The sequence below is a fragment of the Micropruina sp. genome (genome assembly GCF_047602385.1).
Lineage (GTDB): Bacteria > Actinomycetota > Actinomycetes > Propionibacteriales > Propionibacteriaceae > Micropruina.
The window spans coordinates 973258-1030140 of sequence record NZ_JASGHL010000001.1 but is presented as its reverse complement, the minus strand read 5'-3'; the positions used below and the strand labels follow the sequence as shown (position 1 = coordinate 1030140).

The 56883-nt window shown below is 69.6% G+C and carries 53 protein-coding genes and 3 pseudogenes (2 of these 56 cut by a window edge); 37 read left to right on the top strand and 19 right to left on the bottom strand.

Features of this window, described 5'->3' with window-relative positions; all coding sequences use genetic code 11:
• Positions 1–417: the final stretch of a tRNA guanosine(34) transglycosylase Tgt gene (gene tgt, locus QM711_RS04820; RefSeq protein WP_415096896.1), read on the top strand. It extends 816 nt beyond the left edge of the window; the window shows 417 of its 1233 coding nt (coding positions 817–1233); its start codon lies off the left edge, out of view; its stop codon occupies positions 415–417.
• Positions 418–680: 263 nt separating this feature from the next.
• On the opposite strand, the gene QM711_RS04815 is transcribed toward tgt, so the two are convergent.
• A complete protein-coding gene (locus QM711_RS04815) occupies positions 681–2144 on the bottom strand; it encodes a carbohydrate-binding domain-containing protein (RefSeq protein ID WP_415096772.1) in 1464 nt (487 codons plus the stop codon).
• Here QM711_RS04815 and QM711_RS04810 point away from each other — a divergent pair.
• The gene (locus QM711_RS04810; protein ID WP_415096770.1) at positions 2133–2348 is read left to right on the top strand and encodes a hypothetical protein; all 216 of its coding nucleotides are present in this window, start codon (positions 2133–2135) and stop codon (positions 2346–2348) included. The genes QM711_RS04815 and QM711_RS04810 overlap by 12 nt on opposite strands.
• Here the strand turns inward: QM711_RS04810 and QM711_RS04805 are convergent.
• Positions 2338–2925 (bottom strand): DUF4956 domain-containing protein, encoded by a 588-nt coding sequence (locus QM711_RS04805; protein ID WP_415096768.1) that lies wholly within the window; start codon positions 2923–2925, stop codon positions 2338–2340. The two genes, QM711_RS04810 and QM711_RS04805, sit on opposite strands and share 11 nt — an antisense overlap.
• 241 nt (positions 2926–3166) lie before the next feature.
• On the opposite strand from QM711_RS04805, the gene QM711_RS04800 reads away from it, so the two are divergent.
• Positions 3167–3871, top strand: coding sequence for a PP2C family protein-serine/threonine phosphatase (locus QM711_RS04800; protein WP_415096766.1), 705 nt, complete (start codon positions 3167–3169; stop codon positions 3869–3871).
• Between the two features lie 285 nt (positions 3872–4156).
• On the opposite strand, the gene QM711_RS04795 is transcribed toward QM711_RS04800, so the two are convergent.
• Positions 4157–4870, bottom strand: a complete 714-nt coding sequence (locus tag QM711_RS04795) for a queuosine precursor transporter (protein ID WP_415096764.1) — start codon at positions 4868–4870, stop codon at positions 4157–4159.
• Between the two features lie 166 nt (positions 4871–5036).
• Between QM711_RS04795 and QM711_RS04790 the strand changes: the two genes are divergently transcribed.
• The 4 genes from QM711_RS04790 to QM711_RS04775 all read left to right on the top strand — a co-directional run bounded on the left by QM711_RS04790 (position 5037) and on the right by QM711_RS04775 (position 8007).
• Positions 5037–5474 (top strand): DUF5709 domain-containing protein, encoded by a 438-nt coding sequence (locus tag QM711_RS04790; RefSeq protein WP_415096762.1) that lies wholly within the window; start codon positions 5037–5039, stop codon positions 5472–5474.
• Positions 5461–6438: a prolyl aminopeptidase gene (gene pip / locus QM711_RS04785; protein WP_415096760.1), complete on the top strand. Its 978-nt coding sequence runs from the start codon at positions 5461–5463 to the stop codon at positions 6436–6438. Before QM711_RS04790 ends, pip begins: the two co-directional genes overlap by 14 nt.
• Before the next feature lie 112 nt (positions 6439–6550).
• The gene (locus QM711_RS04780) at positions 6551–6724 is read left to right on the top strand and encodes a hypothetical protein (protein ID WP_415096758.1); all 174 of its coding nucleotides are present in this window, start codon (positions 6551–6553) and stop codon (positions 6722–6724) included.
• Between the two features lie 65 nt (positions 6725–6789).
• Positions 6790–8007 (top strand): MFS transporter, encoded by a 1218-nt coding sequence (locus QM711_RS04775; protein WP_415096756.1) that lies wholly within the window; start codon positions 6790–6792, stop codon positions 8005–8007.
• Positions 8008–8167: 160 nt separating this feature from the next.
• On the opposite strand, the gene QM711_RS04770 is transcribed toward QM711_RS04775, so the two are convergent.
• Entirely contained in the window at positions 8168–8800 is a 633-nt protein-coding gene (locus QM711_RS04770; RefSeq protein WP_415096754.1) for a nucleoside/nucleotide kinase family protein, read from the bottom strand.
• 354 nt (positions 8801–9154) lie between these two features.
• Between QM711_RS04770 and QM711_RS04765 the strand changes: the two genes are divergently transcribed.
• From QM711_RS04765 to QM711_RS04755, 3 genes are all read left to right on the top strand, one after another.
• Complete coding sequence (locus QM711_RS04765; protein WP_415096894.1) at positions 9155–10102, top strand: PhoH family protein; 948 nt, start codon at positions 9155–9157, stop codon at positions 10100–10102.
• Positions 10099–10554 (top strand): rRNA maturation RNase YbeY, encoded by a 456-nt coding sequence (gene ybeY, locus QM711_RS04760; protein WP_415096752.1) that lies wholly within the window; start codon positions 10099–10101, stop codon positions 10552–10554. The genes QM711_RS04765 and ybeY overlap by 4 nt, the downstream gene beginning before the upstream one ends.
• A gap of 64 nt (positions 10555–10618) precedes the next feature.
• The gene (locus QM711_RS04755) at positions 10619–11566 is read left to right on the top strand and encodes a phosphotransferase (RefSeq protein ID WP_415096750.1); all 948 of its coding nucleotides are present in this window, start codon (positions 10619–10621) and stop codon (positions 11564–11566) included.
• Here the strand turns inward: QM711_RS04755 and QM711_RS04750 are convergent.
• Together QM711_RS04750 and QM711_RS04745 are read right to left on the bottom strand one after the other, a co-directional pair.
• Positions 11504–12220, bottom strand: coding sequence for an MFS transporter (locus tag QM711_RS04750; protein WP_415096748.1), 717 nt, complete (start codon positions 12218–12220; stop codon positions 11504–11506). The genes QM711_RS04755 and QM711_RS04750 overlap by 63 nt on opposite strands.
• Complete coding sequence (locus QM711_RS04745) at positions 12201–12806, bottom strand: MFS transporter (protein ID WP_415096746.1); 606 nt, start codon at positions 12804–12806, stop codon at positions 12201–12203. The genes QM711_RS04750 and QM711_RS04745 overlap by 20 nt, the downstream gene beginning before the upstream one ends.
• A gap of 154 nt (positions 12807–12960) precedes the next feature.
• On the opposite strand from QM711_RS04745, the pseudogene QM711_RS04740 reads away from it, so the two are divergent.
• Positions 12961–14305, top strand: a pseudogene (locus tag QM711_RS04740) (hemolysin family protein).
• A pseudogene (era, locus tag QM711_RS04735) lies at positions 14305–15220 on the top strand (GTPase Era). Before QM711_RS04740 ends, era begins: the two co-directional pseudogenes overlap by 1 nt.
• Before the next feature lie 272 nt (positions 15221–15492).
• Here the strand turns inward: era and QM711_RS04730 are convergent.
• From QM711_RS04730 to QM711_RS04715, 4 genes are all read right to left on the bottom strand, one after another.
• Positions 15493–17151, bottom strand: coding sequence for a calcium-binding protein (locus QM711_RS04730; RefSeq protein ID WP_415096744.1), 1659 nt, complete (start codon positions 17149–17151; stop codon positions 15493–15495).
• Between the two features lie 245 nt (positions 17152–17396).
• Complete coding sequence (locus QM711_RS04725) at positions 17397–19121, bottom strand: AtzH-like domain-containing protein (RefSeq protein ID WP_415096742.1); 1725 nt, start codon at positions 19119–19121, stop codon at positions 17397–17399.
• Entirely contained in the window at positions 19114–20217 is a 1104-nt protein-coding gene (locus tag QM711_RS04720; protein ID WP_415096740.1) for an acetamidase/formamidase family protein, read from the bottom strand. The genes QM711_RS04725 and QM711_RS04720 overlap by 8 nt, the downstream gene beginning before the upstream one ends.
• Positions 20214–20927 (bottom strand): FadR/GntR family transcriptional regulator, encoded by a 714-nt coding sequence (locus QM711_RS04715; protein ID WP_415096738.1) that lies wholly within the window; start codon positions 20925–20927, stop codon positions 20214–20216. The genes QM711_RS04720 and QM711_RS04715 overlap by 4 nt, the downstream gene beginning before the upstream one ends.
• 205 nt (positions 20928–21132) lie before the next feature.
• Between QM711_RS04715 and QM711_RS04710 the strand changes: the two genes are divergently transcribed.
• From QM711_RS04710 to allB, 4 genes are read left to right on the top strand one after another with little or no spacing between them, the layout of a single operon-like run.
• Entirely contained in the window at positions 21133–21837 is a 705-nt protein-coding gene (locus QM711_RS04710; protein WP_415096736.1) for a YoaK family protein, read from the top strand.
• An 8-nt stretch (positions 21838–21845) separates the two neighbouring features.
• The gene (locus tag QM711_RS04705) at positions 21846–23063 is read left to right on the top strand and encodes a pyridoxal-phosphate-dependent aminotransferase family protein (protein ID WP_415096734.1); all 1218 of its coding nucleotides are present in this window, start codon (positions 21846–21848) and stop codon (positions 23061–23063) included.
• Positions 23060–24370: an allantoate amidohydrolase gene (locus QM711_RS04700; protein WP_415096732.1), complete on the top strand. Its 1311-nt coding sequence runs from the start codon at positions 23060–23062 to the stop codon at positions 24368–24370. Before QM711_RS04705 ends, QM711_RS04700 begins: the two co-directional genes overlap by 4 nt.
• Positions 24363–25751, top strand: coding sequence for an allantoinase AllB (gene allB / locus QM711_RS04695; protein WP_415096730.1), 1389 nt, complete (start codon positions 24363–24365; stop codon positions 25749–25751). The genes QM711_RS04700 and allB overlap by 8 nt, the downstream gene beginning before the upstream one ends.
• 137 nt (positions 25752–25888) lie before the next feature.
• Here the strand turns inward: allB and QM711_RS04690 are convergent, their stop codons facing one another.
• Complete coding sequence (locus tag QM711_RS04690) at positions 25889–27133, bottom strand: S1C family serine protease (RefSeq protein ID WP_415096728.1); 1245 nt, start codon at positions 27131–27133, stop codon at positions 25889–25891.
• A 142-nt stretch (positions 27134–27275) separates the two neighbouring features.
• Here QM711_RS04690 and QM711_RS04685 point away from each other — a divergent pair, with 142 nt between their 5' ends.
• The gene (locus tag QM711_RS04685; RefSeq protein ID WP_415096725.1) at positions 27276–28733 is read left to right on the top strand and encodes an FUSC family protein; all 1458 of its coding nucleotides are present in this window, start codon (positions 27276–27278) and stop codon (positions 28731–28733) included.
• Between the two features lie 35 nt (positions 28734–28768).
• On the opposite strand, the gene QM711_RS04680 is transcribed toward QM711_RS04685, so the two are convergent.
• Positions 28769–29956, bottom strand: a complete 1188-nt coding sequence (locus QM711_RS04680; RefSeq protein WP_415096723.1) for a winged helix DNA-binding domain-containing protein — start codon at positions 29954–29956, stop codon at positions 28769–28771.
• A gap of 109 nt (positions 29957–30065) precedes the next feature.
• Here QM711_RS04680 and QM711_RS04675 point away from each other — a divergent pair, with 109 nt between their 5' ends.
• Together QM711_RS04675 and QM711_RS04670 are read left to right on the top strand one after the other, a co-directional pair.
• On the top strand, positions 30066–30425 hold the full coding sequence (locus QM711_RS04675) for a PadR family transcriptional regulator (RefSeq protein ID WP_415096721.1): 360 nt from the start codon (positions 30066–30068) through the stop codon (positions 30423–30425).
• A gap of 1 nt (position 30426) precedes the next feature.
• On the top strand, positions 30427–31794 hold the full coding sequence (locus QM711_RS04670; protein WP_415096719.1) for a permease prefix domain 1-containing protein: 1368 nt from the start codon (positions 30427–30429) through the stop codon (positions 31792–31794).
• A gap of 154 nt (positions 31795–31948) precedes the next feature.
• Here QM711_RS04670 and QM711_RS04665 read toward each other — a convergent pair whose 3' ends face one another.
• On the bottom strand, positions 31949–32437 hold the full coding sequence (locus QM711_RS04665; protein WP_415096717.1) for a DUF6326 family protein: 489 nt from the start codon (positions 32435–32437) through the stop codon (positions 31949–31951).
• An 89-nt stretch (positions 32438–32526) separates the two neighbouring features.
• Complete coding sequence (locus QM711_RS04660; RefSeq protein WP_415096715.1) at positions 32527–33567, bottom strand: NAD(P)-dependent alcohol dehydrogenase; 1041 nt, start codon at positions 33565–33567, stop codon at positions 32527–32529.
• 124 nt (positions 33568–33691) lie between these two features.
• Here QM711_RS04660 and QM711_RS04655 point away from each other — a divergent pair, with 124 nt between their 5' ends.
• The 4 genes from QM711_RS04655 to argG all read left to right on the top strand — a co-directional run bounded on the left by QM711_RS04655 (position 33692) and on the right by argG (position 38603).
• Positions 33692–34360 (top strand): TetR/AcrR family transcriptional regulator, encoded by a 669-nt coding sequence (locus QM711_RS04655; RefSeq protein WP_415096713.1) that lies wholly within the window; start codon positions 33692–33694, stop codon positions 34358–34360.
• A 131-nt stretch (positions 34361–34491) separates the two neighbouring features.
• Positions 34492–36252 carry a 2-isopropylmalate synthase gene (leuA, locus tag QM711_RS04650; protein ID WP_415096892.1) on the top strand — a complete coding sequence of 587 codons (1761 nt, stop codon included), beginning with the start codon at positions 34492–34494 and terminating at the stop codon, positions 36250–36252.
• Between the two features lie 247 nt (positions 36253–36499).
• Positions 36500–37168 carry a TetR/AcrR family transcriptional regulator gene (locus tag QM711_RS04645; RefSeq protein ID WP_415096711.1) on the top strand — a complete coding sequence of 223 codons (669 nt, stop codon included), beginning with the start codon at positions 36500–36502 and terminating at the stop codon, positions 37166–37168.
• Between the two features lie 10 nt (positions 37169–37178).
• Complete coding sequence (argG, locus tag QM711_RS04640; RefSeq protein ID WP_415096709.1) at positions 37179–38603, top strand: argininosuccinate synthase; 1425 nt, start codon at positions 37179–37181, stop codon at positions 38601–38603.
• A 26-nt stretch (positions 38604–38629) separates the two neighbouring features.
• On the opposite strand, the gene QM711_RS04635 is transcribed toward argG, so the two are convergent.
• On the bottom strand, positions 38630–39412 hold the full coding sequence (locus QM711_RS04635; protein ID WP_415096707.1) for an isoprenyl transferase: 783 nt from the start codon (positions 39410–39412) through the stop codon (positions 38630–38632).
• A gap of 194 nt (positions 39413–39606) precedes the next feature.
• Here QM711_RS04635 and QM711_RS04630 point away from each other — a divergent pair, with 194 nt between their 5' ends.
• The 3 genes from QM711_RS04630 to QM711_RS04620 all read left to right on the top strand — a co-directional run bounded on the left by QM711_RS04630 (position 39607) and on the right by QM711_RS04620 (position 41837).
• The gene (locus tag QM711_RS04630) at positions 39607–40269 is read left to right on the top strand and encodes an SIMPL domain-containing protein (protein ID WP_415096705.1); all 663 of its coding nucleotides are present in this window, start codon (positions 39607–39609) and stop codon (positions 40267–40269) included.
• 79 nt (positions 40270–40348) lie between these two features.
• Positions 40349–41089: a DNA repair protein RecO gene (gene recO / locus QM711_RS04625; RefSeq protein ID WP_415096703.1), complete on the top strand. Its 741-nt coding sequence runs from the start codon at positions 40349–40351 to the stop codon at positions 41087–41089.
• A gap of 433 nt (positions 41090–41522) precedes the next feature.
• Positions 41523–41837, top strand: a complete 315-nt coding sequence (locus QM711_RS04620) for an IS110 family transposase (protein WP_415096701.1) — start codon at positions 41523–41525, stop codon at positions 41835–41837.
• On the opposite strand, the gene QM711_RS04615 is transcribed toward QM711_RS04620, so the two are convergent.
• A protein-coding gene (locus QM711_RS04615) for an IS3 family transposase (protein ID WP_415096699.1) occupies positions 41801–43089 on the bottom strand; the annotation gives its coding sequence in 2 pieces (ribosomal slippage) (positions 41801–42816 and positions 42816–43089; 1290 coding nt in all). The genes QM711_RS04620 and QM711_RS04615 overlap by 37 nt on opposite strands.
• A gap of 26 nt (positions 43090–43115) precedes the next feature.
• On the opposite strand from QM711_RS04615, the gene QM711_RS04610 reads away from it, so the two are divergent.
• From QM711_RS04610 to QM711_RS04600, 3 genes and pseudogenes are all read left to right on the top strand, one after another.
• Positions 43116–43412, top strand: a complete 297-nt coding sequence (locus QM711_RS04610) for a helix-turn-helix domain-containing protein (protein ID WP_415096697.1) — start codon at positions 43116–43118, stop codon at positions 43410–43412.
• Positions 43413–43477: 65 nt separating this feature from the next.
• Positions 43478–43786 carry an antibiotic biosynthesis monooxygenase family protein gene (locus QM711_RS04605; RefSeq protein ID WP_415096695.1) on the top strand — a complete coding sequence of 103 codons (309 nt, stop codon included), beginning with the start codon at positions 43478–43480 and terminating at the stop codon, positions 43784–43786.
• A gap of 366 nt (positions 43787–44152) precedes the next feature.
• Positions 44153–45533, top strand: a pseudogene (locus tag QM711_RS04600) (glycine--tRNA ligase).
• A gap of 111 nt (positions 45534–45644) precedes the next feature.
• Here QM711_RS04600 and QM711_RS04595 read toward each other — a convergent pair.
• Positions 45645–46133 (bottom strand): hypothetical protein, encoded by a 489-nt coding sequence (locus tag QM711_RS04595; protein WP_415096693.1) that lies wholly within the window; start codon positions 46131–46133, stop codon positions 45645–45647.
• A 119-nt stretch (positions 46134–46252) separates the two neighbouring features.
• Between QM711_RS04595 and QM711_RS04590 the strand changes: the two genes are divergently transcribed.
• Together QM711_RS04590 and QM711_RS04585 are read left to right on the top strand one after the other, a co-directional pair.
• Positions 46253–46720, top strand: a complete 468-nt coding sequence (locus QM711_RS04590) for a YlcI/YnfO family protein (RefSeq protein WP_415096691.1) — start codon at positions 46253–46255, stop codon at positions 46718–46720.
• Between the two features lie 9 nt (positions 46721–46729).
• A complete protein-coding gene (locus QM711_RS04585) occupies positions 46730–47674 on the top strand; it encodes a DUF4097 family beta strand repeat-containing protein (protein ID WP_415096689.1) in 945 nt (314 codons plus the stop codon).
• 374 nt (positions 47675–48048) lie between these two features.
• Here the strand turns inward: QM711_RS04585 and QM711_RS04580 are convergent, their stop codons facing one another.
• Positions 48049–48624: a protein-L-isoaspartate O-methyltransferase family protein gene (locus tag QM711_RS04580; protein WP_415096687.1), complete on the bottom strand. Its 576-nt coding sequence runs from the start codon at positions 48622–48624 to the stop codon at positions 48049–48051.
• Positions 48625–48876: 252 nt separating this feature from the next.
• Here QM711_RS04580 and QM711_RS04575 point away from each other — a divergent pair, with 252 nt between their 5' ends.
• A complete protein-coding gene (locus QM711_RS04575; protein WP_415096685.1) occupies positions 48877–50166 on the top strand; it encodes an MFS transporter in 1290 nt (429 codons plus the stop codon).
• Positions 50167–50570: 404 nt separating this feature from the next.
• Complete coding sequence (gene dusB / locus QM711_RS04570; protein ID WP_415096683.1) at positions 50571–51728, top strand: tRNA dihydrouridine synthase DusB; 1158 nt, start codon at positions 50571–50573, stop codon at positions 51726–51728.
• A 106-nt stretch (positions 51729–51834) separates the two neighbouring features.
• Here the strand turns inward: dusB and QM711_RS04565 are convergent, their stop codons facing one another.
• The gene (locus tag QM711_RS04565; protein WP_415096681.1) at positions 51835–52488 is read right to left on the bottom strand and encodes a hypothetical protein; all 654 of its coding nucleotides are present in this window, start codon (positions 52486–52488) and stop codon (positions 51835–51837) included.
• Between the two features lie 119 nt (positions 52489–52607).
• Between QM711_RS04565 and QM711_RS04560 the strand changes: the two genes are divergently transcribed.
• From QM711_RS04560 to QM711_RS04545, 4 genes are all read left to right on the top strand, one after another.
• Positions 52608–53708, top strand: a complete 1101-nt coding sequence (locus QM711_RS04560; RefSeq protein ID WP_415096679.1) for an HD domain-containing protein — start codon at positions 52608–52610, stop codon at positions 53706–53708.
• Between the two features lie 174 nt (positions 53709–53882).
• A complete protein-coding gene (gene dnaG, locus QM711_RS04555) occupies positions 53883–55748 on the top strand; it encodes a DNA primase (RefSeq protein ID WP_415096677.1) in 1866 nt (621 codons plus the stop codon).
• Positions 55749–55896: 148 nt separating this feature from the next.
• Positions 55897–56697 (top strand): sigma-70 family RNA polymerase sigma factor, encoded by an 801-nt coding sequence (locus tag QM711_RS04550; RefSeq protein WP_415096675.1) that lies wholly within the window; start codon positions 55897–55899, stop codon positions 56695–56697.
• A gap of 18 nt (positions 56698–56715) precedes the next feature.
• On the top strand, positions 56716–56883 hold the 5' end (the start) of the coding sequence (locus QM711_RS04545) for a hypothetical protein (RefSeq protein ID WP_415096673.1). Its footprint extends 336 nt past the window's final position; 168 of the gene's 504 nt are visible here — the first part of the coding sequence; it begins with the start codon at positions 56716–56718; its stop codon lies beyond the right edge, outside the window.

The following is a 56883-nucleotide window of genomic DNA, read 5'->3' as shown; positions in this document are numbered from 1 at the left end:
GAGGAACTGCCGTTCGACAAGCCGCGACACCTGCTCGGCATCTCCGAGCCGGACGACTTCTTCGCCGCCATCGCCGCCGGCGCGGACACCTTCGACTGCGTGATGCCCTCCCGGGTCGCCCGCAACGCCGCGCTCTACACCCGGGACGGCCGGTTCAACGTCAACACCGCCAGGCACCGCCGCGCGTTCGAGCCGATCGAGGACGACTGCGACTGCTACACCTGCGCCCACTACACCCGGGCCTACCTGCACCACCTGTTCAAGGCCAAGGAGATGCTGGCCTCGACCCTGGCCACCATCCACAACGAGCGGTTCACCGTCCGGCTGGTCGATGAAATCCGGGCGTCCATCGAGACCGGTGAGTTCGACGCCTTCCGCGACGCGTTCCTCGGCCGCTTCTACGCCGGACGCCGCTGACCCAGTTCGACCATCCGGGGACGGTTCTTTCCGTTCGAGAATCGCATGTTCGGGGACGGTTCTTCTCGTTCGAGAATCCGCATCTCCGAGAACTGTCCCTGAACCTTCGACTTTCGAACGGAAAGAACCGTCCCCGGATCTTCGAGAACCGCATGCCGGAGAACCGTCCCCCGGTGTGCGGAGAGACCTGCGAATCGGCAGCAAACAAGGATCCGGATCGCGCTGGAACAGACCAGCCCGATCCGGATCCTTGTTTCGCGGGGTCAGCGCCGCGGGCCGCCACCTCCGCCGAAGCCGCCGTTGGTGGTCACCTGCGAGGTGTCGGTGGTGCCAACGGAACTGCCATCGACGTAGACCGTGTAGGTCTCGCCTGCCTTGATCTGGTCGTTGGAGATCACCAGGGACGCGATCTGCCGGCTGGGGGAGTAGCTGGCCACCACGGTGCCGGAGGAGTCCTTGACCTCCACCTTCGAGCCGGCCGCCGCAATCAGGCTGATCATCAGCGACTTCTGCGACGAATCGGTGCTCGGGGCCTGCGCCATCCCCGACGAGCCGCCGGCGACGATGCTGCCGCCGGTGATGGTGAAGGTGCCGTTGTAGTCCAGCGCGGCATTGCCGTTGTTGGTCGGCCCGTTGACCACCACGGTTCCGCCGGTCATCGTGATGGCGCCGTTGGAGTCGAGCCCGTCGCCGTCCGCGGTCACGGTCAAGGTGCCGCCGGAGACGCTGAGCAGGGTGCCGGTCTGGGCTTCCATGTCGCCGGCGGTGCTGGCCGAGTCGGTGGCGTTCACCCCGTCGTCGCTCGCGGTGAGGCTGGTTTCACCACCGCTGATGCTGATCACCTTGGCCTCCAGCCCCTCGACCGACTTGGTCACCACGGTGCGACCGCCGGTGATGGTGATCGCCGTCCAGGCGTCGATGCCGTCGTCGCCCGAGGCGAGCTTCACCGTGCCGTCCGCGACGCTCACGTAGCCGAGTCCGGCATCGGATTCGTTGTCGGACTTCAGCGAGTCGCCGCCGCTGGTCACCTCGACGGTGCCGCCCTTGACCACCACATAGTCCTTGCCGCGGATGCCGTCGTCCTTGGCGGTCACCTTGATGGTGCCGGAGACGATCACCAGGCCGTCCGAGCTGGCGATGCCGTCGTTGTAGTTGCCGGTCACATTCAGGGTTCCGTTGCCGATGATGGTCAGGTCGTCCGAGCTGTCCAGTGCGGCGTTGGGGTCGTCGTCGCCGGTGGCGGCGTAATTCGCGCCGTCGGTGATCGAGTTGGTGGTGCCGTCGGTCAGCACCAGGACGGTCAGGTCGGCCTGGGCGATCACCACCGCCGAACCGTCGGAGTTGGTGATCGAGGCGTTGTCCATGATCAGGTAGACGATGCCGTCGCCCTCGTTGTTCACCACGACCTGGCCGTCTGCGAGGGTGCCGGTGAGGCGGTAGGCGCCGGCGGCGGTGATGGTGATCACTCCGTCGGCCACGGTGACACCGTCGGTTGCCTTCGGGTCGGCGAGGTCGATGGTGACCTCCTTGCTGCTGTCCCAGGTGTGGTCGGCCTCGGTGTCGTGGTCGGCGGTGAGCGCGACGGTCGCGGCGGTGCCGGTGCTGGTCGAACTGGTGGACGTGGTGGAGGCGGTCGCCGCCACGCCGGCGCAGCCCGCAAGGCCGATCAGGGCCGCGGCCACGCCGCCGGCGATCCAGGTCTTCACGCTGGTCAGGTGCTTGTTCATGGTCATTGGTCTTTCTGTTTCGATGTCGGTGAGGAAGTGCTGATCGATGCTGTTCCGAGTGAGGACGTGCCCGGCGGGATGAGCGACGGCGCCCAGATCGTGTGGGCGTATCGGTTCATCCGGCGCACGAGCTGGGGATCGTCGAGCGCTCGCCGGGTGCGCCGCAGCCGGGACGTGATTGATCAGCGCTTCCTCAGTGGGTGAGGGCTTCGGCGGCCGGTGCGGCGACCAGGGGTGCGGCGGTACGGACCCGGTAGCGGACGTCCACGACGGTGGTGTCGCGCACCTGATCGACCTGCTGGACGGTGAACTGCTTGATCTCGGCGCCGAGCAGCGTGCTCAACTCGGTGCGCAACTCCAGTTCGTCGGTGATCGCCCGGTCGAGAGTGAGCACCTGATGCCGGTAGCCGCCGAACATCGCGGGGTGATCGGCGAGGAACATCACCGCGACCAGCAGTCCGATCAGGACCTGGCCGAGCCAGGTCGGGTCGAGGGTGAGCCCGGCCAGCAGACCCATCGCCAGTGAGACGAAGTAGTAGGCAACCTCGGAGTGGCTCAGCTCCGAGGAGCGCAGCCGGATGATCGACAGGACGCCGAACAGGCCCAGTCCGAGACCGAGGCCGACGGACGCCCCGGCGAGCGCCGCGCTGACCGCCAGGACGGCGACGTTCAGGCCGATCATCGCGACCATCACCTCGCGGCGACGATAGCGTTGGAAGTACACCCCGAACGCCAACACGACGATGGCGACGAGATCGATGCCGAGACTGACCGGATTCATGGGTTCATTTCCTTCGTTGATTCGATTTCGCTACCCGGTGTGGTGCGTGATGATCCGACGGTAGGAAACCCACCCGGCACGGACCTTTGAGGTTCCTGTGTGGTGTCTGTGGGCGCCTCGCGGGGTTGGCGACCGGTGGAAAGCCGGTTGATAGCCTGACCCGACGCCGGGTCGTCCGGCTCACACGATGAGGAGCGACATGCCACAGGTCGTCGTCGGCGCGGCCACGGACGTAGGCCGAGTGCGAGAGCATAACGAGGACGCCTTCCTGGCCGGCGACCGGGTCTGGGTGGTGGCGGACGGCATGGGCGGACACGCGGCCGGCGACGTTGCCAGCCGGCTGGCCGTCGACTCGCTCGCCGAACTGGACGGCACCGACGAACTGCGTCCCGCCCGCGTGCACGCGGCCGTGGCCAGAGCGAATTCGGCGGTGATCGGCTATGGCAGGGAGCACCCGGAGGCTCGGGGGCTGGGCACCACGGTGGCCGGACTGGTCGAGTTGGAGATCGACGGGGTTCCGCACTGGGCCGTGTTCAACGTGGGCGACTCCCGCGTCTACCGCTACGCCGACGGCGAGCTGAGGCAGGCGACCATCGACCATTCCGAGGTCGAGGAACTGCTCGAGGCGGGACTGATCGATGCCGCACAGGCCCGGGACCACCCCGCGCGGCACCTGATCACCCGCGCCATCGGCATGCTGCCGACGCCTCCGGTCGACCTGTGGCTGCTGCCCCGGACGCCCGGCGAGCGCTTCCTGCTCTGCTCCGACGGGCTCAACTCGGAGCTGGAGGACCAGCAGATCGCGGACGTCCTGGCTGCCCACGACGATCCGGGCGAAGCTGCGTCAGCCCTGGTGGCGGCGGTATTGGGCACCGAAGCACGGGACAACGTGACCGTCGTCGTGGTGGACGCGCGTCCTCAGCAGGGCCGGGCGGACGATGCCTAGGCGCCGCCGCCTCCGGGCGCCGGCGCCTAGGCCGATCTTGGCTGGTCGAGCGTGTCGAGACGAGACCGTGTGCGCCGGCAGGGGGTTTCGACAAGCCCAACCCGCAAGCTTCGACAAGCTCAACCCCGCGGTGGCGGCGCGTCCCCGCGGACTTGCCGATCTTCGCTGGTCGAGCGTGTCGAGACCCCGCCGGCAACGGGTTTCGACGAGCTCAACCAGCGGAACCCCGGATTGGTCAGCACATCCCTGACAAACGTCAGAGTTGTAGCTGACGACGCCCGACACTCAGCTCGAGGACGGTACCGCGATGCCCTCGCGCCGACGAATCCAGCCGATGATCCGGTAGGTGACCGGCAGGAAGATCACCTCGACCAGCACTTTGTAGACGAAACCGACCAGGGTGTAGTTGATCAAGGTGGGCAGATCGAGGCTGCCGCCGCCCAGGAAGGCGCCCAGCGGACCGAATGCGATCAGGCAGAAGACCAGGGTGTCGGCGAACTCCCCGACCACCGTCGAGCCGACCAGCCGGACCCAGAGCCGTCCCGGACCGAACCGGTCGCGGATCCAGACCAGGACCACCGCGTTGAGGAATTGCCCGGCCAGATAGCCGGCGAGGCTGGCCAGCACGATCCGCGGCACGAAGCCGAGCACCGCATTCCAGGCATCGTTGTTCGGCCAATCGGACGCCGGGGGTGCGGCGGCGACTACCGCGAAGGTCAGCGACATCAGCGCCGCCAGCCCGAAACCCGTCCAGATCGCTCGACGGGCTTTCGCCAACCCGTAGACCTCGGCCAGCACGTCGCCCAGCACGTAGGTCAGCGGAAACAGGAAGGCGCCGCCGTCGGTGATGATCGGCAGCACCGGAAAACCGCCGACCTCGACTGAGGGACCGAACTCGATCAGCTTGGTCGCGGACACGTTCGAGATCAGCAGCAGGCCGCAGAAGGCGGCCAGCACCAGGTCGTAGGTGGGGCGTCGCGGCGGGAGTGGCGAGGTCACGGGCCGGAAGCCTAGCCGTGTCTCTTCCGGTCGGAGCATCCCCGCCGTGGGATGGGCGCAGACCTGCTCCGGCTCAGGAACGGGGTGGATCTGCGTCGCGGGCACGAATCCGCGCAGGTTGCCCGTCGTCCTCGCCCCAGCTGAGGTGAGGTGGCAGGCTAGTGCCATGACCGACTTCGACCCGACGATGCCCGATGAGTCCGAGCAGCTCGACCAGCTGCAGGCCGACGACTCGCTGATCGACCGCGGGGTCGCGGACGTGCTCGACGAAGGCTACGTGTCGCCGGAGAAGTGGTCGCCGGCGCAGAGCTACGGCAACACCGCGGCCGAGATGCGGCACGGCGAGACCCTCGACCAGCGGATCGCCCAGGAGGAGCCGGACGTTTCGCCCGCCGACTCGAAGTGGAACGACGACCCCGCCGAACTCCGGCAGGTGGGCAAGCGCCGGGCCGGCCGTCTGGTGGACGCCGAAGGGGGCTACGGAGAGTTCGACAACGAGGCCGAGAGCGTCGGTCACGACGTCGGGTTCGCGGGTGGCGCGGCGAGTGCCGAGGAGGCCGCGATGCACATCATCGACGATTACGAGGACGATGACGACGACTGAGCTGTACCCGGCGTCCGAGCCGTTGCGAACCGGTCGCCTGGACGTGGGCGACGGGCACACCCTGTACTGGGAGGAATGCGGCAATCCGGACGGCAAGCCGGTGGTCTTCCTGCACGGTGGCCCCGGTGGCGGCTGCAGCCCGGTGCACCGGCAGTTCTTCGACCCCGCGCGTTACCGGATCGTGCTGTTCGACCAGCGCGGCTGCGGTCGCAGCACCCCGCACGCCAGTGCCCCGGACGCCGATCTGAGCAGCAACACCACCTGGCACCTGGTCGCCGATGTCGAGCGGCTCCGGGCCGCCCGCGGCATCGAGCGCTGGCAGGTCTTCGGCGGCTCGTGGGGCAGTTCGCTCGCCCTCGCCTACGCGCAGGCGCACCCCGGCGTGGTCACCGAACTGGTGCTGCGCGGCATCTTCACCCTGCGGCGCAGCGAACTCGACTGGTACTACAACGGTGGCGCCGCCAACCTGGCACCGCAGTGGTGGGAGCGGTTCGAGGCTCCGCTGATCCGGGCGTTCGGCGCGCTGCCGGCCGGATTCGACCGGATCGATGGCTACCACCGGCTGCTCTTCGACCCCGACCCCGCAGTGCACCTGCCGGCCGGTGTGGCGTGGACCAGCTGGGAGGCGGCGACGTCCACCCTGGAGTTCTCCGAGGCACTGGTGGAGGACTTCTCCGACCCCGACTTCGCGCTGGCGTTCGCCCGGATCGAGAACCACTACTTCGTCCACGGTGGCTGGCTCGACGAAGGCCAGCTGATCGCCGGCGTCGATCCGATCCGGTCGATCCCGGCGGTGATAGTGCAGGGCCGCTACGACCTGCCGTGCCCGATGGTGACCGCCTGGGATCTGCATCGAGCCTGGCCGGAGGCCGATCTCCGGATCGTCCAGGCAGGTCACGCGGTGACCGAACCCGCGATCGCCGCCGAGCTGATCAAGGCGACGGACGCGTTCGCGTCCGGCTGAGCGGGCCAGCCGCGACCGATCCCGGGGCGGCCTGAAGGGGGTGGGCAGCCGCACCGCGATCCGGCTAGCCTCGACGGATCGACCCTCATTCCGATCCGATCAAGGAGCCTCGATGACCAACGATCCGCACAACGGCGGCGACATCGCGTCCGGCCATGGCGATTCCACGGTGACCGGTCCGGTCTCCGACGAGAAGGCCGAGCAGATGAAGCGCAACCAGGCCGAGAAGAACGACGGTCCGCCCAGTTCCGGGGACAGCGCCGGCGACGCCGAGGGCGACGAATAGCGGCGGTCGATCTCGCGGCCGGCCGTGCGACGGATTCTGTCCGGGCCGCTGGATAGCCTGCCCGGGTGACCCTTTCCGCAACCGGCACCCCGGCGTCCGTCGACCTCCGGCGGCGGCGCCGCTCCCGGCTGGCGGTGTCGATGCTGTTCGTCCTGTCCGGGGCGCTGATGGGCGGCTGGGCCGGACGCATTCCGTCGGTACGTGACCAACTCGGCGTCTCGGACGGGGAGTGGGGCCTGATCGTGCTCGGCGGTCCGATCGGCGTCCTGCTGTCACTGCTGGTGCTGGCCCGGGTGATCACCCGGACCGGGTCACGGCTGCCCTCGATAGTCGGGGCCGCGGGCATGCTGGTGCTGACACCGGTCGCGGCTCTGGCCACCACCCCCGCCGCGTTGATCGCCTGCCTGCTGATACTCGGCCTGGCCCAAGGACTGCTGTTCGGCCCGATGAACGCGCTGGCGGTCGAGGTGGAGCGCGGCTACGGCCGCAGCATCTTGTCCTCCTTCCACTTCTGGTACAGCGGCGGCCAGTTCCTCGGCGGTGTGCTCGGAGTGCTGGCCGGTGTGCTGCGGCTGGCCCCGGCGGTCCAACTGGCGGCGTCCAGCCTGTTGCTGGCCGGCTTGTACCTGGCCACCGCGCGGTTCCTGCCGGACACCGAACGTCGTGCGTCCGCGCCCGGACTGGCCGAGCCGGGGTCGGTGCCACCCGACCCGCAGCCCGCGGTTCGTGGCTGGACGCCGCAGATCGTGCTGCTGGCGGCGATCGGCTTCCTCTCGTCGATCAACGAGGGCGGCTCGGTGCAGTGGAGCGCGTTGTACACGGTCTCGCTCGGCGGCGGGATCGCGCTCGGCTCGGTCAGTCTGGTCTGCTATTCGCTGTCGATCGCGGTGGTGCGGCTGGTCGGTGATCGGATCATCGAAGTCGTCGGACGCCGCAGGTTCCTGCAGCTATCGGCCGCCGTGTCCGCGGTCGGGATGGGCATCGCCTTGTCGGTCGGCACCGTCCCCGCCGCATTGATCGGGTTCGCCTGCGTCGGCATCGGCAGCGGATGCATCGTCCCGGTGGTGATGACCCTGGCCGGCAACCAGCCGTCGGTGCCGTCGGCCAAGGCGGTGGCTCTGATCAGTCTCGGCGAGTGGCCGGCGTTCCTGCTCGGCCCGCCGCTGATCGGCGGTCTGGCCGAGCTCTTCGGCCTGCGCGGTGCACTCGGGGTGATTGTGCTCGGGGCCCTGCTGATCCTGGTGCTGGCCATGTTCGTCCGAGAGCACACCCCCGCTCGCTAACTCGGGGACGGTTCTTTTCGTTCGGGTTTCGCACGTCCGGGGACGGTTCTTTTCGTTCGGGTTTCGCACGTCCGGGGACGGTTCTTTTTGTTCGGGTTTCGCACGTCCGGGGACGGTTCCTTTTGTTCGGGTTTCGCACGTCCGGGGACGGTTCTCTCGGTCAGCCCATCTCGACGACGAGGTCGGCCCGGACGCGGGTGCTGGCCACCCGCGCCGCATTCGGTTCGTCCACGGAGAACACCCAGTGCTCGGCGTGCTCTGGCGTATCACCATGCCCCAGCCGCCGACGGATCAGCCGGCGGCGTCGCTCGGCATCGTCCAGGCGCAGGTACCAGACCTCGTCCAGTTCGGGTCGGACGCCGCCCCACCCGTGGTCGTCGAACAGCAGATAGTTGCCCTCGGTGACCACCAGCGGCACCTCGGGGGCGACCCGGACGGCGCTGCCGATCGACTCTTCGATATCGCGGTCGAAGAGCGGCGCGTACAGCGACGCCTGCTGGCTGCGCAGCCGGTGTAGCAGGGTGACATAGCCATCGACGTCGAAAGTGTCCGGGGCACCCTTGCGTTCGCGGCGTCCGAGCCGAACAAGCTCGGCGTTGGCGAGGTGAAAGCCGTCCATGCCCACCACGACCATGGTGCCGCCAAGGCGCTGCGCCAGCAGCGCGGACAGGGTCGACTTCCCGACGCCGGGCGGTCCGGCGATACCCAGCAGCCGACGTCCACCGGCGGCGGCGAGGTCGGACGCCCGATCGAGCGCCTGGGCGAGGGAGACCGTGGGCGGGCTGCTGGGCATGAGGACAAGCATGACCCAGCGCCGGAGAGAACCGTCCCTGGACGTGCGGCTTTGGAACGAAAAGAACCGTCCCCGGACGTGCGAGACCCGAACGGAAAGAACCGTCCCCGGACGTGCGAGACCCGAACGAAAAGAACCGTCCCCGGACGTGCGAAACCCGAACGAAAAGAACCGTCCCCGGATGTGCGGGAGGGGCCCGTCCCCCGGGGGTGCGGGAGGGGCGACCCGGGCGCTGTCGGCGGGTCGGGCTAGGATTCCCTTCGTCCGATTCGAGGAGGAAGATTGCGAAAAGCCGGCAGCGAACCGTCCGAGCCCACCGGGGTGCGCCGGATCACGGTTCCGTCGTCGATCGACATGGTGAACGTGCTGGGCCCGCGGGACGAGTTCCTGGCGATTCTCGAGCGGGAGTTGTCCGCCGACGTCCACGTCCGCGGCAACGAGGTGACGTTCACCGGTGCGCCGGGCGACGTCACGGTCGCCGCCGAGGTGCTCACCGAACTGATCACCATCGTGCGCACCGGCCAGGGACTCACCCCGGACGCCGTCGAGCGGGTGGTATCGATGACCGCGCAGCAAGCGGAGACGCTGCGTCCGGCCGAGGTGCTGACGCAGAACATCCTGTCCAGCCGAGGGCGCACCATCCGTCCCAAGACGCTCAATCAGAAACGCTACGTGGACGCCATCGACGCCCACACGGTGGTCTTCGGCATCGGCCCGGCCGGTACCGGCAAGACCTATCTCGCGATGGCGAAGGCCGTCCAGGCGCTGCAGGCCAAGGAAGTCAACCGGATCATCCTGACCCGCCCGGCGATCGAAGCGGGGGAGCGGCTCGGCTTCCTGCCCGGCACGCTGACCGACAAGATCGACCCCTACCTGCGGCCGCTCTACGACGCCCTGCACGACATGATCGACCCCGAGTCGGTGCCCCGGCTGCTCACTGCCGGGACCATCGAGGTCGCGCCGCTGGCGTACATGCGAGGACGCACGCTCAACGACGCGTTCATCATTCTGGACGAGGCGCAGAACACCTCGATGGAGCAGATGAAGATGTTCCTGACCCGGCTCGGTTTCGGGTCGAAGATCGTGGTCACCGGTGACGTCACCCAGGTGGACCTGCCCACCGGCACCCGGTCGGGGCTGCGGATGGTGCAGGGCATCCTGGACGGCGTCGACGACATCGCGTTCTGCCAGCTGACCAACCACGACGTGGTCCGGCACCGGCTGGTCGGCCGGATCGTCGCCGCCTATGACCGCTTCGAATCCACCGAGCCATCCGCCAACCAGCGCCGGGAGCGCCGATGACCGTCGAGATCAACAACGAGTCGGGCGTCGAGGTCGACGAGCAGCGGCTGGTGGCCCTGGCGCTCTTCGCGATGGACAGCCTGCGCATCCACCCGCAGGCCGAGCTGTCGATCCTGCTGGTCGATACCGAGACGATGGCCGCTTACCACGAGAAGTACATGGACGAGCCCGGCCCGACTGATGTGTTGAGCTTCCCAATGGACGAATTGCGCCCGCCCAAGGACGGCGAGGAGCCGCCGCTGGGCATGCTCGGCGACATCGTGCTCTGCCCCGAGGTGACCGCGGCGCAGGCGTCCGACTCGAACCGGACGCCTGAGCAGGAGGCCGACTACCTGCTGATCCACGGTCTGCTGCACCTGCTCGGCTATGACCATGCCGAACCCGAGGAGAAGCAGGTGATGTTCGGACTGAACGACCGGATCATCGCCGCCTGGGCGGCGAAACGGGGCTGACCGATGGCCCGCCCGCTGAACTCGGCGCTATCGGTGCACCCGTCCGCGGATCGGTGAGCGGCCGGTGAACCCGCGCACCCGGCTCACCTGGGAGGAACTGCCCGGGCAGGTCCGGACGTGGGCGCAGCGGGCGCTGGGATCGCCGGTGGTGCGGGTCGACCACGCCAGCGGTGGCTACTCGCCCGGCACCACCGATGCTCTGTTCTGCGCCGATGGCAGCCGCGGCTTCCTGAAAGCCGTGCATCCTTCGATCAACCCTGACAGTCCCGGACTGATCCGGTCGGAGCGGCAGGCGCTGGAGAAGCTGCCCGCCGGCCTCCCGATCGCCGGGCTGATCGCCGCCCTCGACGAGGGCCCGGACGGCTGGGTCGCGATCCTGATCGAGCACGTCGCGGGCGAGCAGCCGCCGCTGCCCTGGACCAACGAGCTGATCGGCACGGTGCTCGCCGCGCTGCGAGTCACCGAGAGCGTCCGCGTCCCGGATCTCCGCGACGCCGTGGACGCGCTGAGACCGCTGCTCGAGCTGTGGCCGGGACTGGCCGGCCGGGCCGACCTCGACCCTTGGCTGGCGGCTCGGCTGCCCGCCCTCGATGCCGCGGCCCGGCGTGCGCTGGCCGCGGCTGCCGGCGAGACGCTGCTCCACCTGGATCTGCGTGCCGACAACTTGCTGCGTCGTCCGGACGGCACGATCGCCATCGTCGACTGGGCCTGGGCGGCCCGCGGGGCGTCCTGGGTCGACCCGGCCGGGCTGATCATCGAGTTCATCTCCAGCGGTTCGGCGGAGGTGGACGCAGATGCCTGGCTCGAGCGGATCGCGACCGACCAGGGCGTGCCGGCGGCGTTGATCGCCGACTTCCTGACCGGCGCCCTGGGCTATTTCGAGAGTGCCGGCAGGTCGCCGGATCCGCCTGGGCTGCCGACCGTCCGCGAGTTCCAGCGCTTCCAGGCGTCAGCCCTGCGCGGCTGGCTGCGTTCCTCCCGACACACCGGTCAGCTGCGGGACCGCCGGTGACGACGGTGGGCACGGCTGCTCAGCTGGCGGGACCAGTTCCCGCTCCCGCCGCACCAGGCTGAAGCCGACCGCAGCCAGCGCCAAGCCGACGGCGGCCATCGCGGCACCCACCCAGGCGGGTGCGACGAAGCCCCATCCGGCCGCGATCACCGTGCCGCCGAAGAAGGCGCCCAGGCTGTTGCCGACGTTCAGTGCCGAGTGGTTCAGGGCGGCCGCGATCGATTGATTGTCCTCGGCGACGTCCATCAGCCGGGTCTGGATCGACGGCGCCAGGATCGAGCCGCAGAAGTTCAGCGCGAACAGCAGCGCGGCCAGCACGAGGATCCACTGGGCGGTGAGCCCGATCAGCACCAGCACCAGTCCGGTGCCGACGAAGGCCCCCAGCAGTGTCCGCCGCAGGTCCCGGTCGGCGAGCCGTCCGCCGATCAGATTGCCGATGGTCATGCCGACGCCGCTGATCACCAGGGCCACCGGCACCGCCCAGGCCGGCGCGTGGGCAACTTCGGTCACCATCGGCGCGACGTAGCTGTTGACCGCGAAGAAGCCGCCGAAGCCGATGGCGCCGATTCCCAGCGTCAGCCAGACCTGTCCGATCCTGAAGACCCGCAGCTCGGCGCGAAGTGTGCGCTCCGGGCTACCGGGATGCCGCGGCACGAATGCGGCGATGGCCAGCCGTGCCCAGCGCGAACACCACGGCCACCGCCATGAAGGTGACCCGCCAGCCGTAGTTCTGGCCCAGGAACGTGCCGAGCGGAACCCCGACCACATTGGCGATCGTCAGGCCGGTGAGCACGAAGGCGATGCCCTGCGCCCTGCGTTCAGGCCCCAGCACGTCCGCGGCGACGAGTGCGCCGATGCCGAAGTAGGCACCGTGGGGCAGTCCGGCCAGCAGTCGCGAGAAGGCCATCCATTCGAAGCTTGGTGCGAGGAAGGTGAGCGCGTTGAAGACGGTCAGGGCGAGGGCCAAGGCGATCATCACCCGGTGCCGGGGGAATCGTGCAACTGCGCCGGCGATCGTCGGCGCCCCGATCACCACGCCGAGTGCGTACAGCGAGATCAGCACGCCGGCCTGTGCGATCGCGCTCTCCGGGTCGGACGTCCAGCTGGCGGGCAGCAGGTCTTTGGCCAGATCGGGCAGCAGGCCCATCACGACGAACTCGGTCATGCCGATGCCGAAGCTGCCGATGGCAAGGGCGACAAGGGCTGCGGTGCGCGCCCGGCGTGAGGTGGAGGCGTCCATGCCTGTATTCTAGTTCAGTTGACCAATAATCGCCCAATCGGCCCTCTCTCGTGCTAAGGGTGACCGCCGTCGGCGGCCGACTGTGATCCATCGGGCCTACTGCCATAGACTGTCCGCTCGATTACCCGGGTGAGAAACGAGTGATGAAACCCTGTTGACCGACCTGGAATGGCTCGAACTGGCTATTGCGGCGGCCTGTGTGCTGCTGGCCGCCCCGCTTGTCGCCGCTGAGGCCGCCCTGCCAGTCCTTCTCGAAGAGCCGCGCGCAGCGCCTGCTCGATGCGAATCGCGGGGGCGCGAGGGCACTCGTCCACATCACCGAGGACCCGGCGCCGACGCTGAACACCCTGCTCTTCGTCCGTATTCTCGCCGAGATCGTGTCGATCGTGATGGTCGCACTGTTCGTCTTCGGTCGCTTCGAGGCCACCTGGGCGCGGGTGCTGTACTCGGTCGGGATCATGGTGCTGGTCTCGTTCATCCTGCTCGGGGTCGCTCCGCGGACCCTGGGCCGGCAGCACGCGGACGCGGTGGCGCTGGCCGCCGCCCGGCCGTTGTCGATACTGACCAGCGTGCTCGGACCGATCCCGCAGGTGATGATCCTGATCGGCAACGCGCTGACTCCCGGCAAGGGCTTCGCCGACGGCCCGTTCAGTTCCGAGGCCGAACTGCGTGAGCTGGTCGACTACGCCGAGGCGTCCGACATGATCCAGGCCGACGAGCGGAAGATGATCCACTCGGTCTTCGACCTGGGCGACACGATCGCCAAGGAGGTGATGGTGCCGCGCACCCAGATGGTCTACATCGAGCACACCAAGACCGTCCGGCAAGGGGTTTCGCTCGCACTGCGGTCGGGATTCAGCCGGATTCCGGTGATCGGCGAGGACGTCGACGACATCTGCGGGGTGCTCTACCTCAAGGACGCGATCCGCCGGATGTACGACAACCCCCGGGCCCAGGCGACTGAGACCGTCGAATCGCTGATGCGCCAGCCGACCTTCTGCCCCGATTCCAAGCCGGTGGACGAGCTGCTGCGCGAGATGCAGTTGACCCGCTCGCACGTGGTGATCGTGGTAGACGAGTTCGGCGGCACCGCCGGGCTGGCCACCATCGAGGACATCCTCGAGGAGATCGTCGGCGAGATCGTGGACGAGTACGACCAGGAGGTGCCGCCGTCGATGGAGATCGGGCCGAACCGGTTCCGGATCTCGGCCCGGCTGAGCGTGGACGACCTGGGCGAGCTGTTCGGGCTGAAGGTTGACGACGACGATGTCGACACCGTGCTGGGCCTGATGGGTAAGGAGCTGAACAAGGTGCCGATCCCCGGCTCCGTGGTGGTCTGGGAGGGCATCCAGTTGGTGGCAGAGCGTGGCATCGGACGCCGCAACAGCATCCTGACCGTGCTGGCGTCCCTGGTCGAGGAGCCCGCGGAAGACCCCGCCGAGGGCGGCGTGGACGCCGCGACACAGCTGGCGTCCGACTCGGCGAAGCGGGCCAGCTGATGCACCGTTCCGGATTCGCCTGTTTCGTCGGACGCCCCAATGCCGGCAAATCGACCCTGACCAACGCGATCGTCGGGCAGAAGGTGGCGATCGCGTCCTCGCGTCCTCAGACCACCCGGCACGCCGTCCGGGGCATCGTCACCCGGCCGGACGCGCAACTCGTCATTATCGACACCCCTGGGCTGCATCGTCCGCGCACCCTGCTCGGCGAGCGGCTGAACGACCTGGTCTACGCGACCTGGTCGGAGGTGGACGTGATCGGCGTCTGCCTGCCCGCCGACCAGCGGATCGGTCCGGGCGATGAGTTCTTGGTCGGCGAGATCGCCAAGTTGCCCAAACGCCCGGTGCTGGTGGCCCTGGCCACCAAATCCGACCTGATCGGCAAGCAGCGGATGGCCGAACACCTGCTGAAGATCGCGTCCCTGGAGGAGAAGCTCGGCATCCGCTGGGCCGAGGTGGTGCCGGTCAGCGCGGTCACCGACGATCAGGTCGACCTGGTCACCGACGTGTTGATCGGGCAGTTGCCGGAAGGCCCCGCTTACTACCCGGACGGCGAGGTCACCGATGAGCCGACCGAGAACGCTGATCGCCGAACTGATCCGCGAGGCGGCACTGGAGAAGATGCACGAGGAGCTGCCGCACTCGATCACCGTCACCATCGACGAGATGGGCCTGCGCGAGGGGCGGCCGGAGCACAAGCCGCTGCTGGACGTGTTCGCCTCGCTGATCGTGGAGCGGGATTCGCAGAAGGGCATCGTGATCGGGCACCGCGGCTCGGTGCTCCGCGAGATCGGAACAGCGGCGCGTGCCCAGCTGACCGCACTGCTCGGCACGCCCGTCCACCTCGATCTGAAGGTGAAGGTACTCAAGGACTGGCAGCGCAACGCCAAACACCTGAACCGCCTCGGCTTCTAGCCCTGCGCGACGAAGTAGGCGTTATGGCGAGGCTCGGGTGGCGTGGGTCGGGGTCTCGCGGCGAAGTGAACGTTTTCGGACGGTCCGGGTGTCGCCAATACGCATCATTTTCGGCGACATGAAGCGGGTGGCCGAATCGTCCACGTGATTACGCGCGAATCTCGGCGGCACCCCGCACTCGGGCGCCGAGCCGGCCTTGGACGACGACTCGCCCGGACACCACGCGGGCGTCCGGGCGAATCGCCCTCCGGGGAGAGCCGCTACCGTGCGGGTCACTGCACGGTGGTCAACTCCACGGTGCCGGGGGCCAACCGGCGAGTGTTGAACGTATCGGCGCCCCCGCCACCGTTCACGATCAACCGATCGGTCGGTTCGACCCTGCTGAGCTGGATCTCTGCCGACAGGCCCTCCACGGTCACTGTCCCGCTGCCCACCCGGTCGGACGGCTCTCCGCTGATCCGGATGGCGTCCGCCTGGTTGCTGCCGGCCACGGTGACCGTGTCGACTGCCCGGTCGGGGTCGGGCACACCCGGCAGCCCCGACAGGTTGGCGACCACGGCCCGCAGGCCGCTTCCGCCGAGGTCGCCCACATCGAGGCTGTCCGCGCCGCCCATCGCGGCCACGTCAACCGCCTCGACCGAGCGCAGGTCCATCCGGATGTTGCCGAGGTCGCGAGTGAACAGGGACTCGCCCCGTCCCGTCCGGCTGACCGCGAACTTCTCGTCCTGGTTGGAACCACGGAAGACCAGCACGTCGGTCCCCGGGCCACCGTTGACCCTGTCGCTGCCTTCGCCCGGATCCCAGATGAACAGGTCGAGCTCACCGGCACCGAGGTCGGAGGTGTCGTCGCCGCGTCCGCCGTCGATCACATCGCTGCCCGGGCCGCCGATCAGGGTCTCGGCGGCATCCCCGCCCTGGATCTGGTCGTCGCCCGCGCCGCCGTCGGCGGTGAAGGTCAACGCGCCGGCCGGAATGCTGGCCGTGATCCGGTCGTCGCCGGCGCCACCGCGGACGATCAACTCGTCCTCGACGCCGGCACCGGTCAACTCGACATGCGCGGGCAGGCCGAGAACGTGGACGCCGGTGCCGTTCGGGCTGGTCTGGGCCAGGACATCGATGACGTCGGCCCGGCGGGTGCCCTCGACGATGGTGCGGCCCTGACTGCCGGGGTTGTTGCCGAGCCGGTTGATCACCTGCTTGACGCCGGTGCCGGCCAGGTTGCGCACGTTGATGGTGTCCTTGCCACCGAGCAGGTTGGTGTCGAGCACCTCGATGCCGTTCAGATTCATCGTGATGTTGGCGACGTCGCGGAAGAACCGGACCCGGCCACGCACGTTGCTGATCGTGACGTTCTCGTCGACTCCGGCGCCCAGGAACAACTGGGTGTCGTTGCCGGACTGGCCCTCGACGGTGTCGCTGCCCTCGCCGGGCGCCCAGCCGAACCGGTCGTCCCCCGAGCCCAGGTAGGCGATGTCGTCGCCGCGTCCGCCGAACACCGAATCGTTGCCGGCGCCGCCGTAGAACCGCTCGGCGCCCGGCCCGCCGGCCAGCAGGTCGTCTCCGGCGCCGCCGTATACCCGCGTCTTGATGGTGGCCGGGATCTCGACCGTGCTGAGCCGATCATTGCCGCCGCGGCCGTCCAGAACCAGCGACTTGACCAGGGCCTCGGGAACGAGGGTTTCGGCCTTGCCATCGCCGTCCAGGTCGACGCCGAGCTGGGCGACGCCGTCCACGGTGGTGTGGGTGAAGCCGATCGAGTCGGCGGAAGAGGTGCCGATCACCGTGAGTGCTCCACGCCCGGCGGCGAAGGTCACGGTGCCGAGCGCCGGCGCTGCCTGCGCCTGCGGTGCCGAGGTCAGCCCGAGCATCGCGGCAAGCCCGCCGCTGAGAATGAGTGCCGGCAGTCTGCCCCGGCCGTCCCGTCGAAACATAAGAGTCTCCTTCTTGGTAAGTGGACTCCCACGACGCTACGGACGCCGCACCCGCCGTTGATCGGTGACGATTGCCCACTTCAGTCGATCGGATCACCCAGGTGTGGGTGCTGGGCATGATCGACCCACCCAGGTGCTCGCGGCCGTCAACCCGCCGCCACTACGCCCTCCCTAACTACCTGTGCCCTCCCACATGAGGGAGGGCACAGGTAGTTAGGGAGGGGTTGGGGGTGAGCCAGTCCCAGTCAAACCAGGGTGGCGGCGAGTGCGATCAGGGCCGGATCGCTGTCACGCGGCCCGACCAGGCACACCCCGAGCGGCCCGCCGGACGTCTCGAGCAGCGGAGCGCTGACGGCGGGGCGTCCGGTGATCCCCGCGATGCAGGTCAGCCGGAAGTTGGCTTTGCGATGGGCGTCGACGGACTCGGCGGACGACCACACCCGGGGTGCCGGACCGGCGGCCGACGGCAGCACCAGGACGGCCTCGCCGAGCGCGTCGTCGAGCGTCCGGCGCAGTTCGCCCAGGACGGCCCGAGCGGCAGCGTCCTCATCGGGCGTGATCGCGGACGCCGCGGCGAACCGCTCGCCGGCGGCACCCTTGAGCGCATCCGGATGAGCGGCCACCCAGTCGCCGTGCTGTTGCCAGGCCTGGAACGCCTGGTGCACTCGGAAGGCTTCGGCGGCGGCGTCCAGATCGGGCAGCCGGACGCGGGACGCACCGGGCAGCCGGGTCGCGGCCCAGCTCTGGAAATGCTCCGCGACGCCGGGTTCGAGGATGGGTAGGCCGCCGACCAGGTGGACCGCGGGGACGGTTCCTTCGGACCGCTCCGGGTGCCGCGCCGACGAATCCAGCAGCACCGCCGCGGCGCGACCCAGCAGGTCGGGGGAGCGGGTCAGTACCCCGACGGTGTCGAAGTCCGGGGCGAGCGGCAGCAGCCCTTCGGCGAAGACCGCGCCATGCGTCGAACGCCAGCCCCACAAGCCTTGATAGCTGGCCGGGATGCGCACCGAGCCGCCGGTGTCGGTGGCCAGCCCGATGGACGCCGCACCGAGCGACACCGCCGTTGCGCTACCGCTGGACGAGCCGCCCGGCAGCCCGCCCGGGACCACCGGGTTCACCGGCGTCCCGTAGTGCGGGTTGTCGCCGGCCAGGCTGTAGGCGAACTGGTCGGTCCGGGCGATACCGGCCACGGACGCCCCGGCTGCCCGCAGCCGCGCCACCGCTGCACTGTCCGTGGCCTCGACGGACGCCTCGGCCAGGAAGGCCGGGACACCGGCCCCGATCGGGTGACCGGCCACCGCGAACAGGTCCTTCACCGCGACCGTTTCGCCGTCCAGGATGCCGCTGCCGGACGGCGGTGCCAGCGGGTCCCCGGCCACTCGCCACACGGCCCGGTCGAAGGTCGGCGGGGGAGGTGCGACGTGCGCCGTCCGGACCCGCCAGGCGCCGTCGGTGCCGCGTTGCCACAGCTGCGTCTGCAGCCCCCGGCCGCCACGGTTGGGTGCGGTGACCGCCACCACGCCGGCGGCGTCCTCGGACAGCGGGAACACCCGGACGTCGACCAGCCGGCGGGGTGGCGCACCGCGGCGGACCGCCCGGAAGTCGTGGATCGCGGCATGTCCGACTAACAGCCCGCCGGGATCGCCGCGGAGGGTGTCGGGTGCGTCGGTGAACAGCTCGTCCATGGCCGCCAGGTCGTCGGCGCCGAGCGCCAGTTCGTAGGCGGCGAAAGCGTCCAGCAGGCCGGGGGGTGCGTCGGTGACCATCGTGTTCAGGGTCTCGACAAGCTCGGCCAGGGGGGAGCTGGGTTGGGTCTCGACAGGCTCGACCAGCGGCTGGGTCTCGACGGGCTCGACCAGCGGGGAGCTGGGCTGGGTCTCGACAGGCTCGACCAACGGGGAGCTGGGTGAGGTCTCGACAGGCTCGACCAGCGGCTGGGTCTCGACGGGCGCCGGATCCGGCTCAGCCACCGAAGTCCGCCTTCCTGATCCGGGCGTGGACGCCCTTGACCAGGTCGACCACCTGGGAGATGTTGAAGTCGGTGGCGGCGCTCAGATAGGCGTAGGCGAGGTGCGGGTCCATCCCGTAGCGGGCCTGCAGCAGCCCCAAAGCCGCCCGCACGCAGTTGGCCGCGGCGACGTCCAGGTCGGCGTCCAGGCCGGTCGGGATCAGGAACTCGCGGGTCTCGGCCAGCGGTCCGGTGAACTCGCCGAACCGCTCGACCGCCGCGGACGCCGGCACCACGTCCAACCTGACGGTCGCCCGCAGCGACGCCTCCAGTGCGGTCAACGCCACCTCGCCGTCGCCCTGGGCGAAGTGCGGATCGCCGACATAGGCCAGGGCGCCGGCCACCTGCACCGGCAGGTACAGCGTCGAGCCCTCGACCAGCAGATTGATGTCGATGTTGCCACCGTGCGAACCCGGGGGCACCGAGTGGGGCCGCACGCCGCCGGCGGCGGCCACGCCCATCACCCCGAGGAACGGCTGCAGCGGGAACCGCACCGCGCCCGGCCCGCCCTCGACCAGCGGCAGCTCACCGAACGCGCCTTCGGGCGTCTCCACCACCGGGGTGAAGACGCTCACATTCTCCGGCCCGGACGGCATCTCGCCGGGCAGCGCACCGCGGCCGTGCCGGTTCGAGATGACCCCGTAGGGCACCCGCCGGTCCAGCCGCAGCACGGTGATCGCCAGCAGGTCGCCGACCGCGGCGCCACGCACCTCGATCGGGCCGGTGACCAGGTGCGGACCGTCCACCGCCGGATCGTGCCCACGCGCAGACCGGGCCAGGTCGACCGCCTCGGTCAGCACCTGGTCGGCCCGGACGCCGTGGCGGCCGAAGAAGCTGACCGGATCCCGCCCCTGGTCCTCGAGCACCCCTTCGTGGGACAGCGTGTCGATGGTGACGGTCTCGCCGGAGGCCACGCTCAGCATCGCGGGGTCGGACGCGCAGGGCAGCCGTCCCCAGAGCAGGTGATCGGGCTCGGCGCTCAGGTAGTGGTCGCCGGGCAGTTCGCCGGCACCGCGCTGCAGCACCGGCCCGGCCACGCCGTGGGCGAGCGCGGTCACAGTTCCGGCTCCGAGCGCAGCAGGTCGTCCAGGCCGGCGATCAGCTCGCCGACCTCGCCGAGGTGGGCGTGCATGGCGAGCCGGGCCGACTCCGGGTCACCCGCGGCCAGTGCCGCGTACAGGCGCTGGTGTCCTTCGATCGAGTTGCGGCGTCCCTCCCGGGCCAGGTGGGAACGCAGCCGGACCTCGTGCACCAGGTTGTTCATCGCTTCGCAGACCCCGACCAGCAGCGGGTTGCCGGTGGCGACGGCGAGCCGGCGGTGGAACTCCACGTCGAGCCGCAGCGATTCCTCGGCGGTCAGCCCGGCGTGGCTCTCCCGGAGGATGTCGTCGAGCTGGGCCAGGTCGAGGTCGGTGGCGCGCTGGGCCGCCAGCGCGGCGACGTGCGGTTCGACCAGCCGGCGCAGTTCGGCGACCTGGGCGAACTCGTCCGGACCGGCGTCGGCGAACGGGGTGAAGTCCAGCGTCAGCGCCGGTTCCGGTGGGCGCCGGACGACGGTGCCCCGGCCCGGGCGCCGCTCGATCAGCCCGCGGTCCTCCAGGGCACGCAGCGCCTCGCGCAGGGTGGCCCGGGAAACCTGCAGCGTCGCGCACAGTTCCCGTTCGGGCGGCAGCTTGTCGCCGGGCGCCAGGTCGTCGGCGATGTGCCGTTCGAGGCTGGCGGCGACCTCTGCGCTGATGGTGCGCGGTCGCGGGACGGTGAGGTTCATGCCTGTCCTTGCTTGTCGATCGTCGGTTCTGCCGGCGGGTGGGATCGGTTGGCGCCCTCGGATCAGCCTTGGTATGTTGGTCTGACCAAGTCCCGACTGTAGCGCACCGAACCCCGGTCCGGCTCGCTTCGGCCAGGAGAAGCCATCGGTCGCAACGCCGCTACCGCCCGAGGCCGGACGCCGTCCGGAAGCCCAGGAGGTCGTCGTGCCAGTGACCGGATCGGCGGAGCGCGTCGCGTCGCCGGCGGCTGGGGCGGCCTCGCACACGACCCTGATGCTGGCCCTCACCTTCTCCACCGGAATCGTGGACGCCGTGGGCTACCTCGGCCTCGACCGGGTGTTCACCGGCAACATGACCGGCAATGTGGTGATCCTGGCGATGGCGGTCACCGGGGCCGACGGCCTGCCGGTGCTCGGACCGGTGCTCGCCCTGCTCGGCTTCGCCGGCGGCGCCGCGCTCGGCGGCCGACTGCTGCGGCGCTTCGGCACCGGCTGGTCGGTGGCCACCACGCGCATTCTCGCCGGCGTGGGCGTCTGCCTGGCCGCGCTGACCGTCCTGCTGGCATTGCCCGGCCTGGACGAGCCCCGTCGGCTGGTCGTCACCACGCTGCTCGGCGCGGCGATGGGTGCCCAGGCCGCCGCCGCCCGGCAGGTCGCGGTCAAGGACGTCACCACCGTGGTGGTCACCTCGACGATCACCGCGCTGTCGGCGGATTCGTTCCTGGGCAACGGCTCGGGCTCGCACTGGCGCCGCCGCGGCACCGCCGTGCTGATGATCATGCTGGGCGCGCTGGCCGGCGCCCTGCTGCTGCGCGTGCATCTCGCGCTGGGACCGGCGCTGGCCGCGCTGGTCACCTTCGCCGTCACCTGGTCGGGTCACCGCGGCCGGGCCGTCCCACCAACCGAATGAGGAACTGCATGAGCGTCGCTACCGTCAACCCCCCGCACCGGCTGCTGATGGGGCCGGGCCCGATCAACGCCGACCCGCGGGTGCTGCGGGCGATGTCGGCCGGGCTGGTGGGGCAGTACGACCCGGTGATGACCGGCTACATGGCCGAGACCCAAGAGCTCTACCGGCAGGTGTTCCGGACGGCCAACGACGCCACCCTGCTGGTGGACGGCACCTCGCGGGCCGGCATCGAGGCGATCCTGGTCTCGCTGCTCGAGCCGGGCGACCGGGTGCTGGTTCCGGTCGCCGGACGGTTCGGGCAGCTGCTGGCCGAGATCGGCGAGCGCTGCGGCGCGCAGGTGCACACGATCGAGCGGGAGTGGGGCACGGTCTTCACCGCCGAGGAGATCGAGGCCGCCCTCGACCGCGTCCAGCCGAAGGTGCTGGCCATCGTGCAGGGCGACACCTCGACCACCATGTGCCAGCCGCTGGCCGATCTCGGTGCCCTGTGCCGCGCCCGCGGCGTCCTGCTCTACTCCGACATCACCGCCTCGCTGGGCGGCAACGCCTTCGAGATGGACGCCTGGGGACTGGACGCCGCATCCGCCGGCCTGCAGAAGTGCCTGGGCGGGCCGTCCGGCAGTTCGCCGATCAGCCTGTCGGACGCCGCGGTCGAGGTGATCCGGGGTCGCCGGCACATCGAGGCCGGCATCCGGGAGGACGACGACGTGGCGCTCGGTGCCCGGATCGCGTCCAACTACTTCGACCTCGGCATGGTCCTCGACTACTGGGGTCCGCGCCGGCTCAACCACCACACCGAAGCCACCTCGATGCTCTACGGCGCCCGGGAATGCGCCCGGCTGCTGGTCGCCGAGGGGATGGACGCCGCGGTCGCCCGGCACGAACTGCACGGCCGGGCGATGACCGCGGGGCTGGTCGCACTCGGCCTGGAGCTGTTCGGCGACCAGCGGTACAAGATGCACAACGTGGTCGCCGTCCACATTCCCGACGGGGTGAACGGCGACGCCGTCCGGGCCGGGCTGCTCACCGACTTCGCGATCGAGATCGGCACCTCGTTCGGGCCGCTGCACGGCAAGGTCTGGCGGATCGGGACGATGGGCTACAACGCCCGCACCGACACCGTGCTGACCACGCTGGCGGCGCTCGAGCAGGTGCTGCGAGCCGCCGGCACCAGCCCGACCGCCGGTGCGGGCGTGGCGGCCGCCAAAGAGGTGTACGGCCGATGAGGGCGGACGCGCCGAGTGGGCCGGCCACCGAGGCTCCGGCAGCCAGCAGTGAGCGGATGCTGGCAGCGGGCCGGCGCGCCTACGACCGGTGCGACGAACTGGCCACCCTGAGCGCGGTCAAAGGCAGCATCCACCGCTTCCACCTGACCTCGCAGCACGCCTGGGCGAACGCCCTGGTCGGGCGCTGGATGACCGCCGCCGGGCTGCGCACCCGGATCGACGCCGCCGGCAACCTGGTCGGCCGGATGGAGGGTCGTCAGCCCGGACTGCCGGCGGTGATGCTCGGCTCGCACATCGACACGGTCCCCGACGCCGGGCGCTACGACGGACCGCTGGGCGTGGTGCTCGGCATCGAGGTCGCCGAGCTGTTGCGGGCGGAGATGCCCGAGATGCCCTATGCCTTGGAGGTGGTGGCCTTCAGCGACGAGGAGGGCACCCGCTTCCCGCAGACCATGCTCGGCAGCAAACCGGTCGCCGGCGAGTGGGAGGACGCCTGGCTCGACCAGACCGACGACCGCGGCACCACCCTGCGGCAGGCGTTCAAGGACTTCGGGCTCGACCCGGCGAAGGTGCACAACGCGGCCCGGCGTCCCGACGAACTGGTCGCCTACCTGGAGGCGCACATCGAGCAGGGTCCGCTACTCGAAGCGCAGGCGCGTCCGCTGGGCGTGGTCACCTCGATCGCCGGCGCCCGCCGGATCTCGCTGACGGTGACCGGCGAAGCCCGGCACGCCGGCGGCACCCCCTACGACCGCCGCCGGGACGCCCTGGTCGGCGCCAGTTTCGCCGTCCTGGCGATCGAGTCGATCGCCAAGCGCCGCGACATCATCGGCACCGTCGGCGAGATCGAGGCCTTCCCGGGCGCGGTCAACGTGGTGCCCGGCAGGGTCGAGTTCAGCCTGGACCTGCGCGCCGAGACCGACGCCCAACGAGACGCCGGCTGGGACGAGATCCGCGACACCATCGGGCGGGTCTGCGCCGAGCGGAACCTCAACTTCCACTGGGTGGAGGAGCACCGGGCGCGTGCGGTGGTCTGCGCGGACTGGCTGATGACGGCCGTCGACGACGCCGTGGTCGCCGCCGAGCCGGCTGCCGGACCGGTGCCCAGGCTGTACAGCAAGGCCGGTCACGACGCGATGGTGATGGCCGGCGTGACCGATGTCGGCATGCTGTTCATCCGTTGTGAGGACGGCATCTCCCACGCTCCCGGCGAGGCCGTCACGGTCTGGGATGTCGCCTTGGCCGTGGAGGCGTTCGCCACCGCAACCCGCACCGTACTGACCACGGATCGGAGCCCGCATGCGTAAGATCTTCCGCTCCCGCCAGGCCCTGGTCGGGTCCGCCCTGGTGCCGGCCGACGTCGAGGTGGACACCGACACCGGCCTGATCACCGCCGTCCGCACCGGGGACGAGCTGCGGGCCGCGCTGGCCATGGACGCGTCCTGCGACGCCGGGCATTCGGCCACCGGCACGCTGGTGATCAACGTGCCCGACGAGGCGATCATGCTGCCCGCCAACGTCGACTGTCACGTCCATGTCAACGAGCCGGGCCGCACCGAGTGGGAGGGCTTCGCCAGCGCTACCGAGGCGGCCGCCTACGGCGGCATCGGCACCATCGTCGACATGCCGCTGAACTCCATCCCGCCGACCGTCGACAGCGACGCGCTGGCGGTGAAGCGGGCGGTGGCGTCAGGCAAGATCTTCGTCGACGTCGGCCTCTGGGGCGGCGCGGTGCCGGACAACCTCGGCCGGCTGGAGGAGCTGTGGCAGCAGGGGGTCTACGGATTCAAGTGCTTCCTGGTCGACTCCGGGGTGCCCGAGTTCCCGCCGCTCGGCGGTGCGGCGTTCGCCGCGGCGATGGCCGAGGTGGCCGGCTTCGGCGGGCTGATGATCGTGCACGCCGAGGATCCGGACGTGCTGGGCTCGATCCCGGCCTGGTCCAGCCGCCGCTACACCGATTTCGTGGAGTCCCGCCCGCCGGAGGCCGAGGTGCGCGCAGTGCAGAACGTGATCGAGCAGGTTCGCCGGCACGGCACCCGGGCGCACATCCTGCACGTGTCCAGCGCCCGAGCCCTGGAACCGATCGCGGCGGCCCGGGCCGAGGGCCTGCCGGTGACCGCCGAAACCTGCCCCCACTACCTGATCTTCGACTCCGAGAATGTTCCCGACGGCGCCGCCGAGTTCAAATGCTGCCCGCCGATCCGCGATCCGGGCAACCAGCGCGAGCTGTGGCAGGGACTGCTGGCCGGCGTCCTGGACTGCGTGGTGTCGGACCACTCGCCGTCCACCGTGGAGGAGAAGACCAAGGGCGGCGGCGACCTGTCCCAGGCCTGGGGCGGGGTGTCCAGCTTGCAGGTGACCTTCCCGTCCATGGTGGACGCCGCCGCCGAGCGGGGCATCGGGCTGCCGCAGGTGAGCGCCTGGATGTCGGCCGGCCCAGCCCGGGTGGCCGGGGTGAAGGGCAAGGGCGCCATCGAGGCGGGCGCCGACGCCGACCTGATCTGGTACCAGCCCGGACGCGAGATCGCCATCGACGGCAGCCGGCTGGCGCACCGCAACAAGCTGACCGCCTACACCGGCCGGGTGCTCTCGGGCAGTGTCCGGCGGACGGTGCTGGCCGGCAAGACCGTGTTCGACGGCCACGACCTGGTGGAGCCGTCCGGACGGCTGCTGGCCCGCTCCGCCTGACCTGACCCTGACCCGACCGAACCGCGTCCCGCCGTTCCCCCTACCGGGTATGCCCCTGCCTAACTACCTGTGCCCTCCCGCATGTGGGAGGGCACAGGTAGTTAGGGAGGGCCCTCTCGGGGGGCGGTGGTCCGGCGTCAGCTGGAGGCCAGGGTGACCTGGGCGGTTCCGGAGCGGCCGTCGCGGAGGTAGCCGACGGTGACGGTGGAGCCGGGAGCGTGGAACCGGATCGCCGCGATCAGGCCGTCGGCGGTGGTGGTGTTGACCCCGTCGACCGAGGTGACCACGTCTGCGGCCCGCAGTCCGGCGGCCTGGGCGGGGCCGCCGTCGGTCACCCCGGCGAGTTGGACGCCGTCCGCGGTGGTGTCGGTGCTGGAGTCGCCGGTCTGCAGCTTCACCCCGAGGACGGCGTCCGCCGCGGTGCCGTGCTCGATCAGCTCGTTGGCGATCCGGACGGCGACATCGGACGGGATGGCGAAGCCGAGTCCGATGTTGCCCGATTCGGAGGAGTCACTGAGCGAGGCGCCCGCGGCGTTGATCCCGATCACCTGGCCGTTGAGGTTGACCAGCGGGCCTCCCGAGTTGCCCGGGTTGATCGCGGCATCGGTCTGGACGGCCTGGTAGACCGCCTGCCCCGTGGTGCCTGAGCGAACCGGACGGGCGGTCGCCGACACGATGCCGCTGGTCACGGTCTCACTGAGGCCGAGCGGGGCCCCGACCGCCACCACGGACTGGCCGACCACCACCGAGGACGTCTTCGCGAACGTCGCCGGGACGAGTTGACCCGCTTTCGCCCCGCTGACCTTGATCACCGCGAGGTCGTTGAGAGGCGATGTGCCCACCACGCTCGCCGACGCTGTGGAGCCGTCCTCGAAGGTGACCGTGATGCTGCCGGCCGAGCTCCCGGTGCTGGTCGGGTTGGCCGACGAGCCGCCGCTGGACACCACGTGATCGTTGGTCAGGATGTGTCCCGAGGCGTCCAGAACGACGCCGCTCCCGATGCTGGTGCCCCGGGCGGTCCGCACCGTGATGGTGACCACCGAGGGCGAGATCTTCTTGGCGGCGGCGGTCACCGAGCCGTCCAGGGTGGACGGCTGGGCCACCGGCACCGCGCTGACCGGGGCACTGGCCAGCCCCGAGGTGCCGAGCCAGGCGTAGCCGCCGATCCCGGCGCCGGCACCGACCACCGCGGCCAATGCGGTGGAGGCGAGGAACATCGCCGCCCGCGAGCGCCGCGGCGCCGCCACGGGGGGTGCGGGCGGGGCTCCGAAGACGTTGCCGGGCAGGTGGCCGCCGGGCGGGGTGCCGGTGGTCGTGGATGATGCGGGAGTCCACGCCGGGTCGTCCGGACGCGGTACCTGTGGGGTCTGCCAGCTGCTCATGGGGCCGAGCTTGGGCCGGGATCCTGTGCGCATCCTGTGCGCCTGCCATGCCTTCGATGTGCCCTTCGGTCCCTCCCCGCCGAACCCTCCGCCGGTGGACCGGAGCGCTGGACGGCGGGCGCCAGCCAGTAGGCTGAGGCGAGTGACAGACCGGGAACGCGACGTGACCGGCGGGAGCAGCGAGACGCACGCCGAGGGCGGCGACGATCCGCGACACCGGATCTCGGACCTCGCGGCCAACGTCACCCATCTCGCCGGGAATGTCACGCATCGCGCCGCCGAAAATGTCACGCACCTGGCCGAGAACGTTACGCACCTGGCCGGGAACGTCACCCATCGCGCCGCTGAGAACGTCAGTCATCTGGCCGAGAACGTCACCCACCTGGCTGAGGACGCCTGGAACCGGGTGGACTTCCGGCGCCGGCTGGTGCTGGCCGAACTCGGCCTGCGGCAGGGTCTCCGCCGGATGCGGGGCTCGCTGGTGCCGATTCTGACCGCGGGGTTCGCCGCCTGGATCGCCTACGTGATCGCGCACGAGGCGTTGGGGCACCCGACCCCGTTCTTCGCCCCGATCGCGTCCTGGATCTGTCTCGGCTTCACCTACAACCGGGTACCCCGCAAGGTGCTGGAGATCGGCGCCGGGGTAGCGATCGGCGTCGCCATCGGCGAGCTGATCCTGGCCACTGCGGGCGCCGGCGGCTGGCAGCTGGCATTGGGACTGCCCATCGCCGCCCTGATCGCCCGCGTCCTGGATCGCGGCGATCTGTTCACCATCCAGGCCGGCGTGAACGCCATGGTGGTGGTCGGGATGGGCACCATGCTCAGCCAGATGACCGGTGCCGGCCCGTCTCGACTGCTGGATGCCCTGATCGGCGCCGCGGTGGCGTTGCTGGTGACCGTGCTGCTGCCCGGGGACATCGTGTCGCGTCCGCGCCGGTATGTCGCGAACCTGCTCGCCGAACTCGCCACCACCTACACCATGCTGGCTGAGGGCCTCCGCGAGGGTAACCGCGAGCGGTTGCGCGATGCGCATGCCCAGCTTCGGGGCGTCCAGACCATGGTCGACGACACCCGGACGGCCTGGCAGTCCTCAGCCGACATCGTCGGGCTCAGCCCCACGCTGCGCCGGTACCGGGAACAGGTCGACGAGTTGGGCAGGCAACTCGACCTGAGCAACCGTGCTGTGCACACCACCGAGATGCTGCTGCGGCAGAGCCGGGGGATCGTCGACGAGCACGGTGCGATGCTCGACATCTCGTCCCTGATGGAGCAGACGGCGGCCGACCTGCATGCGATGTCGGGATCGGTCCGGCACTGGAACCCGCCGCATCGAGCGCGGCGGCTGGCGATCGAGTTGGCGGGCCGGTGTGCGCCCGGTGAGGCGAGCGTCACCGACTGGCGACGCAATGTGATGCTGTCGGTGATGCGGTCGATGGCGATCGATCTGCTGCAGCTGACCGGGCTCTCGCGTCTCCAGGCACGCGGCTACCTGCCGGATGCCGACGGCGCCGCGGACGCCACCGACACCGCCCTCACCGGCGACGAGGGTTCCGCGGTGTGGGGCGTCGAACTGCCGGGATCTGAGCCGCCGGCCGGCTGAGGATCGGCACCTGCCCAGGACGCCCCGGCCCGGACTCAGGGCAGCGGTTCGCCCTTCATCATCCGGGACTTGTAGACGTTGCTGATCACCACCCCGTCCAGGAAGGTGGTCAGCCGTTCGGCCTCGGCCTCCAGAAGCTCGGCGGACGCCGCAGCCAGCGGCGCGCAGGGGATCACGCGGACGCGAGCCTGCTCGTCCTGCACCCAGCAGCCCACCACCCGGCCGTTCAGCCAGGCGGTGGTGCCGCCGTTGCCGTTGCTGTCGAACAGGTGTGGGACAAGGTCGGGCGCCACATAGAAGTCCCGCTCGCGCCAGCCCATCAGGGTCGGGTCGAGGGTGGGCAGCAGCGCTGCCCACGGCTCGGCGGGCTCGTCCTCGTTCTGGTCGTCGTCCGGCAGCAGGTACCCGGTGGCACCCGAATCGAGGGTGACCGGCCGGGCGTCCACGGCGACCAGCGCGGAGCGAACCGCGGCCTTGGTGGCGCCCAGCCACCAGACCAGATCGGCCTCGGTGCCCGGTCCGAACCTCGCCAGCCACTCCCGCACCAACACGGCGTAGCCGTCCGCGGCCGGCAGCGGCTCAGGCACCTGGGCCAGCCAGGTCTCGGTCAGCGTCCAGCGTGGCCGGGACGTCCGCCAGTGCCCTTCGTTGTGCGCCCGGACGATCCGGTGCTCGGCGCCCAGCAGGGTCAGCAGCCGGGGCGCGAACGGCACGTCGGCCAGATCCCACCGCGATCCGGTGGTCACCCGAGTGCGGCCGTGCAGGGCCGGCAGCCCCTCGCGCAACTCGCGGGCCGTCAGTTCCCCGCCGTCGGACAGCCTCTCCAGCACCGCCGCCCGGGCTCGCTCGATCCAGCCCGCTCCGTCGTCGGAGACGCCGTGCCGCTCCAGATCGCGCGCCAGCTGCGCGTATTGCTGGACGGCGACCCGAGCGGCCGCGCTGCCCCAGACCGCCGGCAGCATCTCGACCGGGAAGGCGAACAGGGTGCGCCGCATCGCCAGCTGCTTGACCAGCCTCCGGTCGTCGTACAGCGCGCGCTCCACCGCGGCCACGCTGGGTTGCCGCATTCGCGCGGCCGCCGCCAGATGCACCGTGGACGCGTCGGTGGCGTGGTAGGCCACCAGCGAGCGGGCGATCGCGGTGGCCTCGTCGAGCCGGTAGGCGGGATGCAGCGCATGCCGCCGGGCCAGTCGAACCCTGCGGGCGGAGTCGGGAAACCGCATGACGGCATCCTGCCCGACGCCACCGACAGTTCGGGACGCAGCCGAACACCTTGAACTGCAAGGTACATTGATCTGCAAGGTACATAGAACTGCGGGGTATGGAGGCGTCGTGCGGATCGGCAAGGACCTGGTGGCGGCGGCCGCGACACCACTTGTGCTCGGCATCCTGGCCGAGGGCGAATCGTACGGCTACGCGATCCTGCAGCGGGTCGGCGAGCTCTCCGGGGGCGAACTGGAGTGGAGCGACGGGATGCTCTACCCGCTGCTACACCGGCTCGAGCGCCACGGGCACGTCGAGTCGTCCTGGGGTGCCTCGCCGTCCGGACGGCCGCGCAAGCATTACCGGCTGAGCGCCGGCGGTCGGACCGCGTTCGCTGAGCAGCGGCGGCAGTGGGCGGTGGTCAGCGAGGCGCTCTCCCGGGTCTGGGACGAGCGTTCCGGCAGTGCGATCGCGCTGGGTGAGGCCTGAGATGGACGCCGCGGTGGAGTCGCAGATCGAGTCGTGGCGCCACTACCTGACCGGTCGGGCGGCCATCGCGCCCGGCGATGTGGCCGAGTTGGAGGCGCACCTGCGGGATCAGGTGGACGCACTGACCGACTCGGGCCTGGCGGGGGAGGAGGCGTTCCTGGTCGCGATCCGCCGGCTGGGTGCCTTGGACGAGCTTTCCCGCGAGTATGCCCACGAGCATTCCGATCGACTGTGGAAGCAGCTCGTCGTCTCCGGTGACGTCCCTGAGCGCCGGCGCGAGGTGGTGCTCGCGGTCGCGGTCGCCGTCCTGGCTGCGGTGGCGATCAAGGTGCCGGCCCTGTTCGGCATCGGGTTCGGTGCCGGCGGTGACTTCTACGCGCCGAATCTGGCGGTGCTGGTGCTGCCGTTCCTGGCTGGCTGGTTCCTGGTGCGGCGCCGGGCCTCGGCGGGCACCATCGCGCTGGTCGCCGCCTCGTTCGCGGCGGCGGCGCTGGTGGTCAATCTCTACCCGTTCGTGCCGCAGGGCATGACCGCCTTCCTGACCCCCGTGCACATCGCCGTCGTGCTGTGGCTGGTGGTCGGCATCGCCTATGCCGGCGGCGATGTCGTCAGCGCACGGACGCGGATGGACTTCATCCGGTTCACCGGCGAATGGGCGGTCTACCTGGTGCTGATCGGACTCGGCGGCGGCGTCCTGATCGCAGCCACCACCGGCGTCTTCAGCGCCGTCGGGCTGGACGCCTCCCGCGTCGTCGAGGAATGGGTGCTGCCCTGCGGCCTGGCCGGTGCGGTGGTCGTCGCCGGCGTCCTGGTGGAGGCCAAGCAGAGCGTGATCGAGAACATCGCTCCCGTCCTGACCAGGGTGTTCACCCCGTTGTTCGCGGTGCTGCTGCTGGTCTTCATCGGGGTCGGCCTGGCTCAGGGGAACCTGATCCAGCCGTCGCAGGGCGCGCTGCGGGTCTTCGGACAGCGCGACCTGCTGATCGTCTTCGACCTGGTCCTGGTGATCGTGCTCGGGCTGTTGCTCTACGCGCTTTCCGCCCGGGACCCGTTCGCCCGTCCCGGCTGGTTCGAAGCCCTGCAACTGGTCCTGGTGGTCGCGGCGCTGGTGGTCGACCTGCTGGTGCTGATCGCGATGATCGGACGAATCGGCAGCTTCGGCGCCAGCCCGAACAAGATCGCCTCGCTGGGCCTCAATCTGATCCTGCTGGCCAACCTCGCCGGCGCAGCGTGGCTGCACTGGCGCTTCCTGCGCGGGCGCGCCGCCTTCGGCCGCCTGGAGTCCTGGCAAACCGCCTTCGTCCCGGTCTACCTCACCTGGGCCGCAGCGGTCGCCGTCCTCGTCCCGCCCCTGTTCGGCTTCCGCTGAACCACCGCTGCGGGCCTCGCTGGATACCTCGGGGAGAGCTGATCCATCGCTGGTCGAGCTTGCCGAGACCCTGGCGCAACGGGGTTTCGACAAGCTCAACCGGCGATGGTCGTCGGGTGCGCCGCAGCCGGAACATGATTGATCAGCCGCTTCCCTAGCTCAAAATGTCCTGTCGACGTTCGGTCGGTGCCGAAGGGGTTGGCACGCCGGCGCTTCGCGGCCAGGTCCAGGCGGAGCGCAGGATGAAGGCCAGCAGCAGCACCTCGGTTCCGATGGAGATGGCGTAGAAGGTGGCCCACTCCCAGGTCGACCCTGCCGCGTTGAAGACCGTGAACGGGATGTAGAGCGTTGCCACGACCAGATTGGTGGCGCGGTTCACCCGGGCGGGCAGGGCCATGGCGAGCACCACCATCACGGCCGGGATCGACAACAGCACCAGCACGACGGTCACCAGGGTCGGGCTGACCTCGAATTCCCACATCAGGCCGTTCAGGATGCTGTCGACGACGCCGGGCTTGTAGAAGTTGAGGACGTCGACGTAGACGTAGAGGAACATGAAGCTGGTCCAGGCGGCGGCGATCTTGGCTTGCACGGGGATCGGCGGGCTGGCGAGTAGGTCCGGGGTGTTCGTTCGGATGGTCATCGGTTCTTCTTTCGAGAGAGCGGTTCTGCGCCGCGGTGGCGGCAGGTCTGGGCGGGCGTAGGCACGGTTCGGGTGGTTCTCGCCGGTCGTCAGAGCGTGATCACCACCTTCCCCCGGGTGTGACCGGCGGCGACGTAGCGGAGGGCGTCGGCTGCTGCGTCGAGCGGGTAGGTGCGGTCGATGACGGGCGTCACCTGCCCGGCGGTGAGCAGGTCGGCCAGGGTGCGCAGGTCCTGTTGCCTGCCGAGGGAGGTGAAGGGTTTCAGCCGCTGACGAGTGAAGCCGGACAGCACGTGCGCCTTGAGGATCCGACCGAGGGGGCCGAACCATCGGCCGCCGCGTCCGCTGTTAGGGATCAGCGTGCCGGTGGGCGTGAGCACTCGGCGGACAGCCGCCAGGGCATGACCTTCCACGTTGTCGAGGATGACGTCGTAGCGCTTTCCGGTCCGGGTGAAGTCGGTCGTGGTGTAGTCGACGACATGATCGGCGCCGAGCGACCGGACCAACTCGACGTTGCAGCTGCTGCACACGCCCGTCACCTCGGCGCCGAACGCCTTGGCGATCTGTACGGCGAAGGAGCCCACGCCGCCCGAGGCGCCGGTGATGAGCACCGTCTGGCCCGGTCGAACGTTCGCGATGTCACGCAACGCCTGCAATGCCGTGATGGCCGACGTGGGCACCGCTGCCGCCTCCACCATCGAGGAGTTGGTGGGCGCGGGCACGAGATTCTGCGCCGGTACGCAGGCGTACTCCGCGAGGGTGCCGGCGGTGCTCCAGCCGAACACCTCCGCGCCGGGCCGCAAAGCAGTGACTCCGGTGCCGACCGCTGCCACCACGCCGGCGAAGTCCCTGCCCGGGATGCCGTGGCGCGGCCGGCGAAGCCCGAACACCAGGCGCACCAGATAGGGCTCACCGGTCATCACGAAGTAGTCGCCAGGATGCACCGAGGCGGCGCCCACCCGGACGAGCACATCGTCTCGACCGGGCCGCGGTCGCGCGACCTCGGACGACTCGAGCACCGACGGCGGACCGTAGTGCTGCTGGACGGCTGCCCGCATGGTCGCCGTCCCGGCCGGGCCTGTCGCCGGCGCCAGGGCCGCTCCGGCAGCTGCTTGGCGGGCGATGTCCATCAAGGTCTCCTCTCGGCCGCACTGTCCGTTCGACAGCCTCGTACACCGTACGTCGTACACCGTACTATGCCCGTACGATGTACGCTCGTCAAGCCATTGAGGGCGAGCTGGGGGGTCGGTGTCGGTGAGCGAAGAACGGCAGGCCACGTCGGAGACCGGGCTGAGCAAGCAGCGGGTGGTGGTCGAGGCCGTCCGGCTGGCCGACCGCGAGGGGGTCGACGGGCTGAGCATGCGCCGGCTGGCCGGCGCGCTCGGCGCGGGGGCGATGTCGCTTTACCACTATGTGGCGAGCAAAGAGGAACTGCTGGACGCGATGATCGACCTGGTGTTCGCCGAGATCGAGCTTCCGCCCGAACAGACCGACTGGCAGTCGGCGATGCGAACGCGGGCGCTGTCCGCCCGCCAGGTTCTGGCCCGTCACCGCTGGGCGATCGCCCTGATGGACTCGCGGACATCGCCTGGCCCCGCGCACCTACGGCACCGGGAAGCGATCACCGCCTGCCTGCGCAGAGCCGGCTTCCCGGTAGTGATGACAACCCACGCCACCTGGCTGCTGGACAGCTACGTCTACGGTTTCGCCCTACAGGACGCCGGCCTGCCGTTCGATACCGCCGGTGAGCTCGCCGACCTGGTCGAGGACGTGTACCTGCCCCAGCTTCCCGCTGACGAATTCCCCTACCTCAACGAGTCCGCCGCGGCCCTGGTCGCCGCAGGCTTCGACCCGGCGGAGGAGTTCCTCTTCGGCCTCGACCTGGTGCTGGCCGCCCTCGAACCGCTGAGAGCTTCCGAATAGGGTATGGTGTCCAGCGTGTCACGGTTCAGCCTCATCCTTGGCTGCCGCAGCGAGGCCTCGATCTAGCTTCAGGCTTCCTCGTTGCGGAGAGTTCGCACGTGCCTGAACCCCATCGAGCCGTCGAGGAAACCATGACCACCACCGTCAATCAATTCGGGACGCGCGTCCAGCCTGTGCCGGTGCAGCAGCCGTCGCCGATGCCGTTCCAGCGCTACACCCCGTTCGTGCCGGTCGACCTGCCCGATCGCACCTGGCCGGCCAAGAAGATCACCGCGGCGCCGCGCTGGCTCTCCACCGATCTGCGCGACGGCAACCAGGCGCTGATCGACCCGATGACCCCGTCCCGCAAGAAGAAGATGTTCGATCTTCTGGTGAAGATGGGCTACAAGGAGATCGAGGTGGGTTTCCCCTCGGCTTCGCAGACCGATTTCGACTTCGTCCGGAATCTGATCGTCGGCGGACACGTCCCCGACGACGTCACCATCAGCGTCCTCACCCAAGCCCGTGAGGACCTGATCGAACGCACCGCCCAGTCCCTGATCGGGGCGCAGCGGGCGACCATCCACCTGTACAACGCGACCGCGGAACTGTTCCGGCGGGTGGTATTCGGTATCGACGAGGCCCAGTGCATCGCACTGGCCACCCGGGGCACCGAGCTGGTGATGAAGTACGCCGAGCAGAATCTGGGCGAGGTCGAGTTCGGCTACCAGTACTCACCGGAGATCTTCACCCAGACTCCGACCGATTACGCGGTGGAGGTGTGCAATGCGGTCATGGACGTCTGGCAACCGTCCGAAGGCCGCGAAATTATCCTGAACCTGCCCGCGACCGTCGAGCGGTCCACGCCCAACACCTACGCCGACCAGATCGAGTACTTCGCCCGTCACGTCCGCAACCGCGCACACGTGGCGATCTCGCTGCACCCGCACAACGATCGCGGGACAGCGGTGGCGGCCACCGAACTGGGCGTGATGGCCGGCGCGGACCGGGTCGAGGGCTGCCTGTTCGGCCACGGCGAACGGACGGGGAACGTGTGCCTGGTGACCCTGGGCATGAACCTGTTCAGCCAGGGCATCGACCCGAAGATCGACTTCTCCGACATCGACGAGATCCGTCGCACCGTCGAGTACTGCACCAACCTGCCGGTCCATCCGCGCCACCCATACGCGGGGGACCTGGTCTACACCGCCTTCTCGGGCTCTCACCAGGACGCCATCAAGAAGGGGCTGGAGGCGCTGGCCAACCAGGCCGGAGCGCAGGGCAAGGGGATTCACGAGATTCCCTGGGAGGCGCCGTACCTGCCGATCGATCCGCACGACGTCGGCCGCAGCTACGAGGCGGTGATCCGGGTGAACAGCCAGTCCGGCAAGGGCGGGATGGCCTACATCATGAAGTCCGAGCACCACATGGAGCTGCCGCGGCGGCTGCAGATGGAGTTTAGCCGGGTCGTCCAGCGGCACATGGACGCCGAGGGCGGCGAGGTGACGCCGGACCAGCTGTGGAGCTACTTCACCGCCGAGTACCTCAGTGACACCGAGCCGCTGGAGCTGATCAGCGTGCCCGACATCGCCAACGGCGGCCGCTACACGGTGACCGCCAACGTGCGGGTGAAGGGCGTCGAGAAGACCCTGGTCGGCGAGGGCAACGGCGCGCTGGACGCCTTCGCCGACGCCGTCAGCATCCTCGGCTACGAGGTGCGGGTGCTCGACTACACCTCGCACGCGTTGTCCTCAGGCACCGACGCCGTCGCGGTGGCCTACGTGGAGACCGAAATCGGGCACGGCGACGACACCCGGGTGATCTGGGGCGTCGGCATGCACGAGTCGATCACCACCGCCGCGCAGAAGGCCGTGATCGGGGCGATCAACCGTGCCGCCCGGTCCACGGACTGAGTGACGCAAGGGACGGTTCTCGCTCGCTGTGAGCGCGAACCGTCCCTTTGTCATACCGTCGGCCAGGTGGTTGCCGCGTCGACCCCGGTCGCGACGGCAGGCGTTCGCCTGCCCCAGCAGGGTGGATGGCCCGGACGCGCTGGCGGGAAACTTGATGTGACTCAAGATGTTTGATAGTTCTATCCCGGTCGGATCCCGCAATCACCCCCCTTGGACGGGACTTCCGACGTTGACCAAAGGTGACGAAGTGGCGCGTCGTCCACGCGGGCAACTGCGACAGGACATCCTGGAAACCGTGATCGAGCTGTTGATCGGCACCGGTGACGTCGACTCTGTGTCGATCGATGCGGTAGTCGAGCGAGTGGGTTGCACCCCACCGGCTCTCTACTACTACTTCCCGACCAAGACCGACCTGCTCCGGCAGGCCTGCGAGGTCGAGTTCCGCAAGCTGGCCGACCATATCGAGCAGGGCGTTGCCGGGGTCGAGGCGGCCCCGATCCTGCAGCTCGTCCAGCGCGGCCGGGCCCTGCTGTACTGGGCCGGGGAGCATCCGGCGCTGTACCGCGTCCTGTTCATGGGCGCCGGCCGCACCGTGATGACCGACTCCACGGTGGCCGACGATCCCAGTCTGCGGGCGATGCTGGTCAATCTCGAGTCGGCCGTCGCGGCCGGCCTGGTCGAGCAGCAGGATCTGCAGCGGCTCACCTTGACGATGTGGGGCGTGGTGCACGGTTTCGCCTCGTTGGCGGTGTCGTTCCCGGGCATTCCGACCGCGGCGCTGGAGGAGTCGTTGTGGATGGCGATGGAGGCGCTCAGCGACCGGATCCTGACCGACGCCGGGCGGCGGTCCTGGCGCCAGGTCGAGTTGCTCCGGGGCGGTGAGACTGCGTCATTGGCGCAAGCCGGACGCCCATAGGATCGGGGCCATGCCCAAGGTCTTGACGGAACTTCCCCTCGGCGAACGTGTCGGCCTCGCCTTCTCCGGTGGTCTGGACACCTCGGTGGCGGTGGCCTGGATGCGCGAGAAGGGGTCGATCCCCTGCACCTACACCGCGAACCTGGGCCAGTACGACGAACCCGACATCGATTCGGTCCCGGGACGTGCCGCCGCCTACGGCGCGGAGGTCTACCGGATGGTCGACTGCACCGCGGCGATGGTCGAGGAGGGCCTGGTCGCACTGGTCTGCGGCGCCTTCCACATCCGCACCGCCGGCCGCACCTACTTCAACACCACCCCGATCGGCCGCGCGGTCACCGGCACCATGCTGGTCCGGGCGATGCGCGATGACGAGGTCTGGATCTGGGGCGACGGCTCCACCTACAAGGGCAACGACATCGAGCGGTTCTACCGCTACGGGCTGCTGGCCAACCCGCGGCTGCGGATCTACAAGCCGTGGCTCGACCACGCCTTCGTCACCGAACTCGGCGGGCGTACCGAGATGAGCCAGTGGCTGCTCGAACGCGGCCTGCCGTACCGCGACTCCAAGGAGAAGGCGTACTCCACCGACGCCAACATCTGGGGCGCCACCCACGAGGCCAAGGATCTGGAGTCGCTGAACGTCGGCATCGAGATCGTCGAACCGATCATGGGCGTCCGGTTCTGGGACCCTGCCGTCGAGATCGCCACCGAGGACGTCACCCTCGAGTTCGAGCAGGGCCGTCCGGTCTCGATCAACGGCGTGACGTTCGCCGACGCCGTCGCCCTGGTTCGCGAGGCGAATGCGATCGGCGGCCGGCACGGGCTCGGGATGTCGGACCAGATCGAGAACCGGATCATCGAGGCGAAGAGCCGCGGCATCTATGAGGCGCCCGGAATGGCGCTGCTGCACATCGGCTACGAGCGGCTGCTGAACGCCATCCACAACGAGGACACCCTGGCCAACTACCACGCCGAGGGCCGCAAGCTCGGCCGGCTGATGTACGAGGGCCGCTGGCTCGATCCGCAGTCGCTGATGCTGCGCGAGTCGCTGCAGCGCTGGGTGGGATCGGCGGTCACCGGTTCGGTGACTCTGCGGCTGCGTCGCGGCGACGACTACTCGCTGCTCGACACCTCCGGTCCGGCGCTGTCCTACCACCCGGAGAAGCTGTCCATGGAGCGGGTCGGCGATGCCGCCTTCGGCCCGGTGGACCGGATCGGTCAGTTGACCATGCGCAACCTCGACATCGCCGACTCGCGCACCCGGCTGGAGCAGTACGCCCATCTCGGCCTGGTCGGTGGCGCGGTGTCCTCCCTGGTCGGCGAGCTCGAGGCCGGCGCGGCGCGCGGGATCACCGAGATCGAGGCGACTGTGGTGGACGCCGAACTCGAGCAGGCCACCGACAACGCCGGGATGGAGTTCGGCGCGGACTGAGCCCGGCTGGTCGTGCCGGAGCGCCGCTAGCGGACCACGTTGGGCAGGGCGCCGCCGTAGCGCCGGTCGCGGGACGCGTACAGCTCGATCGCCCGCCACAGGTCGCGCCGGTCGAAGTCGGGCCAGAGCCGGTCGAGGAAGACCATCTCGGCGTAAGCGGACTGCCAGACCAGGAAGTTGGACGTCCGTTGCTCGCCGGACGAGCGGACGAACAGGTCGACATCGGGGATCTCCGGCTCGTCCAGGAACTTCCGGAACGACTTCTCGGTCAGGTGATCGGGGTCGAGGCGTCCGGCCTGGGCGGCCTTCGCGATGGCGCGGGCGGCGTCCACGATCTCGGCGCGGCCGCCGTAGTTGACGCAGAACTGCAGGGTCAGGACGGTGTTGTCCCGGCTTTGCTGCTCTGCCTCCTCGAGTTCGCGGATCACCGATCGCCACAGTTTCGGACGCCGTCCGGCCCAGCGGATCCGGACGCCCATGGCGTCCAACTGGTCGCGTCGGCGGTGGATGACGTCGCGGTTGAAGCCCATCAGCCAGCGCACCTCGTCGGGTGAGCGCCGCCAGTTCTCCGTTGAGAACGCGTAGGCGGACAGGTACTTCAGCCCGATCTCGATGGCGCCCTCGATCACGTCGAAGAGCGAATCCTCGCCGCGGGCATGGCCCTCGGTGCGCGGCAGGTTGCGGGCCTTCGCCCACCGCCCGTTGCCGTCCATCACGATTGCGACATGGTCCGGAATCGCCTTGCGCGGCAGGTGCGGGGGACGAGCGCCGCTGGGATGCGGCGCCGGGGGGCGGACGGGCTTCGGCACCTCCGCAGACTACCCGCCGGCCTCGTCCACCGGGGTTGTGGTGGTGCGCGCTTTCGGCCGGTACCCCGAAACGGAGCCGCCGATGCGGGGTCCCGCAATCGTGCCGGTGGAGGTGCAGGCCCGTCCCGCCGTGACGCGGGTGCTGCCCGGCCGGATGGTGGTGGCCGCTACTCTCGACCCGGAGAGGAGCGGCGATGGAGATCAGCGTCCAGGGCACGCATGAAGAGACCGTCCAGCCCGAGATCGGGCGCCTGCACGCCGGTGCCAAGACCGAGGGCGGCAACAAGGACGAGGTACTGCGGGCAGCGACCGAGGTCGTCCAGCGCCTGCACGCCGACCTCACCCGGCTGCACGAGGCCGGTCAGGTCGATCAGATCGTGGTCCGGCCGATCACGACCTCGTCGTGGCGACCGGTGGCCCGCGGTCGTCAGCAGGCGGCGATCTATCGCGCGAATGCCGAAGTGCGGGCCGATTTCACCGATTTCGCGGCACTGGCCGACCTGGCCGCCCGACTGGGTGCGGTGGACGGCCTGGAACTGCGCTGGGTGGAATGGCGGCTCACCGACGCCACCCGGCGCGAACTGGACCGCACCTGCCTGACCAGGGCTGTCGAGCAGGCTCGGGACCGTGCCCTGGCAATGGCCCGGGCGGCCGGCGAGAGCGCGGTCGCGTTCGTGCAGCTGGCGGATCCGGGACTGCTCCGGGAGCGCCCCGCGGCCGAGACGTTCGGGATGCCGCAACCCGGCATGATGCGTTCGGCGATGGCCGCGGACGAGCTGGCGGGGATCGAGATCCGGCCCGAGGATCTCACCGTCTCCGGCCTGGTCGAGGCGCGCTTCGTCACCGTCGCTGACTAGCGCCTGGCCCACATCCGCGATCTGCGTTCGTCCGGGCGTCGCGCTGCATCCGGGTCGAACGATGGGCAAGAATGGCCGGGTGCCCACCTATCGCGACGAGGCGGTCGTGCTGCGCACCCACAAGCTGGGTGAGGCCGACCGGATCATCACGCTGCTGTCGCGCCGGCACGGCAAGATCCGCGCGGTGGCCAAGGGTGTGCGCCGGACGTCGTCGAAGTTCGGCGGACGGCTGGAGCCGTTCAGCCACATCGACGCCCAATTCGCCACCGGACGCACCCTCGACGTGGTCACCCAGGCGGTCACCCTGCACGCCTACCCCGAGCCGCTCGGCGGCGACTACACCGCCTACACCACCGGCCAGGTGATCCTGGAAACCGCCGACCGGCTGGTCGCCGAAGAACGGGAACCGTCGCTGCAGCAGTTCCTGCTGCTGGTCGGCGCGCTGAACGCGCTGACCGCCGGCACCAGCGACGGACCGCGTCCGGCCACCATGATCATGGACGCCTACCTGCTTCGCGCGGTGGCCGTCGCCGGCTGGGCGCCGAGCTTGTCCGACTGCGCCAAATGCGGGACGCCGGGGCCGCACGAGGCGTTCAACCCGCAGGCCGGCGGGATGGTCTGCCGGCGCTGCCGTCCGCCGGCCTCGGCACTGCCGGCGCCGGTGGTGTTGAGGTACCTGACCGCTTTGCTCACCGGCGACTGGCCGGCCACCCGCGACGTCGACGAGCGGGCGCAACGGACGGCCAGCGGCCTGGTCAGCGCGTTCGCCAACTGGCACCTGGAGCGCGGCCTGCGCTCGCTCACCCACGTCGACCGCTGAGCACGCATCGGTCTTCGCTGGTCGAGACCTCACCCGCTGGTCGAGCTTGTCGAGACCCCACCCGCTGGTCGAGCTTGTCGAGACCCCACCCGCTGGTCGAGCTTGTCGAGACCCCACCCGCTGGTCGAGACCCCACCCGCTGGTCGAGCTTGTCGAGACCCTTGTCGGCACTCCCAGAGTCAAAGGGGTTTCGACGTAGAGGATGTAAGTGCCTCCCGGCAAGGGGCGTGTGACCCTGGTTTCGACTGGCGTGCCCTGGGTAGGGGCCTGTCTTTGATCTGATCCGTCCACGACTGCCTGCCGGTGGGGTGACCGACGAGAGCGCCGGTCGAAGGCCATGCATGACTTCATATGAGCCTGGACAGCCTCATCAACGTCTTGTCTGCTCGGCCTTCGACCGGCGTGCCCACTGCGAGGAAGGCACACCACCATCATGACAACAACATCTATCGAACGCGACGCCACAGCTACGGTCGTCGCGGGAGTCGATACGCACAAGGACACCCACCATGTCGCTGTGCTTGCAGCCGGTACTGGTGTCCGGCTTGGTGATCTGGAAGTGGCTGCCACTCTGGCCGGGTATGAACGGCTGCTGGGTTTCGTCGCGTCGTTCGGTGTGATCACACTGATCGGTATCGAGGGCACGAACTCCTACGGTGCGGGCCTGGCCCGCTTCCTGACCACTGAACCGACCCAGGTTCTTTGCCGCTTCTATGCGGGTTGCGGCTCTTTGGTGAGGGCCGCGTAGTAGGTCGCCTCGTATTCGTCGGGGTTGACCATTCCGAGGCTACCGTGAAGCCTGCGGTTGTTGTACCAGTCGACCCAGCCGGCGGTCGCGTACTCGACGTCCGCGATGGTCTTGTACGGGCCGTCGTGGAAGATCGTCGTACGCACGCACTCGGCCTTGTAGAGGCCGTTGATCGTCTCCATCAGGGCGTTATCGTAGGCGTCGCCGACCGATCCGATCGACGGTGCGATCTGCTCCAGCGCGAGGTGCTCGGTCAGCACAATCGATGTGTATTGAGAGCCCGCATCGCTGTGATGCCGGAGCTGCTTCGGGCCTACAGGGTGGCCTTGCCGGTCGCGTTCCCACAGCGCCATTCGCAGCGGGATCATGACCAGATCGACGTGCTTGGTGGTCTGCGCGTGCCAGGCCACGATGCGTTGGGAGAACACGTCGAGGATGAACGCGACATACACCCAGCCCGCCCACGTTCTGACGTATGTGAAGTCGGTGACCCAGGTGTGATCCGGCCGCGGGGCGGTGAAGTCCCGGTTCAGCAAGTCCCCGGCGCGGATCCCGTCCTTCGCCTGGATCGTCGTGCGGATCGCCTTCGCACGCGTCACCCCGGACAGGCCCAGGGCCCGCATCGCACGATCCACGGCGCCGCGTGAGGCGTCAGCGATCGCGGTGCGTCGGATGAACGCGGTCATCTTCTTGCGCCCATACAGGCCCTCCGGCGTCATCTTCCGACGCTCCACCCCCTCGGCATCGATGACCGTGGTCCAGGTCGCGTCACGGACGGCGTCGACGACCTGCGCGTCGGTGACGGTCCGGATCGATATGCGGCCTTGCCGCCACGCCCGATAGGTGCGCGCGGCGACCTTCACGCCCTGCTCTCGCAGAACGCGGATGATCGACTCGACCGCGTGCCCCTCGGCCCTCATCCGATCGATGAAACCCATGATCAACGGTTGCGGGGGTCGAGTTCCCCCACGAAGAAAGTCGTCGCCGCTTTCAAGATCGCCACGTCCTCGCGCAGCTTCCGATTCTCCGACTTGAGGCGGCGGATCTCGGCATGTTCCTCGCTGGTCTGCCCGTCCCGGTCACCGGCGTCGATATCGGCCTGCACCACCCACCGCCGCAGCGACTCCGCCCCGACGCCTTCCTGGCGGGCGACGGCCGCGATGGCCTTCGCGTTCGAGGGGTACTCGGCCCGGTGCTCGCGCACGAGCCGGACAGCGCGCTCACGCAACGCAGCATCAATCTTCTTCGGCATGATGAACATCCAATCAACTCAAAAGGATGCGGCACCAAACCTGGGTCGGTTCAAAGCTCCGAACTGCCGCGAAAAGCAAGAAAGACACCCTGCGCTGCCTCAAACGAGCCATCGCCCGCGAAACCTGGCACCTGCTCGTCCACCCCGCCCCCGCACCCCGCACCGACGACCTACGCCCACTACGACACCAGCGCGGACTCACCCTCGCCCAAGCCGCCACGCACCTCGGCACCAACCCCAGCCGCATCAGCGAACTCGAGCGCGGCACCCGCCCAAACACCACCCTCGCCAACGCCTACCGCGAATACCTCAACACCGCTTGACATCCATAGGAGCATCAGGCTCAACCAGCGGATCGGTGCCGGTCGCGTCCCGATAGCCTGATCCGATGCTGGCGGTGAACAGGTTCCGGGTCGGTCCGGGCGACGAGGACGATTTCGTCCGCGCGGCCCGGGCCGCGGTCGACTTCATGCTCACCCGGGACGGCGCCGAGTCGGTCGAACTGGTCCGCAATCTGGACGAACCGGATCTGTGGGCGATCGTCGGACGGTGGGCGAACGTCGGTTCGTACCGGCGGGCATTCAACGGCTATCAGGCGAAGGTGGTCCTGGTGCCGTTGCTGAGCCGGGCGATCGACGAGCCGGGTGCCTACGACGCACCGGACGCCGTGGGCGAGAACCTGCCTCGGCTGCGCTGACGTCCCCGCGATCGGTCACCCCGCAACCCTTTTGGAAGCGCTGATCAATCATGTTCCGGCTGCGGCGCACCCGGCGAGCGATCGACGACCCCCATCCCTTGCGCCGGAGGACCCGATACGCCCACAAGATCTGGGCGCCGTCGCTCATCTCGCCGGGCACCTCCTCGCTCGGAACAGCATTGATCAGCACTTCCTTTGCGGTCATTGCATCGGTTCAAACCATTGCGAAGACGGCAAACCGTTGCGATGTCGGGGACGGGTCGTCAGGCTCCAGCGAGCGACGGTGGTGCTGGACGGCGTCTCGTTCACGGTAGCGTGGTCCCTTGCGTGTCAGCCGGGCATGCATCGACTCACAAGGAGTTTCTCGTGGCCAGTCGCCTCGACAATGTCATCAGCCTGTGCAAGCGGCGGGGGTTCGTCTACCCCTGCGGCGAGATCTACGGCGGCACCCGGGCGGCCTGGGACTACGGTCCCTACGGTGTCGAGCTGAAAGAGAACATCAAGCGGCAGTGGTGGAAGGCCGTGGTGCAGGGCCGCGACGACGTGGTCGGCCTGGACTCCTCGATCATCCTGCCCCGGCAGGTGTGGGTGGCGTCCGGGCACGTCGGGGTGTTCTCCGACCCGCTGACCGAATGCCTGAGCTGCCACAAGCGCTTCCGGGCCGATCAACTGGAAGAGAACTTCGAGCACAAGAAGGGGCGGGCGCCGTCCGGACTCGAAGAGATCAACTGCCCCGAGTGCGGCACCCTGGGCCGCTTCACCGCCCCCCGCGACTTCAACATGATGCTGAAGACCTACCTCGGGGTGATCGAGGACGAGTCCGGCCTGCACTATCTGCGTCCGGAGACCGCGCAGGGCATCTTCGTGAACTTCAAGAATGTCGAGAACTCGGCCCGGGTGAAGGTGCCGTTCGGCATCGGCCAGGTCGGCAAGAGCTTCCGCAACGAGATCACCCCGGGCAACTTCATCTTCCGGACCCGCGAGTTCGAGCAGATGGAGAATGGAGTTCTTCGTCGAGCCGGGCACCGACGAGGAATGGCACCAGCACTGGATCGACGCGCGCACCGACTGGTATTCCGACCTGGGCATCAGCCGGGACAACCTGCGGCACTACGAGCACCCGAAAGAGAAGCTGTCGCACTACTCCAAGCGGACCGTCGACATCGAATACAACTTCGGCTTCGCCGGCGGCGACGGCTGGGGCGAGCTGGAAGGCATCGCCAACCGGACCGATTTCGACCTCGGCACGCATTCGAAGCATTCGGGCACCGACCTGTCCTATTTCGATCAGGCGAAGGGCGAGCGGTACCTCCCGTACGTGATCGAGCCGGCCGCCGGCCTGACCCGGTCGCTGATGGCGTTCATGGTGGAGTCCTACACCGAGGACCAGGCGCCGAACACCAAGGGCGGCGTGGACACCCGGGTGGTGCTCAAGCTCGATCCGCGGCTGGCGCCGGTCAAGGTGGCGGTGCTGCCGCTGTCCCGCAACGAGCGGCTGTCCCCGGCCGCCCGCGACCTGGCGGCGTCCCTGCGCCTGTACTGGAACATTGAGTTCGACGACGCCCAGGCGATCGGACGCCGCTACCGCCGCCAGGACGAGATCGGCACCCCGTTCTGCGTCACCGTCGACTTCGACACCCTGGACGACCAGGCCGTCACCGTCCGCGAGCGGGACACGATGACCCAGCAGCGGGTGGCGCTCGACCAGGTGCAGGGCTACCTGGCCCAACGGCTGATCGGCTGCTGACCCCCGCACCCACCGCTCGCTAACTATTTCGGGTTCGCTGAATTCAGCGAGCCCGAGATAGTTCGGCGCGCGTTTTTCCTTGGGCGAGCGTTCGCTGAGGGTGGGCGTGGGTCAGCGCATGTGGAAGAGGTTGCGCAGCCAGCCGAGGACGGTCTGGCTGTCCATCGCCTCCTCGAAGCCGTCCGCGATGGCGGCGAACGACGACCTCACCTCGGCCTGGTGGTCGAGGAACCGGCCCTGGCTGATCTCGTCCACGCCGACGCGTCCGGTCGCCGACTCGATCGCCTCGGTGACCCTGATGAGGACGTCGAGCGTGCCGTCGCTGGCGTTGACCGACCAGAACGGCAGCGACGCCTGGTAGTCGTCGTGCGCCCAGGTCACCATCAGGCCGCTCTGCTCATGCACCAACTGCCGCGAATAGGGATTGGTTGCCACGTCGTGCGAGCCGGCCGGCAGCAACTCCAGCAGGTGCGGGTGCAGGCCGTCCCAGGCTGCGACCTCCTCAGCGGTGAGCGCTGCGGTCGACTCGGCTGCGTCCGCGTCGACGGCTGATCCGGAGGGACTGCCGACCTGGTCGACGAAGTGCACGACGAAACTCATGGCGGTGAGCCTACTGAGGGACGGGCGGTTGGGCGAGGATCGCAAGACTGGTGCCAGTGTGACGTCAGTGTGATGCCGATATGCTTGAACACGCGTCATGATGATGTCATCATGGCGTCATGGATCTGAATCCCTATCTTGGAGCGGTCGCCGCCGACTTGGAGAAGGCGACCGCTCTTGCCGATGAGGTGACCCGGAACGTCACCGCGCGGGTCGCCGTCGCGGTCGAGCCGGCGCTACGACTCGCGATGACCCAGCTGCTGGCGGACGCCGCGGCGCAACTCACCAGCGAGCTGCAGAGCACCGTCGTCACGGTGCGAATGGACGGCCGGGAGCCCGTCCTGCAGGTGCAGGAGCATCCGGCTGCGGCCTCCGGGCAGGCCCTGGCTGAGCCGGCGACCGAGGACGAGGGGACGGCGCGGGTCACCGTCCGGCTCCCCGAACAACTGAAGCGAAGCGCCGAGGCACTGGCCCAAGCCGCCGAGCAGTCCCTCAACACCTGGATCGTGCAGGCCGTGCGCCGCGCGACCCAGCCCGCACCCACCGATCGTCGCAACTCGTCCCGCCGAATCACCGGCTGGGCCTGAGGAGGAACCGTGAACACCAACATCAACACCAACACCCGACAGACCTGGGAATTCGCTACGGACGCGGTCCCGCGGCTGAGGTTGCAGGCGTACCACGCCGATGTCTTCGTCGAGCATGGCGGGGCACAGGGGCAGACCTCGGTGACCCTGACTGCGGCCACCGCGGTCGACCTGAGCGGCGTCGAGGCCCGTGCCGAGGGACGCGACATCACCGTGGTCGTCCCGGCGCTGAAGACGTCCGACGGTTCGGGCTTCGGGTTCTCTTTTCAGATCGGGAATTTCACCATCGGCGCCGGGGGATCGGTGCCGGTCCGTCTCGACGTACTGGTGGGCGAGGGCGCCGATCTCGACCTGAAGCTGGGCGGCGGCGACATCGTGGTGGACGGACGTTCGGGTGAGCTGCGGGCACACAGCGGGGGGGGCGACGTCCGCTTCGACGACGCCGGCGAGGTGGTGGTGCACACCGGTGGCGGCGACATTCGGGCCGGCCGCGCGACCGAGGGCAATCTCGACACCGCCGGCGGCGACATCAGCATCGACAGCCTCGGCGAGGGCCGGGTGCACAGCGGTGGTGGCGACGTCCACGTCGGGGCGATCGCATCCGGCACCATAAAGACCGGCGGCGGCGACATCCACGTCGGACGCACCGAGGGCGACGTCACGGTCTCGACTGGCGGCGGCGACGTCCGGATGGACTCGTGCCGCGGCACCACCGAGGTCAGCACCGGCGCCGGCGATGTCAGCGCGCATGTGGTGAGCGGCAGCTGGCATGCCCGTAGCGGCGCCGGCGACATCATCGTGACCGTGCCGGCGGGCGTCCCGGTCTGGCAGGACCTGAGCAGTCCGCTCGGCGATGTCACGAGCCGCATCGGTGGGCGCGGCGAGCCCGCTGAGGGTCAGTCCCACATCGAGATCACCGCTCGCACCGGAACCGGCGACATCAGTGTGAGCTGACCTGGCCACTGGGGACGGTTCTTCTGGTCACTGGGGACGGTTCTTTTGGTCACCGGGGACGGTTCTTCCGGTCACTGGGGACGGTTCTTTTGGTCACCAGGGACGGTTCTTTTGTCACTGGGGACGGTTCTTTTGGTCACCAGGGACGGTTCTTCCGGTCACCGGGGACGGTTCTCTTGGTCACTGGGGACGGTTCTTTCGGTCACTGGGGACGGTTCCCCTCGTCCGGCGAGAGGCTGCGACCTGAGTTCCCCGGCGCTCTCGATACCGGCGGGGTTCTGCCGGTCCGGATGTGGACCGAAAGAACCGTCCCCTCCGTCCATCTGGAACCCGGAAAGAACCCCGGGACCTTCGGCCGGCGTAGCGACGCACCCTCAGATCAGTGGGACGAAGGCGAACCGGTGCTCGCGTTCGGATTCGCGGTGCCAGCCTCGGTGGTCACGGGTGACGGTCCACATCACCCCGGCCGCCGGCAGCACCATCCGCCCGCCCTCGGCGAGTTGCTGCTCCAGTTCCGCCGGAATGGTGCCGGGGTCGGCCGAGACCAGAATGCGGTCGAACGGTGCGGCGTCCGGGAGGCCGAGGACGCCGCGGACTGCCGGCTCGATCCGCGCCCACGGCCGCTGCATGGACGACAGGTGCCGACGGCCGAGTCCGACCAGTTCGGGCACCACCTCGACGCCGACCACGGAGCCGCCCGCGCCGGTCAAGTGGGCCAGCAGCGCGGTGGTCCACCCGGAGCCGCTGCCGACGTCCAGCACCTTGCCGCCGGACGGCACCGCCAGCAACTCCAGCATCAGCCGCACCGTCCACGGCTGGGAGTTGGTGGCCCCATGGCCGATCGGCAACGGCGCGTCCACAGCTGCTCGGCTACGGACAGCGGGTGGCAGGAACCGTTCCCGCGGCGTCGCCGCGAAAGCCTGTTGAACCCGCGCCCGACCGGTGTCCATGATCCAGGGTTGCGCGCAGGCCGGAACTTGTCGAGGGTCCGCAACGGCTCGGTCCGATATCGACCCCAGAGTCAGCGCCCCAGCCAGGCCCCCACGGCGTAGACAGTCGGTTCGGCGCACCACTCTGGGGTCGATATCGGACTTTCCGCCCGACCCCGGCGACCAATCCCGCCGTGGTAGCGCTCAGCCCGTCGCCGGGTCGCGGGTCGAGATCGATGGGACGCCGCCCCGCCCCGGTGGTTGGCTACCTGGGTGCGGGAACGAATGCTGGCCTTCCTGGCGGACATCCGCCCCCTGCGGGTTCCCGACTTCCGCCGGCTCTGGATCGCCAACATCATCACCGTCATCGGCGCGCAGCTCACCGTGGTTGCCGTGCCCGCCCAGATCTACAGCCTCACCGGCAGTTCCGCCATGGTCGGCCTCACCGGGCTGTTCGGACTGGTGCCGCTGGTCGTGTTCGGCCTGTGGGGCGGGGCACTGGCCGACCATTTCGACCGTCGCACGCTGCTGATCGTGACGACCCTCGGCTTGATCCTCACCAGTGGGCTGTTTTGGCTTCTGGCCGAGAGCCGGACCGACAATGTCTGGTTGCTGTTGGTGGTCTATGCCATTCAGCAGGCCTGTTTCGCCGTCAACCAGCCCACCCGGACGGCGGTACTACCCGCGTTGCTCCCGATGGACCAGCTCCCCGCGGCGAACTCGCTGAATATGACGGTGATGAGCGCCGGAGCGATCGCCGGGCCGTTGGCGGGCGGAGCCCTGATTCCGGTGTTCGGATTCCCGCTGCTCTATCTGATCGACACGATCTGCCTACTCGCCACCTTGTGGGCGGTGATCAGACTGCCGAAGCTGCCCGTTCTCGACCGCACCGGCACCCCCGGCCTGCGGTCCGTGCTGGACGGCCTCGGCTATCTGCTGGGCCACCCCATCCTGCTGACATCGTTCCTGGTGGACGGCATCGCGATGGTCTTCGGGATGCCCCGGGCGCTGTTCCCGCAGATCGCCCACGAGAGCTTCGGCGGACCGACCGAGGGCGGCCTTGCCTTCGCTTTGCTGTTCGCGGCGATGCCCGCCGGAGCCGTGCTCGGCGGGGTGCTCTCCGGCTGGGTCTCCAGGATCGACCGGCAGGGCCTGGCGGTGATCTGGAGCGTGGTCGCCTGGGGCGCCGCCGTCGTGGTGACCGGTGTGGCGGTGTGGTTCGCACCGTCGCTGCCGGCCGCCATGCTGGTGGTTGCCGTCTGCGCCCTCGCCTTCGGTGGTGCGGCCGACATGGCCTCCGCCGCCTTCCGGCAGTCGATGCTGCTGACCGCGGCCGACGATGCGGTTCGCGGCCGGCTGCAGGGCGTGTTCATCGTGGTCGTCGCGGGCGGTCCCAGGATCGCCGACGTCCTGCACGGCTGGGCGGCCGAGGGCGTCGGGACGGCCGCGACCACGGCCGGGGGCGGCGTCCTGGTGATCCTCGGGGTGGTGATCGCTGCGATCGCGATCCCGGCGTTCGTCCGGTACCGGCTCTCCGAGCAAGTCGGCCGCCTCGACTCCTGACTCTCTCGCTGGTCGAGCCTGTCAGACCTGCGGCCCGCGGTGCGGCTGGAGCGTTGGTGACCGTGCGTGCGGTCACCTGGCAGCCGGGAGAACCGTCCTCGGTGTCCGGGAGAACCGTCCCCGGTGTCCGGGGGAACCGTCCCCGGTGTCCGGGGGAACCGTCCCCGGTGTCCGGGGGAACCGTCCCCGGTGTCCGGGGGAACCGTCCCCGGTGTCCGGGGGAACCGTCCCCGGTGTCCGGGAGAACCGTCCCCGGTGTCCGGGAGAACCGTCCCCGGTGTCCGGGAGAACCGTCCCCCGTGGTCACCCGGGGCCCATTCGCTCGCCGGACTAATCAGGGCTCGCTGAACTCGGCGAGGCCCAAATAGTTCGGGGAGCGCCGGGGGCGGGGTTAGGGTTGCCGGATGCATGGCTCGCAGCAGACCCTCGTGCGCCCGGCGCCCTTGCGGCTCGGTCCGGTGACGGTCGATCCGCCGGTGGTCTTGGCGCCGATGGCGGGTATCACCAACGCTGCCTACCGACAGCTGTGCCGCGAGCAGGGTGCCGGCCTCTATGTCTGCGAGATGATCACCTCCCGCGGCATCGTCGAACGCATCCCGCGGACCTTCGCGATGCTCCGCTTCGACCCGGCCGAGACCGTCCGCTCCGTGCAGCTCTACGGCGTGGACGCCGATGTGATGGCCAAGGCGACCACCATCTTGTGCGCCGAGTTCGGCGTCGGTCACGTCGACCTCAACTTCGGCTGTCCGGTGCCGAAGGTGACCCGGCGCGGCGGCGGGGGAGCGCTGCCGTGGAAGCGCGACCGGCTGGCCGCGATCCTGACCGCCACGGTGAAGGCCGCCGAGCCGTACGGCGTCCCGGTCACCATGAAGACCCGGATCGGCATCGACGCCGACCACGAGACCTTCCTGGACGCCGGCCGGATCGCCGCCGACTCCGGCTGCGCCGCGATCGCGCTGCACGCCCGGACGGTCAAGCAGTCCTATGGCGGCTACGCCGACTGGGACCGGATCGCCGAACTGGTCGCGTCCACCAGCATTCCGGTGCTCGGCAACGGCGACATCTGGGAGGCTCCGGACGCCCTGGCGATGATGGCGCGCACCGGTTGCGCCGGCGTGGTGATCGGACGCGGCTGCCTCGGGCGACCATGGCTGTTCCGCGACCTGGCCGCGGCTTTCGCCGGTCAGCCCGCCCCGCCGCTGCCGACGCTGGGTGAGGTCGCCGCGATGGTCTACCGGCACGCGGAGTTGCTGGCCGGCCTGGACGGCGAGACCCACGGCATGCGCGATCTGCGCAAGCACATGGCGTGGTACTTCAAAGGCTTCCCGATCGGCGCCGAGCTCCGCCGGGGGCTGGCCATGGTGTCGACCCTGGCCGAACTGGACGGCCTGCTCGCGCAACTCGACCCGGGCATCGAGTTCCCGCGGGCCGAACTGGGCTCACCGCGTGGACGTCAGGGCTCCGCCCGTGAGCGAGTCGTCCTGCCCTACGGCTGGCTCGACTCGCAGTGCCTGGGGGACGCCGACATCGCCGACGCCGAATCGGACGTCTCCGGCGGCTAGGGCCAGCGAACCGCTCGCGGGTCAGGTTCGGTGACGACGCGCGGGACGGGTGACCTGAAGCCGCCAGGCCCGGCGTCGTACACCATGGGCTAAGCCCGGATCTGGGCTAGGGCGTCAGGTAGGGCATGATCGCGGCCACCAGGATGATCGCCGCGATGATCGGCGCCAGGACGCCCAGGATGATCGCCCACACCCCGTAGCCCCGGCCTCGCCGAGTGGCGGTCGCAACGATCCCGGTGACCCAGAAGGCCATGCCTCCGTAGCCCGCGATGTTCAGTGCCAGCATGCCGTTGCTGCCGAGTTGGCTGGTCAGCGCATCGGTGAGTTCTTCGGCGGTCAGCGAGCCGCCGGTCGCGACCGCGATCGGGCCGAACAGGGATCCGATCCGCCACATGAACCAGGAGAGCACCACGGTGCAGACGACCACCCCGCCGAGTGCGACCATGCCCAGCAGGGGGGACCGCTGCTGCGGCTGCTGGCCGTACGGCATCGCCGGGCCGCCCTGTTGGTAGGCCTGTTGGGGGGTGGGGTACCCGCTCTGCTGTCCCCACGCCGAGGACGGCTGGCTGCCCTGGCCGTAGCCGCTCGGCGCATTCCACGCCGCCGGCGCGGCGGGTTGGGCGTATCCGTACGGGGGTTGCTGGGCGGGCTGCTGCGACTGGCTCGGCTGCGCGTACGGGGGCTGGGCGGGCTGCTGCGACTGGCTCGGCTGCGCGTATGGGGGCTGGTAGGGGTTCTGAGGGTTCTGGCCCTGGGTCATGGCTGCCTTCCACGTCGTGACTGTCTTCCATCATGGCAGCAGACGAGGCGGAGCCGGTCGATCTGCCACACCTCCCGGGGGCCTGAGGAATCGCCGATCGATGCTGACAAGATGGGACCATGCCTGAGTTGTCCCCTCGTGCGATCGCCTGGGCCACCACGATGTCCGGTCACGCCGGGGGTGACCTGGTCCTCGCGCACGCCGGCCCGGGGAATCCGCTGGCGGCGTCCGGCCCGATCCTGCGCGAGCAACGCGAAGCCTGGGAGGCGGAGCACCTGACCGCCGGGGCGTCCAGGGCCGTCGGTGCCGGGGACCGAGCGCGGCCCGAACAACCCGACTCGGAGCGGACCTGCTTCGAACGCGACCGGGACCGGATCGTCCACTCGACCGCGTTCCGCCGATTGGCCGGCAAGACCCAGGTGGTCGTCCATCCCACCGATCACCAGCGCACCCGGCTCACCCATGCCCTCGAGGTCGCCCAGGTCGCGACCTCGATCGCCCGCGGCGTCGGCGCCAACGTCACCCTTGCCGAGGCCATCGCGCTGGGCCACGACTGCGGGCACGGTCCCGGTGGCCATGCCAGCGAGGACGCCTTCGACGCCTTCCTGCCCGAGGGCTACGATCACGGCCCCTGGGGTGCGGACGTCGTGCTGACCTCGCTCAACCTCTGCCGCGAGACCCTCGACGGCATCCGCAATCACTCCTGGTCACGGCCCACGCCGGCCACGGTGGAGGGCGAGATCGTCAGTTGGGCCGACCGGATCGCCTACTGCGCCCACGACCTGGAGGACGCCATCGGGGCCGGCATCGTGGGCCTGGCCGACGTCCCGCCCGGAGTGGTCGAGGTTGCCGGTGCGACCCGGCGCGAGCAGCTCAGCGTCTTCGTTCGCGAGGTGATCGGCACCACCGTCGCCACCGGATCAATCGGCATGCGTGCTCCGGTGGCCGCGGCCCTGGCCGAGCTGCGGACGTTCAACTACCAGCGCATCTACACCCGCCCCGAGTCGGTCGCCCAGTCCGACGCGGTGGTCGCCGTTCTTCGCGCGCTGGTGTCGTTCTACCTGGAGAACCCGGCCCGGCTGCCCGGACAGCCGGACGATCCGGCGAAGCTGGCGCGCGCCGCGGTCGCCTACGTGGGCGGGATGACCGACCGGTTCGCCTTCGACAGCGCCGTCCACCTGCTCGGCTGGGATCGGGCGCGGCTGCCACGTCCGCAGTGAGGCTCCCCAGCGGGGCGGAGCCGACAGCACACGAGATCTCTGCACTCGACGCGGACCTCACCGCTCGCTGAGGCACGAGCTACGTGACGAGTGCAGACATTTCGTGTTGTCGGGCTCTGCTGCCGCTCTGCACGGCCGGGGCGGTGGCAGCCGGGGCTGCGTACACTGCCGGATGTGGCGGGCTTGATCAACGAGGACGATCTGGCGACCGTCCGCGAGCGCAGCCGGATCGAGGACGTGGTCGGCTCCTACGTCACCCTTCGCCCCGCCGGCGGGGGAGCGCTGGTCGGGCTGTGCCCGTTCCACGACGAGAAGACGCCGTCGTTCAGGGTCACCCCGTCCCGCGGCTTCTACTACTGCTTCGGCTGCAACGTCGGCGGCGACGTGATCGGCTTCGTCCAGGCGATCAACAACTCCAGTTTCGTCGAGGCGGTCGAATTCCTTGCCGACCGGGTCGGCGTCCAGCTGCGGTACACCGACGGGGGCGGCGGCGTCCGGGTCGAGCCGGGGCTGCGGTCGCGGATCCTGGAGGCGAACCGGCTGGCGGCGGAGTTCTTCGCCGACCAGCTGAGCAGCCCGGACGCCGTGGCCGGTCGCCAATTCCTCGCCGAGCGCGGCTTCGACCGGGACGCCGCCGAGCACTTCGGGGTCGGGTTCGCCCCGATGGGCGGCCGCGAACTGGCCAAGCATCTGCGGGCGCACAAATTCAGCGACGACGAGCTGGTCAAGGCGAGCCTGATCCGTGACGGCGGCTGGGACTATTTTCAGGCCCGGCTGCTCTGGCCGATCCGGGACGCCGGTCGCTCGGTGCTCGGCTTCGGCGCCCGGCGGTTGTTCGACGACGACCGGATGCCGGCCAAGTACATCAATACCCGCGAGACGCCGGTCTACAAGAAGTCGCACGTGCTCTACGGCCTCGACCTGGCCCGGCAGAACATCGCCAGGAAGAACCAGGCGGTGATCGTCGAGGGCTACACCGACGTGATGGCCGCCCACCTCGCCGGCATCGACACGGCGGTCGCCTCCTGCGGGACCGCGTTCGGCGACGACCACGCGCGGCTGCTGTCCCGGCTGATCGGGTCGACCGATGCGCTGAAGGGCGAAGTCATCTTCACCTTCGACGGGGACGCCGCCGGCCAGGCCGCCGCGCTGAAGGTGTTCGCCGGCGATCAGCACTTCATCTCCCAGACCTACGTGGCGATCGAGCCCACCGGACTCGACCCGTGCGACCTGCGCATCCAGCAGGGCGACGCCGCCGTCCGGGAACTCGTCGGACGCCGTGAGCCGCTGTACCGCTACGTGATGGCCAATACCATCGCCGGCTTCGACCTCGACCGGGTGGACGGCCGGCTCGGTGCCCTGCGTGCGGCGGCACCCCTGGTCGGCAGCGTCCGGGACAGCTCCCTGGTCAACGGCTACATCCACGAACTGGCCAAGATGCTCGGCGCCGAGATCGACGAGGTGCGCCGCGAGGTCGCCCGGGCCGGCCGCCGCAAACTGCCGACCGGGCCCGACCGGGCGCCGATGCCGTCCGAACCACCCCCGGACGAGCCGCCGCTGCTCGGCCTGCCGATGCCGAACCCGCGCGACCGATCTCTGGAGGTGGAGCGGGGGACGCTGCGGTTGATGGTGCGGGCGCCCGAGGTGTTCGCCGCGGGCTGGAACGGGGTCGGTGTCGACGAGTTCACCCACCCGGCCTACCGGGCCATCTTCGCGGCCATCGCGGACGCCGGAACACCCGGCGGAGACTGGCCGCAGCCGGTGCTCGAGGCCGGCGCCGACGGCACCGTCGCCGCGGTGGTGGCGGCACTGGCCACCGAGCCGTTGCTGCGGCCGGCGAACCCCGGCTATGCCGCCGAGTACGTGGCGAAACTGCGACTGCTGAGCGTCGCCCGCTCGATCGCCAACCTGAAGTCGAAGCTGCAGCGCACCAACCCGATCGACGACCAGGTCGGCTACAACCGGATGTTCGCCACGCTGCTCGAACTGGAGCGGCAGCGACGCGAGCTCAACGAGGCGGCGGCGGGTCCGGCCAGCTGAACCGGGAGTCTCGGCACGACCAACTCGGTTCCGGCAAGCGGGAATCACCGATTGTGAGCGACATGGGAAATTGGTGTTGTCCCGATGTTGCCTGCACAGCTGGTCCGCGGGCGTTCGCTTTCGCGGCGCCGTTGGCGAGCATCGGGACATGAACGATGCGACCCGGGTGTTGGGGGCTGCCGAGGAGATTCGGCTGGCCCAAGAGATCGAGGCCGGCCTGCTCGCCGGTGACCTGCTGGCCCGCGGCGACAGATCGACCGCGTCCGGACCCGAGCTGATCACGCTGCAGCGGCTGGGCGAGCAGGCTTGGCAACGGTTCCTGTTGGGCAACGTGCGCCTGGTGCAGAGCATCGCGGCTCAAGAGGCCCGGCGCTCGCCGGTCGAGGTCGACGAGCTCTTCCAGGAGGGTTTCGTCGGTCTCGGCGAGGCGCTGCAGCGCTGGGATCACCGGGCCGGCTACCGGTTCAGCACCTTCGCGACGCAGTGGATCCGGCGTCGGGTGACCGACGCGTCCGCGGCGCGATGGGTGCCGGCGTCGGTGCGGTCGGTGCTGCGGGCGCGCGGGGTGCGCAGCCTGGCCGACCGGTTGACGGGCGAATTGCACCGCAACGCCACCGACGCCGAACTGGCCGGCCTGCTCGGCCGCAGTCCGCGCTGGGTGATGCGGATGCGGCACCTGTCGGCCTTCGTGCCGCTCGAGCGGGCGATGATCGGCGCCGGCGCGTCCACCCCCGGTGAGCCCGAGATCGATGTCCGGGCGCTGCTTCCGGAGCTGCCCGAGGTCGAGGCCGAGATCGTGCACGTCAGGTTCGGGCTGGACGGCAGGCCCGGCCTGGGTCAGCGCCCGGCCGCGGAGATACTCGGGATCTCGCTGAGCACACTGCGCCGGCACGAGGCCCGGGCCTTGCGCCGGCTACGCGGCTGGCTGTTGGACGAGCAGGCCGCGTGAGGCCGCGATAATGACCCGATGGGCCTCTTCGACCGTGCCGGGCTGCCGCGTGCTGACTTCGACCGCCTCACTCAGGCGCTCGGACGCCGCGTCCGGGTGCTCGCCTGGGCGCGCGGGGCTGACGGCCCGGTGGCCGGCCTGGCCGACCGGCTGGCCATCGGGGAGCCCGCCGGATGGCGATTCGTC

What these genes read in the sequence shown, in the direction of transcription:
- QM711_RS04815 (WP_415096772.1), bottom strand. Translation starts at nt 2,144, where the DNA reads ATGAACAAGCACCTGACCAGCGTGAAGACCTGGATCGCCGGCGGCGTG.
- QM711_RS04805 (WP_415096768.1), bottom strand. Translation starts at nt 2,925, where the DNA reads ATGAATCCGGTCAGTCTCGGCATCGATCTCGTCGCCATCGTCGTGTTG.
- QM711_RS04790 (WP_415096762.1), top strand. Translation starts at nt 5,037, where the DNA reads ATGACCGACTTCGACCCGACGATGCCCGATGAGTCCGAGCAGCTCGAC.
- pip (WP_415096760.1), top strand. Translation starts at nt 5,461, where the DNA reads ATGACGACGACTGAGCTGTACCCGGCGTCCGAGCCGTTGCGAACCGGT.
- QM711_RS04780 (WP_415096758.1), top strand. Translation starts at nt 6,551, where the DNA reads ATGACCAACGATCCGCACAACGGCGGCGACATCGCGTCCGGCCATGGC.
- QM711_RS04770 (WP_415096754.1), bottom strand. Translation starts at nt 8,800, where the DNA reads ATGCCCAGCAGCCCGCCCACGGTCTCCCTCGCCCAGGCGCTCGATCGG.
- QM711_RS04765 (WP_415096894.1), top strand. Translation starts at nt 9,155, where the DNA reads ATGGTGAACGTGCTGGGCCCGCGGGACGAGTTCCTGGCGATTCTCGAG.
- ybeY (WP_415096752.1), top strand. Translation starts at nt 10,099, where the DNA reads ATGACCGTCGAGATCAACAACGAGTCGGGCGTCGAGGTCGACGAGCAG.
- QM711_RS04745 (WP_415096746.1), bottom strand. Translation starts at nt 12,806, where the DNA reads ATGGACGCCTCCACCTCACGCCGGGCGCGCACCGCAGCCCTTGTCGCC.
- QM711_RS04730 (WP_415096744.1), bottom strand. Translation starts at nt 17,151, where the DNA reads ATGTTTCGACGGGACGGCCGGGGCAGACTGCCGGCACTCATTCTCAGC.
- QM711_RS04715 (WP_415096738.1), bottom strand. Translation starts at nt 20,927, where the DNA reads ATGAACCTCACCGTCCCGCGACCGCGCACCATCAGCGCAGAGGTCGCC.
- QM711_RS04705 (WP_415096734.1), top strand. Translation starts at nt 21,846, where the DNA reads ATGAGCGTCGCTACCGTCAACCCCCCGCACCGGCTGCTGATGGGGCCG.
- QM711_RS04700 (WP_415096732.1), top strand. Translation starts at nt 23,060, where the DNA reads ATGAGGGCGGACGCGCCGAGTGGGCCGGCCACCGAGGCTCCGGCAGCC.
- allB (WP_415096730.1), top strand. Translation starts at nt 24,363, where the DNA reads ATGCGTAAGATCTTCCGCTCCCGCCAGGCCCTGGTCGGGTCCGCCCTG.
- QM711_RS04690 (WP_415096728.1), bottom strand. Translation starts at nt 27,133, where the DNA reads ATGAGCAGCTGGCAGACCCCACAGGTACCGCGTCCGGACGACCCGGCG.
- QM711_RS04680 (WP_415096723.1), bottom strand. Translation starts at nt 29,956, where the DNA reads ATGCGGTTTCCCGACTCCGCCCGCAGGGTTCGACTGGCCCGGCGGCAT.
- QM711_RS04670 (WP_415096719.1), top strand. Translation starts at nt 30,427, where the DNA reads ATGGACGCCGCGGTGGAGTCGCAGATCGAGTCGTGGCGCCACTACCTG.
- QM711_RS04665 (WP_415096717.1), bottom strand. Translation starts at nt 32,437, where the DNA reads ATGACCATCCGAACGAACACCCCGGACCTACTCGCCAGCCCGCCGATC.
- QM711_RS04660 (WP_415096715.1), bottom strand. Translation starts at nt 33,567, where the DNA reads ATGGACATCGCCCGCCAAGCAGCTGCCGGAGCGGCCCTGGCGCCGGCG.
- leuA (WP_415096892.1), top strand. Translation starts at nt 34,492, where the DNA reads ATGACCACCACCGTCAATCAATTCGGGACGCGCGTCCAGCCTGTGCCG.
- argG (WP_415096709.1), top strand. Translation starts at nt 37,179, where the DNA reads ATGCCCAAGGTCTTGACGGAACTTCCCCTCGGCGAACGTGTCGGCCTC.
- QM711_RS04630 (WP_415096705.1), top strand. Translation starts at nt 39,607, where the DNA reads ATGGAGATCAGCGTCCAGGGCACGCATGAAGAGACCGTCCAGCCCGAG.
- QM711_RS04620 (WP_415096701.1), top strand. Translation starts at nt 41,523, where the DNA reads ATGACAACAACATCTATCGAACGCGACGCCACAGCTACGGTCGTCGCG.
- QM711_RS04610 (WP_415096697.1), top strand. Translation starts at nt 43,116, where the DNA reads ATGCGGCACCAAACCTGGGTCGGTTCAAAGCTCCGAACTGCCGCGAAA.
- QM711_RS04605 (WP_415096695.1), top strand. Translation starts at nt 43,478, where the DNA reads ATGCTGGCGGTGAACAGGTTCCGGGTCGGTCCGGGCGACGAGGACGAT.
- QM711_RS04595 (WP_415096693.1), bottom strand. Translation starts at nt 46,133, where the DNA reads ATGAGTTTCGTCGTGCACTTCGTCGACCAGGTCGGCAGTCCCTCCGGA.
- QM711_RS04590 (WP_415096691.1), top strand. Translation starts at nt 46,253, where the DNA reads ATGGATCTGAATCCCTATCTTGGAGCGGTCGCCGCCGACTTGGAGAAG.
- QM711_RS04580 (WP_415096687.1), bottom strand. Translation starts at nt 48,624, where the DNA reads ATGGACACCGGTCGGGCGCGGGTTCAACAGGCTTTCGCGGCGACGCCG.
- dusB (WP_415096683.1), top strand. Translation starts at nt 50,571, where the DNA reads ATGCATGGCTCGCAGCAGACCCTCGTGCGCCCGGCGCCCTTGCGGCTC.
- QM711_RS04565 (WP_415096681.1), bottom strand. Translation starts at nt 52,488, where the DNA reads ATGACCCAGGGCCAGAACCCTCAGAACCCCTACCAGCCCCCATACGCG.
- QM711_RS04560 (WP_415096679.1), top strand. Translation starts at nt 52,608, where the DNA reads ATGCCTGAGTTGTCCCCTCGTGCGATCGCCTGGGCCACCACGATGTCC.
- QM711_RS04550 (WP_415096675.1), top strand. Translation starts at nt 55,897, where the DNA reads ATGAACGATGCGACCCGGGTGTTGGGGGCTGCCGAGGAGATTCGGCTG.